The sequence below is a fragment of the Ehrlichia ruminantium genome (assembly GCF_009728835.1).
Classification (GTDB): domain Bacteria; phylum Pseudomonadota; class Alphaproteobacteria; order Rickettsiales; family Anaplasmataceae; genus Ehrlichia; species Ehrlichia ruminantium_B.
This window is the reverse complement of the sequence record NZ_CP033455.1, coordinates 519,044-576,714: the sequence shown is the minus strand read 5'-3', so window position 1 is coordinate 576,714 and position 57,671 is coordinate 519,044. Positions and strand designations below refer to the sequence as shown.

Genomic DNA, 57,671 nt, shown 5'->3' with positions numbered 1-57,671 from the left:
AACTTTATACCAAATACAATGGAAATTTAGAGATGAACTACGTCCACGATATGGCATAATGCGGTGCAGAGAATTTTTAATGAAAGATGCATACAGTTTTGACAAAGATTTAAATAGTGCCATAGAGTCTTATAACTTAATGTTTAAAATCTATCTTAAGATCTTTAAAAGATTAGGGCTAACTCCAATAGCTGTAAAAGCAGATTCTGGACCAATAGGAGGTAATTTAAGTCATGAATTCCACATATTAGCAAATTCTGGAGAAAGTACATTATATTATGACCAAAACATAATTAATCTCATTAATAATGATGATATTGATATTGAAACAATAAAAAATACTTATACTGCTGCAGATGATTTATACAATAAAGACACCTGCCCTATTCCAGCATCTCAGATCAAAATAAGTAAAGGTATAGAAGTTGGTCATATTTTTTATCTAGGTGACAAATACTCAAAAACAATGAATGCAGTATTTTCCCAAAATAACGAAAACAAACTATTACACATGGGATGCTATGGTATAGGGATATCAAGACTAGTTGGTGCAATTATTGAAGTTTCTCACGACAATAATGGTATCATTTGGCCAGAAGAAATAGCACCATTCAAATTTTCTTTAGTGAACGTATTCTCATCAAATAAAGAATGTAATAAAATTTCAGAGAATCTATATACACAATTGGGTAGCGATGATGTATTATATGATGATACAGAAGATAGCATAGGTACTAAATTTGCAAGAATGGATTTACTAGGTATACCGTGGCAAATTATTATTGGAAAAGCAACAACAGAGCAGGGTCTTATAGAAGTGAGGCAGAGATCTAATAAGGATTCATCGTTGATGTCCGTAGAACAGTTTCTTAATAAATTAAAAAAATCATAAAATGATAGTAGGGATTGGTACAGATATAGTTTATATTCCACGTATATTAAATTTATGGAAAAAATTTGGCACAAAATTTCTTACACGAGTATTTTCAGAAGAAGAAATTAAGGATAGCAATAGATATACAAGTTTAAATGGAAAAATAAGACATTTTGCAAAAAGATTTGCCGCAAAAGAAGCATATGTCAAAGCACTAGGAACAGGATTTGGAAAAGCTATAAAGATGTCCGACATTACAATATATAATACCTTAGATGGTAAACCAAAAGTCAGTATTAACAATAGTAGTATCAATTACAAAATTGAATTATCTCTTAGTGATGATACAGACTATGCCATTGCTTTCATAATAATACATAAAGAATTACAATAACCATCTTTTAAAGCAAGAAAAGATATTTTTTGTTTATAAAAACCTTAGTCAACTTGCTACGCCAAAATATCAATACTTAAATAGTATTAAAGTATAACTTTAAATAATATCTGTTAATCACTGTAAACTAATTACAATCCTTATATACTTTACAAGTTAGATTATACAAATTTCTCTTTTAAATCAATTAGTACTTTAACAGTCTAAACAAAAAGCCAATAGTCAAAAAACAGCATTGAATAAAAAAATACGTATTGATTATTAAATCATATACTAACTAATTTTCTAAATTTTAAATAATAAAAAATCTTTTCTTAAAAACTTATATACTTAAATTAAAATACACCATAAACCAAAGAAAATTAGCACTTAGCTATTGCTAAGTTATTTCAACAGAGCTACACATAAAATAAGTTTATATACTACTAAATATCCAACTTAATAATAAAACAACACTTCTTAAAAAAAGATAATTTTTTTCTATATCATACATAATCAACATTATATAAGAAAAAAATGTACAGCTATTACTAGTAACATGGGAAGAAGCATTCCATAAGATTTCAGAAAAAATTTCCAAGAGTTTTGGAAACAAAATTGTTGCAGTTGCTGGAGATCTAGCAGATTGTGAGTTAATAATGCTATATTAAAGAGAGTTAATATATAAGACTAACTTAGATATTCTTAAAACTTATAAATAATCTATACCTAACATATAAAAAATATGACAATTAATTATAATCAAAAATAAGATCCTACGGGATAGCCGGATAAACAAATTACATATTACTAAAGCTTTCAATATAAAATAAGTACTATAATAATATATAAAACAAATATAACGATAACAACTCCACAATTAAATGCTAATACATAAAAAAGATGACATCTATACTAGAATATAATCCTACTTAAAAATGTCAGTGATAATTTCTATACTACCACCATCTATTAATAGCTAATACGTTCATAACCTAAAAGATATTTTCACTTCTGGTTCTATATTCATTTCGTATTATCTAAATTACATAAGTTATACAATCAGTCATCTCCATTAATTCAAGATTTTCTACCTCTTATCAACACTGCATTAGGTTCATTTTATGTACAACAACAACCAGATAGTTATATGTTCAAAACATTCAACATATACAAAATAATTATTATCAGATTTTTATTGCACATAAAAGATACACTGTGTATATTGTATATGCTTTTTTCCTCGGTAGCTCAGCTGGTAGAGCAATTGGCTGTTAACCAATGGGTCGCTGGTTCGAATCCGGCCCGGGGAGCATTGTAAAATTTTACCGTTGTATAATACGTCTTTAGTGATACTCTTGCTAACGTCTGCTCTCTTTATATCTATAGATAGATAATATATTGACTTATCAATAATATAATAATAGAATACAGCTGTGCTTTTGCACTATGGCAATAAATGCATCTTAGAATAAATGTATTGGACCCGAGGGCAGTACTCGGCATCTCCACTGTTATGGGGATGAAACAGGATCGACATGCATAGTAAAGGGGATAGCTTTTGCTCGGTGAGAAAACAGCCGTCTAAAATGATCAAACTTATAAGTGCAAACGATAATTTCGTTTCTGCTAATGATAATAGTAGCGCTGCTAACTTAGTAGCTGCTTAGTTTTATGATTAGCACGGTTTTTAAGGGGGTTTCCCGGGTAACAGAAAAACCCCCTATTTTGTTTATGTTAAGATTGGTTTATGAATAACGTAGTAAATTATCAAAAATTAATGCACAATGCCATGTGTAAGGTGATTAAGGATGCTATAACTGTTATAGCTAAGCCAGAAAATTGCAGTAACGTACACATTATTGTATCCTTTCTAACTCAACAAAAAGGAGTCACATTACCAGACCACGTAAAAAAGAGTTATCCCGATGAAATAACAGTAGTATTACAACATCAATTTAGGCACCTATGCACGTATGATAATTATATTAGTGTAATACTCAGTTTTAATGGTAAAGAAGAAACAGTAATCATACCGTACTGCTCCATTACAAAATATGTAGATGCTTATCAAGGTTTTTCATTAGATCTAAAGCCATATGTTAGCGATACAATAGAAGAAGACAACAATAGTAATGATGAAGATATTTCTCAAAATCATCAGCATAACAATCAAGATAATATAATTTTTATAGATACATTTTTAAAAAAGTAAACTTTTTTGCTTCGTAATTCTTATTAAATATTATATTATGTACAGTTGTATAGTACTCTTAAATACTAGTCAGTTTCAAGTAAACTTTTTTCATACATAATACTGTAAACATGTTCATAACAAATACAACTCTAGATCCAGTTACACTTACCATTATTACATAAAAAATCATTAACAAATAATCAAAGCCTTAAATTACGAAAAGTATTTTAATATTATCATTTTTACCCAGGAAAAATTATGACTCACTCTATAAATCTTAAATTCGATTTGGTTATGCATAATCAAACACATAAAGAAATCACTGTCAACGAAGCATTAGTAAAAATAGATATGCTGATGAATAACTGCATATTAGCATTACAATGTAATACTCCAGTAAAAGAAATATCATCAGGAGATATGTATATTATTGGACCTGAGCCAACAATACAAGAATGGAAAAATAAGGAAGGATATCTAACGTACTACTACATTAATCAATGGTACTTTATACAACCAAAAACGGGATTAACTTTATGGATAAAAAACAAAAACAAACTGTATACATACAACAATCAAGAATGGATACCTACATAAGCTATACTACATATATAACATTAATGGAAATATTAATTAGATTCATCATTTATAAACATACTTATAAAACTTATCAATATATACAAAATATCATGTTATATAATAATTTATATTATTAAAACATACCTGTCTTTTACAGATAGAAATAGCTTCTTAATTTTGTCTGACATTTATTTATAAAAATACTATCTATAAAGCATTATAACTCTACAATTTTTCAGATATCAATTTAAGAGCATCAGATAAAGAAAGTTGTTCAACATCGATACCTTTTTTTATAGCAATGTTTAAGTTATCATACTTTAAATAAAAGCCATATCTCCCTTTACACAAAAACACTTCTTTATTATCTTGGCTCATACCTAAAGATCTAATAACTCCATTAGTACGATTCTTTTCAATAATATTAATAGCATGTTCAAGAGTAATATCTAAAAAGTTACCTTCAAATTTTTTTATTGAAAAATACTTACCTTCATAGAATATATACGCTCCAAATCTACCAAGTCCTAGTTTAATTTCATGATTAGTCTCTGGATGTACACCTAAACTTATAGGTAAGCTCAATATTTGTTCTGCCATCTTTAAATCTAATAAGTTAGGATCTATATCTTTTGGAAGTGCAGCACGCTTACCACCCTTATCATTACCAATCTGTAAGTAAATACCATATGGACCTTTCTTTAAGTATATCTCCTGCCCAGTTACAGTATCAATACCTAACACTTTAGGATACTGAGAAACTTCTGTATTATCTACAACATCATCTCCTATATTCTTTGTATACTTACATTCTGGATACTCAGAGCATCCCAAAAAGATACCATTTTTACTAATATTAAGACTCAATTTACCAGTATTACACACAGGACACATTTTATCAACTTCAGAAATATCAGAACGAAAGATATGACTTGCCATTTCAGAGTTTATAACATTTAATATTTCTGCAAATTCTAGTTTCTTTACTGAATCAACATTATCAATAAACAAAAACCAAAACTGATGTAAAACTTCCTTCCAACCAATTTTTCCATTAGAAATAAGATCCAGTTTTTCCTCAAGATCTGCCGTAAAATCATATTCTACGTAACGGTTAAAAAAATTAACAAGAAATATATTTACAACTCTTCCCCTTTCAGTAGGAACAAACCTTTTCTGGTTCAGTAAAACATATTGCCGATCTTGCAGTACAGAGATAATTGAAGCATAAGTAGAAGGTCTCCCTATTCCTATTTCTTCCATTTTTTTTACCAGACTTGCTTCACTATATCTTGCAGGAGGATTCGTAAAATGTTGATTAGGTATCACATCATTCAAAGAACAATTATCATTCTCATTAAGTAATGGTAACATAGTATTTTTATGATCATCATCATGACCATACACTCTATAAAATCCATCAAAAGACAAAGAAGATCCTACTGCACGTAAAATCACTACTCCATCTGCAGAACTTAATTCTACAGCCACCTGATCTAACACAGCAGAGTTCATTTGACTAGCAACTGTTCTCTTCCAAATAAGATCATAAAGCTTCAATTGTTCTGGTGTTAAATAATTGACTAAACTATCAGGAGTAATTGTAATATTAGTTGGTCTTATTGCTTCATGTGCTTCTTGAGCATTTTTCACCTTTTTAACATACTTACGAGGAGAATCTGGCAAATATTCTTTACCAAACATAGATGAGATAACACTTCTGATATGTTCCACCGCCTCATCTGAAATATATACTCCATCTGTTCTCATATAAGTAATTAATCCAACAATTTCACCTCCAATATCAACACCCTCATAAAGTTTTTGTGCAATTAGCATAGTACTTTTCGCTGAAAAACCAAGTTTAGTCGATGCTTCCTGCTGTAAACTTGATGTAATAAAAGGAGGGTAAGGATTACGCTTTGTATGCTTTTTTTCTACACTACTAACAGAATAAGTACGTGCTTTAATTTCTTCTGATAACCTATTAGCATCTTCCTCATTCTTGATATCAAATTTGTCCAACTTATTACCAGAATAACATTTCAAAAATGCAGAAAATTCTTCCCCTTCTATGTTTTGAAACTTAGCCTCAATATCCCAATATTCTTGAGTAACAAATTTCTCAATTTCACTTTCTCTATCACATATCAATCTCAAAGCAACAGACTGTACCCTACCAGCAGATTTACTTCCAGGAAGTTTTCTCCACAATAAAGGAGATAAAGTAAAACCAACTAAATAATCTAAAACTCTACGTGCTTGCTGTGCATACACAAGATCCATATTGATATTTCTTGGATTCTTTATAGATGCAAGTATTGCATTCTTTGTAATTTCATTAAATACCATCCTATTAATTACAATATTATCATTAATAGCATTTTTTTCCTTCAACACTTCCACAATATGCCAAGCTATTGCTTCACCCTCACGATCTGGATCAGTTGCAAGATAGATTTCCTTTGTTTCCTTATTAGCTACTTGAATCAATTTGCTTACATATTTTTCTGACTTAGCGATAATCTCATAAGTCATAGCAAAATCTTTATCAGGATCAACAGAACCACTCTTTGCAGGAAAATCCCTAATATGTCCAAATGATGCAACAACCTTATACTTATTACCTAAATACTTACTTATAGTCTTCGCCTTAGACGGAGATTCTACTATAATCAAACTCATTCACATACCTAAAGTCACTACCAAAAAAATAATAATATTGCTTATCTACACATGAAAAAAAAGAGATTAATATTATAAAATGATAACTTTGAAAAGAATTTTAAACTGATTACATAAGCATACACAACAATAATAAACAAGGTATACTACATAAATACCTAAAAAACACTCAAATATTATATTCCATCACATATATTTAGTATTTTTTTTCTATTTTACAAGCATTATAATTGTTTATTGGTAATCATTTATTGATTTCAATAATAAACTACTATTCACCATATAAAAAATAACAATAACACATAAAAGTTATTAAATACTTCAAAATAATTGAAAAAAGCTAAACCAATACATAATAAAACGATTACTCATAATATCAACTCATGCATAAGAAATATATGATACTAGAATTACTAATACTAAAACTTAGTATTTTAGAAAACAACTATCAAGACTTAACGTATTCTCTAGAAGGTTACATCACTAAATAATATACAACTACTTTTTCACCTATAAAAAGAAGCAGTACATACTATAATAATTGATTACGCTCAAGTATAAAAAGAGATTATCAACACACTAGAAATATAGTCAATCATATCCTACAAGTACTATCTAAAATAATCTAAACTAACCATTATGTAACTAACCATCATATATATGTATTATCACAAAACACACTAACACATATGAATACTAATTACCAAGAAAACTTACACTTATAGTAAAATATTACTAAAAACTAACCTACAATAAAACAACACACAAATTTAAACTAAATAACTTATTTTTTTAGCACAACCACACACTATATACTTAAACTAGAATTACTATAGAAAACACAATTAGTAATAATATACAAACCAACTCCTTTATACATATAATAATACTAAAATTTATCAATAACTAAAAAAACCCAAAAATCAATAATTCCGATATAATAAGCTTCTTAATACGGTTGATATTTGCAATATTATATCATCTGCAATTAACCCCATACCATAACTTTTTGCACATTCTGCATGTATCCATACTCCACAACATGCAGCATTAAACGGACTCATACCACAAGACAATAATCCAGCAATAATTCCAGATAACACATCACCACTTCCTGCAGTAGCTAAAGTAAATGGAGGATTAGTAATTACAATATTACCACTAGGATCTCCAATGACAGTATCAGCACCTTTCAAAACTATAATTGCTTGAGATATATTTGCCGCTTCCCGTACCATATCTACTTTAGTACCAGTTAGAAATGGAAATATGCGCTTAAACTCTCCCTCGTGTGGAGTCATAATCACATTATTTTTTATGTACGAAAATAGAATATCTGATGAACCAGAAAACACAGAAATAGCATCAGCATCTAAAACACAATTTCTTTTCTCTAAAACGTTAATTACTCTTTGTTTTGTTATATCACTGATTCCACAACCTGGCCCTATTAAAATAGATGTCACTCTATCATCATCAATTACATCATCATAAAGCTTATACATTACCGATGTTAAACAAGCTGCATATAATTCCATAGCAACATTATCACATGCTATAGTAACAATACCAGACCCAACTTTTAACGCAGACATTGCAGCAAGCTTTGAAGCACCTATTGATTTATTACCTACTGAACATACTAATGTATATCCACGACTATATTTATTAGAAGCATATGTTAATCTAGGTATTTCACTCTTCCACAAAACCGGAGTATTTTTTTTTACTGTAATTGTAGTACTATCAATGTCAATGCCAACATCAACAATATGAACCCTTCCTGAATAATCACAACCTGGAAATAAAACATGCCCTATTTTTAACACAGAAAAAGTTACAGTAATATCAGCACGTAAAGCACAACCCATAACTTGACCAGTATCACAATTTATTCCACTAGGAATGTCAACTGCAATAACTTTTTTATTAGAAGAATTAATAAAATTAAATATTTCGGATAAATCATTACCCACACAACGTGATAAACCTATCCCAAATACTGCATCAACAATTATATCATTCTTACAATTAACAATATTATCATAAGTTAATGAAACTACCCAATCTTCACCTGTATCAACACTACAGTTGTATAACATTAATGTTACTGGCCATCCAAAACCCCTTAAAGTTTTTGCAACAACAACACCGTCCTTCCCATTATTACCTGGGCCAGCTAATATAGTAACACCTTGTTTTTGAAATAGATTAATTACCACATTACTTACAGCTCTGCCAGCATTTTGAATAAGATCAGCAACAGAAATAGTACATTGCTTTTCAAAGGCAAATACCTGCCTAGCATTCAAAATTACCATAGTTGCTATTCCTTAATATTAAGGTTTTACAATAACATGCTGAGCAGTCAAACTTCAAGAATAATCTTACATAAACTTTTTTATTAATAACACTTATATTAAGAATTTCTTAATCACTCTATTAGAATTAATCTAACTTCCTTTTTTCTTTGTTTCTGCAGCAAATTTAATACGCTCAAACTCTCGCCTTTTTTTATGCCAACCGTATTGGTACATTGCAATCTTATTTTCTATTAATGCTATAGTACCATCATAGTATACCACCATATCCATACCCTTTTTCTGAGCTTCTAGGAATTTTTCTCTATATCTATCACGATATGCTGGATCATTAAGAACAGAATAAGTATTATTACCTGTTTTATTAAAAGTTTCTGATACTTGTTTCTTTATTACATCATGCGTGTAAAAACTCATTGCTATTACTACCTCACCACATTAACTATATTATTAGTTTTTATAACCATTTAATAATGTTAATTGTATCATATAATCATAGCAAAACGATACAAAAAATTATCGATATACCACATTTTTAAAAAAAAGTGTGATTTTATTATCACTTAGTATGTATTAACAATTGAATAAAAACTTAAATAACATTACAAAATAAAATGATATAGTAAAATATATTAAATTTTATTTTTAGAAAATCATTATTATGCGCAGTAAAACATTAAATAAAAAATCACAATACATACACGATCTATTTTCAATTACAGACATAAAACTCACATTAACAAGTCAATTAATGAATAATGATACATTACCTATGCAACTTAGTCCTACCGAAGGACAGATATTACAACTACTAATAAAAATGAACAATATAACATCTATAATTGAAGTTGGAACATTTATAGGGTTTTCTGCAATATGCATGGCTAAGGCTCTACCAGAAAATGGACACATATATACTATAGAACAAGATGCCATAAGTGTACAACAAGCACAAAACAACTTAAAAAAACATCATTTATCTCATAAAGTAACAGTCATTAATAATACTGCTATAGCAGCATTAGAACAATTAACTACTATGTCACCATTTGACATGATATTTATAGATGCAAAAAAGTCAGAATATTGCAACTATCTAGACTGGGCAGAAGTAAATATAAAAAAGAACGGTATAATCGTCGCAGATAATACCTTACTCTTTGGTAATGTTTATGATGCAGACAATATTAGAAAAAAAGTATCAAAAAATACAGTAGATACTATGTGTACCTTCAATAAAAGATTATCCAATAAAAATAAATACCTTACAACTCTACTCCCCACAGAAGAAGGAATGACAATAGCACTAAAACTGTTCTAATATTTCAAAAAATATTAACTATATTATTATTACTCTGTTGATTAATACAGATTATATGGCAATCTTGTATACATTACATATAATGTATCATATAATTTTAAATATTTCTAAATGAAAAAGAGACACACTGATAATACAATACACAATAAAGTTGATTTTGTAGTAAGAAGATATGGATTATCAGTAGCTAAGTTGTCTATATTTTTGATAATTCCATTGTTATTCATATTATCCTTATACATTTTTAATATATACGACAGTTATATTAATATAATAATCAACTGTATATTCACTAGCATAAGCATATTAGCAATATCGATTCAACTGAAACAATACTTACGTATCATAGCTTCTATAGAATATCAAAACATGATTTTCGCAAATGCTTTAAACCACAATACGGAATTCTGCTTGATTATAAAAAACGATGGGAGTATTGTTTACGCAGATGCAAGATTCTATGATAGGTTTATCAAAAACCAGAATAAAACTCTAGACTTACTTAGCATATTAAGGCTAGGAAACATAAGCGACCAAGAGATTGAGTCATTTACAAATGCCTTAAAAAACAAATCATCTATCCACACTTACTTTTCACTCAATACAAAAAATAAAACTTCTAACTTTACACTAATATTAGATCCAATAGTAGAAAACCCAGAAATAGAAATCAACTGTACAAAAATTACAAACTTATTCTTTACTCCTATAGCAAGACCACAAGAATATTTTGTATTAAAAGCTGTAAAAATCAGTAAAGAGCAAGTATATGAAAGACTAATTCAGAAACACTGTGTAGGAGCTTATTTGTTAAATAGTAGAGGAGTAATATTACATGGAAATAATAGCTTTTTAAAAATGCTAGAATTAGACTTTATAGAAAACGGCGCAACATTTGCTAACTTTTTAACAAAAAGCGACAATAAAGATAAAATTGTAGACAGTAATATAGTAAACTTATCAACAGCTACAGGAGTAAAATTTAAAGCATACATATCACAAGTTGCATTTTACGATAAAAACAACCAAAGTTATATTTATGGATTTTTAACACCAATAAACCCTGGTATTCATGACTATCATTTACATCCATGTTTTATGGAAGCACCTATAGCTATCTTACAGTGCAATACAGATGGTAAAATTATCAAGTCTAATAATACATTCAAAAGTTTAGTTAAGTATAATAAAGATTATATCTATGATTACGTACTACCCTCATACAATAAAAAAATAAAAAAATACTTACAAAACAATATTGTAAAAGACTTATCACTAGAAGCACAATTACATAATAGTTCCTATGTTAAAATTTATTTTAATAAATTTATACATAACAATGACATGCTAATTATATGCTATATTATTGATAGCAAAGATCGCAAAAATTTAGAGATACAATTAGAACAATCACAAAAAATGCAGGCTATTGGTCAACTTGCAGGAGGAATAGCACACGATTTTAACAATATCCTAACTGCAATAATAGGATTTTGTGATTTACTACTGATAAAACACTCCTCAGCAGATCCTTCATTTTCAGACATAATGCAAATAAAACAAAATGCTAATCGAGCTACAAATTTAATCAAACAATTATTAGCATTTTCAAGGAAACAAACTTTACAGCCAAAAATTCTCGACATCAATAATATCATAGCAGATCTAATACACATGATCAAAAGACTGATCAATGAAAGCATAGAACTCAAAATTCAATATGAACAAAATATCAATTTAATAAAAGCAGATTTATGCCAACTAGAACAAGTAATTATCAATTTAGTAGTTAATGCAAGATCTTCAATGGAAACCGGAGGACAACTCACCATAAAAACTTATAACATAAAGACAGATGCCTTAAAGGTATTACTTAAGGACATGTTTTCACCAGATAAAGAACAAATAGAAGATGGAGAATATGTTGCAATAGAAATATCAGATACAGGACACGGTATGGAAGAAAAAGTGATGAAGAAAATATTCGATCCATTTTTTTCCACAAAAAAAACAACAGATGGTATTGGGTTAGGGTTATCAACAGTATATGGAATTGTAAAACAAACAGATGGATATATATATGTTACAAGTACAATAAATATAGGAACCACTTTTATTATCCTTATTCCAACAGTACATTTACTACATAACAACAACTACATTAATCCAGAATCTAGTCAAGAAGAAGACCTAGGTACTGTAACATCAGAAATTAATAATACAACCAAAAATATTTTATTAATCGAAGATGAAGATCCAGTACGTATATTTGCAACAAAAGCACTGATTAAAAAAGGATTTAACGTAATAGACATAAATTGTGGAGATAAGGCACTAGAAATCATAAAAAGTCAACACATAGATATAGTAATCAGCGATGTAGTTATGCCTAAGATCAGTGGACCGGAAATAATAGATCAAATATTAAAAATTCAACCAAATATTAAAGTGATTTTTATTTCTGGATATGCCGAAGAAGTATTTAACAAACATAGTAACATTGATGCAAGTAAAATCAATTTTCTCTCCAAACCTTTTACACTAAAACAACTAACAGATAAAGTATCACAAATACTAGAGAAAACTTTACATAAATGAAAATACTTAATATAAACTGCGTATAAGGTTAGATAGGAATTATATGGTATTATTACACTCTAAGGTATTTTATTTCTATCTTAATAATTATATAAAACCCTAATTCAATAAAAACATACTCATGGATAATATTTCTCTAATTTATACTACAACCTCTAACTACGAAGATGCTTATAATATAAGCAAGACTCTTTTAGAGCATAAGTTAATAGCATGTGCTAATATATTTAATAATGTTACATCAATATATTCTTGGGAAAATGAAGTACACAATACTGCAGAATACGTTATTATATTAAAAACAACAAAAAACTTAGTCCAAGAAACTACTGATAAGATACATGAAATTCATCCTTACGATACACCTGCAATTATTACTATAGATCCCACAAATACAAATGATAAGTTTTTACATTGGGTAAACGACTATATCAAATCTTAACAACATTTTTTACAAGAAAAAGATATTACACAAAACATATGAACCATACCGTATTTAAATATTAGCAATAAATATATATTTACAACATAAAAACACTATAAAAGCCACTATAATTAATTTATACATACCACAACAAGAGTTTCAATTAACACTAAAACAACCCATGATAACAATTTTTGATTCTTACTGTATTATTTATACTTTTTGACACTAAAATCATCAAGTACACAATATAAAACTACTATTAAGATGAATAAATTTAGTACATTCAAAATAAAAACTACTGATAAAACAAGCAACTATAAAGATACACAATAATATATAAAAGTAAAAACTTAATTTAACCTTATAAGAGATTGAATATACTGTAGAAATTAACAATAAAATATTACTACAACTACTGTATTATAAACTTATATAACCTATTATAGAACAGATACTTACACAACCTTAGTAAAATTAATTTATTCAATTTAACTGAACAACATATAAATTAGTAACTATTGCAAGTTAAGCATAAATAAATTTAAATCTTGCTTCATTTAATTTCATGTTTTGACCGTTAATTCTCTACACAAACATTAATTTGATAAAATTACAAAAGACATTAATTATTCTAAGAAAATTTGTATTACTTAACTTGCAAAATGTATTTTAATTACACTTAATTTACAATAAGTAACAAGCTTTACTTTAAGTTATACTTTAATAATTTAAAGCTATTTCACTATAGTTTTACAAATAAAAATATACCTTTTTACTTTAAATATACATGGATTAATTACATAAATAATATTAGCTTTAGATAATAACAGAACACTGCATACAAAATATTACTAAATAATTAGCAACAATTCTGAACTACCATTCCAAGAACTTATAGGGTTACATCAATAATACATTTTATTAACCTATTTTCCACAAACAGAATGTTATACATAAACTTAATTAAATAACCAACTATAATTTTGCACTATAAAGAAAGTGAACTTACAGATTTATTTATAAACACATTTTATTAACCCATTTCCTTATAAGCAGTATATTACAACATAAACATCATTAAATAACTAATTATGATTTTGCACTATAAAGAAAGTGACCCTATAGATTTATTATAAATACATTTCACTAACCCATTTCCTTATAAGCAGTATATTACAACATAAACATCATTAAATAACTAACTATGATTTTGCACTATAAAGAAAATGAACTTACAGATTTATTTATAAATACATTTTATTAACCCATTTCCTTATAAGCAGTATATTACAACATAAACATCATTAAATAACTAATTATGATTTTGCACTATAAAGAAAGTGACCCTATAGATTTATTATAAATACATTTCACTAACCCATTTCCTTATAAGCAGTATTACAACATAAATATCATTAAATAACTAACTATGATTTTGCACTATAAAGAAAGTGACCCTATAGATTTATTATAAATACATTTCACTAACCCATTTCCTCATAAGCAGGATATTACAACATAAACATCATTAAATAACTAATTATGATTTTGCACTATAAAGAAAATGAACTTACAGATTTATTTATAAATACATTTTATTAACCCACTTCCTCATAAGCAGTATTACAACATAAACGTCATTAAATAACTAACCATGATTTTACATGACAACCTAAATGAATTTATAAAGTTATATCACAAATGAGCTTGATCAATTTATCTGTTTATGATCTAATTTTACAACATTAAAACAACATCTATATATTTTATAATTCTCTATAGTATTTATATTTAACTAAGAAACATACATTAACAACACATCACATAATTATTCTCTAGTCATATTTCATAATACCTACAGACAATCAATGGCAGTAATTCCTCAAAAACATTGTTATTACTTTACTAGAAAAAAGATGTAATTAATCACATAAAGTACTATAACTGAACATACTAAAGTATCCTGGCATTCAATACTATCCAATCAGGACGAGTCATTTTTAATTCTCTCACCGCAGTTTCAGCATCATTTAATTCATTAAATAAAGCAAAACAAGTTGCTCCACTACCAGTCATACGTGCTGTTAAACAATTTTTGAACTTTTTCAACACAAAAAGTATATCTTCTATTTCAGGAACAAACTTTAATGCTGTATCCAATAAATCATTTCTTGCACTACAAATTAATTCTAGCCAATCATCCCGCTTTGCTGGCAGTTTATCAGATATCGAAGAAGAGAAAGTACCTGCCTCATAATTACTAAAAACTTTTACAGTACTTAATGCTCTACCTCTAGGAGCAACAAGAACAATATACTTAGGTAAACACAAATCAGGAAGTAACAATATATTCTCTCCTCTTCCTTTAATAAAAAGAGTTTTTGAATGTAAACATGCAGGAACATCACTTCCAATTTCTAACGCCAATCCTTCTAGTACTTGATGCTCAATATCCCACATATTACCTAACAACCGCATAACAGCAGCAGCATCAGCCGACCCTCCTGCCAAACCTGCAGAAACTAAAATATTTTTGATAACACTAACAAAAACATTAACAGAAGAATCAGTATACTTTGATAATAATTCTATTGCTTTAATTACAGTATTATTATACCGATTAATCTTTAAATTAGCAAAATACACCCCCTTTCTAGGTGCACCTATTGTCACTTCTAAAATATCATAAATATTAACAAAAACAAATAAAGACTCTAAAGAATGATACCTATCATTCTTACCAATAATATGCAAAAATAAATTCACTTTTGCTGGTGCTTTAACTAAAAATTTCGACATAAATACTTCATTAAACACTAATTAGTATATGATATATATTTACTCATTACACTATGTAATTTGTACAATATGTTTTGTAACCATAAAAAACTTTAATAAATTTTTAATATAATACTGTGTCATGATAAATAATACAACAAATATATGCTAAAAAAGACATAAAAATTAATTATTAATAATATTTAACACTTAATAATTAAAATAAAGACTATTACAGTATAATAATATATTAATATATTAATTTTTTATGAGAAAAACAACTTATACGTAAATAATATTTACATATAACACGTATAACATACATAATATATAAAGCGTATAATTAAGTATAGATTCAAAAATATATATATTGATATGATAAAATTACCAAAGCTAATATTATAACTTACATTTTAAGACATAAATTATATTCGATTTATCAATACATATTTCTACTCACAAAAAACATAAATACGTAAAAGGAATAAAGGTTCTAGCCTAATAGATATATAGTAAGCCACGGGAAAAACACATTAATATTTCACCTTAAGTCAATTTTTAACAATAGCTATATAATAAAAATTCAAGCAATTATTTCTTAAAAAAAATAACTACTACCTCAAACAAGACACAACACATTTTTTAATGATAAAAGGAATTAAATAATTACACAACTTATATACAAAAAATTGATCATACTGAGCTTTTTTTATGTATTTTATATATCTATTCTATGCTCTCACTCTCAACCATTAGATCAATACACAAATGCAAAGCAATTTTTAAAAGATCGACATATACTCCAAAATCACACTTCTAATATTATAATTGATAATTTTGTCAATTTATATCACAATACTTAAGAACCTAGTGGCATACAATCTACTAAATATGGAACTCAATAAATTTATATCAGATCATCCTGTGATATTAGCACCTATGTCTGGTGTTACTGATTTTCCATTTCGTTCTCTTGTTAGAAGTCTTGGAGCAGGATTATTAGTATCAGAAATGATAGCAAGCCGTGCAATGATCATACAAACTAAAAACAGCCTACAAAAATCACACATACAAGATAACACAGCTATACAACTAGCTGGGTGTGATCCACTAATAATGGCAGAAGCTGCAAAACTTAATGAAGATATGGGTGCACAAATCATAGATATAAACTTTGGATGCCCAGTAAAAAAAATAGTTAATAGCTACGCTGGATCAGCATTAATGAAAGATGAAATAACAGCTACAAAGATTTTAGAATCTGTAGTAAAAGCAGTAAAGATACCAGTAACATTAAAAATGCGTATCGGATGGGATAGTAACAATATAAATTCCCCTAAATTAGCAAAAATCGCTGAAGAAAGCGGTATTAAAATGATTACTATACATGGTAGAACTAGAGCACAAATGTTTGACGGCAAAGCAGATTGGAAGTTTATTAGTAATATAAAAAAATGCGTTAAAATTCCAGTTATAGTCAATGGTGATATAAAAACTCTAGACGATATAAAAACAGCATTAAAAGAATCACAAGCTGACGGAATAATGATAGGAAGAGGTGCATACGGTAAGCCATGGATTATAAATCAAGCCTTACAATTTATAAAATTAGGCACTATTTTACCTGACCCAACAGCATCCGAAAAATTACAAATTATCATTAATCACTATGACAACATTATAGAATACTATGGGCAAGATGCTGGAGTTAAAATATCAAAAAAACATATAGGATGGTACAGTGCATGTTTAGAAAATTCTGCAGAATTTCGGGCTAAGGTCAATTGTTCAAACAATTACCAATTCATTAGGGATACAATATTAGACTTTTTTTCAAAAAATTAATCTTTATCACATTACTAATATGTTAAACATCTTCTGAATAATTAAATTTTAAATTCATTATACTATATACATTAATTATTTGATGTAATGTTATAACTAATAATACAACCTATTGAATTTTTATCTCACCAAAATAACTATTATCTTATCACCACTATACTAATTACCTTTTTAGTCAGAACACAAACTTTAAAGGTATAAATACTACACATATAGCTTCTCATGTAGGACTAAACTGACAACATAGCTCATTGAACTTTTCACCAAGATAATTGTCATCTTATAACACAATACCAATTATCTTTTAAATCAGAACACAAACTTTAAAGGTATAACACTATACATATACCTTCTCATGTAGGACTAAATTCACAACATAGCTCACTGAACTTTTCACCAAAATAACTATTATCTTATTACCACTATACTAATTATCTTTTGAATCAGAACACAAACTTTAAAGGTATAAATACCATACATATAGCTTCTCATGTAGGACTAAATTGACAACACAGCTCATTGAACTTTTCACCGAGATAATTGTCATCTTATAACACAATACCAATTATTTTTTAAATCAGAACAAACTCTAAAGTTATAATATTACATACATAGTTTCCTATGTAGTTTTATAACTGATAATACAGTTTATTGGATTTCTCTTGTAAAAAATAATGTTTATCCTATTGCAATTATATTAACAATCTCTTAAATCATAATAAATTATAAAATTGTAGCGTTACAATATTTTACATAATTTTATAATCTAACATACAACTTACTGAATTTCTGACTGATATAATCTTTATTCTACTATCAGAATTATTAACTACTGTTTCTAAATTATAATAAATATTTAAATAAGATATTATATATAATACCCTGTACGTTTTATAATTGACAACACATTTATAGTATGGTATCTGGTGGAGTTTGTCATTCCTTAAACATTAATTATGAAAGATCTACAGACAGATAAGGAGCTAATAAGAACCCTTGTTAGTAAAGGGATAAAACAAGGCTTTGTTACATTCAATGACATTAATGATGTTTTTTCCGACTATGTATTATCAGCTGATAATATAGATGAAACTATATCTTTACTTCAAGACTCAGGTATAAATGTACTTGAACAAAGTGATGAAGATGAAGCTAGTAGTATAGTAGAAAGCAACAGAATGAAAGATGGCATTGATGACGATGATGTTTCAGATACAAGTATAAAGTCGTGGGATTTTGGACAAACAGATGACCCTATCCGTATGTATTTATGTGAAATGAGTTCAGTTGAACTATTATCTCGCGAAGGAGAAATTGAGATTGCAAAAAAAATCAAATCAGAAAAAGTCAATATGCTTAGATCATTGGTGGAATCACCAATGGTATTACGCACATTTATGTCATGGAGAGACGATCTAGTAAATGAACAAATAATGCTAAGAGATCTAATAGACCTAGACGCAAATTATCGTTATGAATTCCCTGAAAAATTCTCCGATGGAGACGACGATAGTGTTTTAGATTACGATAAAGATTTAATTGATGAAGATGATAATGATGACATATCAGATGATGATGACGATGATAGTACTTCAATAAATGCTTCAATCCTTGAGATGGAAAACGCATTACTTCCTAAGGTAGTAAGTATTTTAGATGCAGTAATAGAATCAGCAGAAAAAATCTTGGAGCTTAAGAAAAAACATAAAGGACAACTGACTAAAGACATAGAAAAGCAATATAACGACTTACATGATAACATATGGGAAATGATATATCAGATTAAGCTAAGCAACTCAGCAGTACTATCAATCACACAACAAATTTATAGTTTAAACAAATCAATTGCAGCAGAAGAAGCAAAAATTATTTCCCTAGCAGAAAGCTATGGCATACCAAGAAAAGAATTTTTAGACGCATATAATAGTAATTCTGTACTAGAGAAAAAAGGTACATCTCCTGCATGGAATAATATGATTGAGAAAGAAGAAGCTAATATAGTTAGCATGTATAACAAAATACGATTACTTTCTGGAGAAAATAGTTTAGCTGAATTTAAGTTTTTAGTAGCAAAAATACAAAAGCACGAACGCGCAGCAACTCAAGCAAAACAAGAAATGATAAAAGCAAATCTAAGGTTAGTAGTATCTATTGCAAAAAAATATTCAAATAGAGGGTTACAATTCCTTGATTTAGTACAAGAAGGAAATATTGGTTTGATGAAAGCAGTAGACAAATTTGATTATAAACGCGGATATAAGTTCTCAACTTATGCAACATGGTGGGTGAGACAAGCTATAACCAGGGCTATAGCAGATCAAGCAAGAACTATAAGAATCCCTGTACACATGATTGAAACCGTAAACAAAATTAACCGTACCCTAAGACAAATGCTACACGAAATTGGCAGAGAACCTACTTTAGAAGAACTATCAGCAAGGTTAAACATCAACGTTGATAAGATACGCAAAGTTATGAAAATAGTAAAAGATCCAGTTAGTTTGGAAAGTCCTATAGGAGATGATGATAGTAGTACATTTGGTGATTGCATTGAAGATAAGCGAGCAGTAAGACCAGAAGATGCTGCTGTACTTGCAGATTTACGGGAAATTACTACAAAAGTGTTATCAACACTCACCCCTAAAGAAGAAAGAATATTGCGTATGCGATTTGGTATAGGAAAAGGAGGGAAAGACCATACTTTAGAAGAAGTTGGTAAACTGTTTAATGTAACAAGAGAACGTATACGGCAAATTGAAGCAAAAGCCTTACGTAAGTTACGTCATCCAAGTCGTGCAAGAAAATTACGAGGCTTTTTCTAAATAAAGTCCTCAAAAGTCATATAGGTTTATCTGGTATCTTCCTAACCTAGTTAAAACTATAGTATATATAGTTAAATTATTATATACATATTTGTAATAATAACATATATTTGTGTTAGGTTATAACAATACAAATGCAGACCAAGAAAAATTTCATGTATAAATATCTCAATAGTTTTCTATATCTATTATAGTGCTATGCTTTAAGGTTATCCTACACATAATAAACTAGTATTTTTTAACAACAAAAAGTGTAGTAATAATTACTATTAAAAACATACTAGATAATAGTGTTAATTTACACAAATCACATAAACCGATCATTAGAAAATCATTATATGGTATATAAACATCCTATATAATAATACTTTAGTATTAATCCGTTATAACATAACACATGACTTTTCATTACTTTATGAGCAATTCAAATAAGTCATGTAATCTCACTTTCAATACACATATCACAAACATATTATTTACAAATAAATATAGTAATAGATTTTCAGTGACAAAGTTTACTTTACACATAGTAGGCCCTCGGCATTTATATCTGCTTCATTACTCCACATTACCAATACATTCTTACTCTACTTTACAACTGACCCAATAAATCACTTACTTTTCTTTTTATTACATATATTACAAACACACTATTTACATAATAAATATACTTACAGATTTTCAACGATAAAGTTTACTTTACACATAGTAAGTCCTCGACATTTATATCTGCTTCATTACTCCACATTACCAATACATTCTTACTCTACTTTACAACTGACCCAATAAATCACTTACTCTTCTTTTTATTACATATATTACAAACACACTATTTACATAATAAATATACTTACAGATTTTCAACGATAAAGTTTACTCTAAAAGGTAAATTCTGTTTTATCCATATAATTTAATGTATAGCTGTATTAACTATCTAAACATCTCTTTAAAAATATAAGGTTACTATGTACTTAGATCACATATTATTAATTTACCAATCAGCTATGAGTAATAAAATGAAAAAAAGTATATACATATATAAATTAAGTATTACAAATAACAGATAAATACATAATCTAATATTCCCATAACTCTCTTAATCTAAGATCTATAGATTGTGCTTGATGTGATAATTTTTCTGCTAGAGAATCATTACCTTGTACACGTAAATTTAAGATTTCTTTTTGAATATATTGCAATTGATCAGAAAGCATTATTTTCTCTATTTCTTTCTTAGAAATTTCTAAATTGTGAGTCTTTGATAAAACAACATTATACCTAAAACCTTCCATTTTCTTGAATACGTATTCTATTGAACTATTTAAACTTTCTTTCTGTAATTCCAATAATAATATATCTTTAGATATTACACTATCACACAAAGCTATTTTAATATTTAAAATATGCTGCTGTAACTTGTATAAAATATCATTACTAATATGAAATTTAGCAAACTGATCAAAAATCACTGGATCATCAAGCAATTCTGGAAACTCCATAATTATATGAATTACTTTTAATTGATTATATTCTCTAGAAAATGATTCAGCAGTCATATTACCCAAATTATCGATTGCTAATCTTTTCATTAAATTCGTATCATCAAAAACTTGATGCTTACCATTTGAATACTGTTGAAGATCACGAATCTGAGTATAAAAATATTTTTTATAATACCTTGCAACATTACTATCACTAATTTTACTAGAATAATATTTCATTCTAGCATCTAATACACTACACTGTTCAGGCATAATAGAGTTACCACTAACAACTTGAGATAACTCATAATCCCAAATAAATTCTGAAAGTAACTTTGCACTATCCAAAACAGCTGCGACACCATTAATACCTTCATTGATACAAACATCATACGGATCACCTCCTGTATCTACATTAACAAACTTTACAATGCATCCAGATCTGATTAAAGATAGTGAAAGAGATGCAATTTTTACAGATGCCATTTTCCCAGCAACATCACCATCCATCCAAATTATAACTTCAGAAGATATCTCCCATAAATACATTAAATGTTCAGACGTCATAGATGTTCCTAACAATCCAACTACATTACCAACTCCTAATTGATGAAGCATTATAACATCCATATATCCTTCCACTACTATGATTCTTCCATTCTTCTTTGCCTCACGAATAGCAAAATGAGCAGCATAAAGACTTTCCCGCTTCTGAAAAAAAACACTTCCCCTAGAATTCAGATATTTAGGACCTTGACCTACATCAACAATAGATCTTCCTCCAAAACCTATTACATTCCCAACAGAATTACATATAGGAAACATAATTCTATTGTAAAAATAATCCTGATTATTTTTATTTGATAACCCAGCTTTCTTTATATCATCAATATTAAAACCTTCAGACAATAAATGTTTTATCAGACCATGAGCTGGAGCATATCCTAACCTAAACTTTTTTATTGTAATATCAGTAATCTTACGACTTTTAAGATATTCTAATGCAAAACCATTAGAATATAACTGTTTTTCAAACCATATTGTTGCTTCATTTAATAAGTAAATTAAGCTAGTTTGATTATCTACATGCTGAGGTATATCAATACTATACATTTCCGCCAAATAATTCACTGCACCTTTAAAATCCAATGCATGAATATCACATATAAATTGTATAACATCACCACTCACTCCACACCCAAAACAGTAATATAAGCCCTTTTCATCACTCACAGTAAATGATGGCGTTTTTTCACTATGAAATGGGCACAACCCTATAATATTACTACCTCTCTTAGTTAGTTTTACCCTTTGACTAACTACATCAGATAATTTTACTTTACTCTTTATAAGATCTACAATACTCATACTACATAATACAATAGATAATCCAACTTTGAACTATAATATACATATAAAGTAGTCTCAATATCATCAGTAATTAATCATTGAAAACCACAAACCACTAGGAGTAGTACAAGCTTAAATTATGAATCACTATAGTACATAGCCAAAAGAATATTAAATAAATTATCAATTACAAATATCTCTAAACTCATTTACGATAATTATTTTAGTAGATAATTCAAAAACACTAAGTATTTTTATACTTCAACAAAAAATGTATTTTACTACCCATGCTAATCAATAAACTAATACAGTTATATTATTTAAAATGTACCAAATCTATTTTATAATTTTACACTCTAATTACAAGTCACTGCATTAAATAAGTACTGTAGGTTTTTTACTCATAATGACGTAGATACCTTTTCGTAGCATATAGTATTCAAACTAATTATAGAGAATATACTCATTATACACCAACTTACCCCAAATAATAGAATATTCTATTACAATACAGTCCACAAACAATTAAATAGCTTTGTTAAAAATTTCTAAATAGAACAATACTATATAAAAAACTTTCTATCCTCTTGAGTACATGTCATATCAAACTACTAAAACTAGATTATCTAATCCCTTAAAAATCCCCTTATAAATATATAGTTATAAAATATTGATATGTCATGACCACCATATTAAACAATAAAATTACCTAACATATAAATCCAGTATATGATTTATATTATATCCATTACTAGATACACCATAAATAGTGCATATGCATTTTCATTACAACTCAAATTATTAGACAATTTATAAATTTCTATTATCCACAATATAATCAAAATACTTTATTATCTTGAAATACCATTTTGATATTATATAACGAGTTTGAAAACTTATAAATTAATACACAACATTTACTATTCTAAAAGTTATTAACATGTATCATAAGATTAGTTTTAGTTAAGCTTATTACATACATACTTCTCCGCAATAAAATTTACTTAAAAAATAAATTTTTAAATAGTAAAGTTACATTATAATAACATATTTTATAATACTAGCTATGATACTTAATAAATAGTACTGAAAACACGTGCTAACTAATCAAGGATTGATCAATAATACTTTAAACATACTACCCATATTTTCAGTCAATCTCAAAAACCCAGTCATTAAGTCATGTTGTTGAATTTCTGTAGCATTTTTAATTAAGACCTGCAATCTTTCCTGAATTCCAAAACTGTATAAAAAATCTCTTTGAGTCATAATTGATGAATCCAAAAAAGATAAACTTTCCTTTAAAACTCTAAAATTCACATGTGTAGTTATGTCACTATTACCAATATTTTCAAATACATTATTATATTTATGATTTTTAACAGACTGTATAGTACTTCTATATGGAGGATCCATATATCCATAATCAATAATTACTGCAGAACCATTATTTTTCACAATCTTATGCTCTATTACCCTTATAATTGAGATTGCATCATCACATACTTCTATAACTGGATTACCAACATCCTTTACACTTGATATTTGAAATTCTATATTTACCAATTTATTAATAAACTTAAATTTATCATCTTCGATTGTAACGTATCTTTCATACCAAGAACCATCAGTACACACAAATTGTTTTACAGGTAAAGCATCAAAAAACTCATTTGCTATAACTAGCACAGGATAATTTGGAACACTATCTATATCTTCACACCATGTTATTTTTTCATTTTGTAAAATACCACGCTGTGCTTCTTTTAACTTAGGACTAATCTCAAGAAGATAGATATCAACTGCAGAGTAACATTGTTTAAACTTCTTTAGTACTCTAATAATATCACTTATTAATGTCCCTCTACCCGGCCCTAGTTCTAATAAAATAAATTTTGAAGGAGATCCGATTCTTTCCCAATTCAACAATACCCATAACGCTATCACTTCACCAAATAATTGAGATATTTCAGGAGAAGTAATAAAATCTCCACAAACACCAAACGGCATTTGTGTCATATAATAACCATAATTTATATCGTAAAGAGCAATTCTAATAAACTGCTCAACTGACATAGCACCCCCATAGTCAAAGATAACTTTTTTCAGGTAAGAATGCATAATTATTAATGTCTTATTTATGTGGTTATGATATAAGTAGTAGATAAGATTGTAAATTACATTTAGCATTATGATACTATCTACTAGCTCTCAAAACAAAATAAATGAAGGATATTTAAGCAACCTAGGTAATAAAATTGATGATTTATGCAATACCTCACCTGATATAAAACATAGATTTAACTACAGATTAGAAGAACAAAATATACAAAGCATTAACTATACTTTTTCAATGCCTTGTCAAAATAATATAGAGAATTCAAAAGATCTAGACCTTAACAATATGACATGCTCTCAATCCCCTAAATATCAAATATCAAGCGCTATATTAGTCGATGCGTCTAGTCAACCACAACTTACCCATCAAGACATACAAAACACTGCTGACACTGATCATATTACAGATCAGGAACAATCTGAAACTGATGAAAATAGTATAATATATCAACAAGATGAAATCAGTTATAAGGTGGCATATAACTTACTTCTTAATCTCGTAAACAACGATATCAAGCTATTAAAAGAAGTTTTACTAGTTGCAGAAAGTTTAGTACAAGAAGGAGTATTGGTTGCACCAGAATCAAAAGTAAAAAAGCATGTTGCGAAAGCAATATTATCTAAAGTACAACAATACAGGAAAAATTCAAATAGTCGTTCAAGGTAACACAAATGCCAGGAGTCAAGAAGTTTATTGTTCCATGTAATTTTAATGGACAAAGTTCACCATTTGCAATATACATTGGAGAACCAAAACCAGAAAACCATCCAATTCAACATCAAGATAACTGGTTAGCAAAAGAACGTGGGGGCAATATACCAGAAAAAATTAAAGACAGTTTAGCAAAGCTATATGCACTTGCACAAAAGAATGGTATATGTTTTGCAGATCTTTGTGTATATGCATTAACAGTTGCTGCACATAAAAATAATAAAAACTCATCAGACTCTAACCAATGATTGCTTATAATACTCAGTTTACCTCTATTTATGTGTATATTAATACCAGTTATGAGTGAAAAAACTTTTCAATATTACCCCTATTCATAAAAACTCAACTATATGAATTGAGCAGGAAAGTACATGTATTTATACGCATATTAATAATTATTCATACTAATAAGAATAATGTTTTATTAAGATCACAGTAAAAATAATTTTTACACAATAAAAAAACTAATTCCTAAAATTTAGCTAATAGTCAAGTATTGTACATTAATTCAAAAAATATATAGATAATAAAATTTATTATATAAATCACCTACTAGATATAGATATGGTTATTTACTACTTACATAATTATAAAATATACTGCTATTCAAAATTATATTAACCAAAAACAACACCTTAATAATTATATTTTAAACTAACAACATTTATTGATAAAAATAATAGTTCAATATTATAGGTAATAGTACACTCATAAACATATCTAGTACAAACGTAATATACATTATAGTTACATTGATAAGTAAAAAATATTCCAGCATATAATAATATGTTCACTATAAAATATAGTACCGTTTCATATAAGAATTACCTATAGAAAATCCAGCACAGCAATATTACATATTACTTCAGTACTATATCATTGAACACTCATAATTATAAAAATGGCTTTAATTATCAATACTTACTAAATAACAATTACATACTCTATAAAAACATAACATCACAAAAAGCAAAGCATTTATACATCAAGTTACGCTGTAAAACTATTCAAGATAATATATAGTAATATCAGAACCATATACTAAAGACAGAAATTGCAATGTCAATAAATAACACTACTTTATAATCAAAAACAATTTAAAAATAAATATTAACCTATTAAAAGCACAATTTAATAAAACAATAACATAGTTATCAATAAGCTATAGCTCATCATAAACCATCAACAATAACCAAGGTTCTTGATACTTCACATAAATAAAAGTTCTAAAGAATATTACTATTATAAATGTACTAAACAAGTACTTAATTGTACAACACCACATTATAAAGAACCCATAATCAATAAACAAACTTATTGACAATGTGATCGTAATATAACACTGGTGGCAAGCTAATTATTTTCAATGATCTTCAAATGCTTCTTCCCATGTACCTTCAGTAGCAGCACGTGTATATTCTGTAACTCTATTTTCAAAAAAATTAGTATGCTCTACCCCATTTAAAATCTCATCCAACCATAACAAAGGGTTCTTATTTGTGCTATACATAGGCTCTAAACTTAGTTGTATGAGCCTTCTATTTGCAATATATCTTATGTATTCCTTCACTTCTTGAGAAGATAAACCTTCAACATCACCACAAGCAAATGCTAGATTAATAAACTCATCTTCTAACCCTACAATCACACTACACGCTTCATATAATTCCTGCTTAAGACTGTCATCCCATATTTCATAATTCTCTTGAATAAAAGTATTAAATAATTTAATTATTGACTCAGTATGTAATGTTTCATCACGAACAGACCAGGCAATAATTTGCCCCATACCTTTCATTTTTCCAAAACGTTGAAAATTCAGTAAGATTGCAAATGATGCAAACAACTGTAGACCTTCTGTAAATGCTCCAAAAACTGCTAAAGTTTTTGCAACATGTCTCTTGTCATTTTTTCTACACTCCTCAAATCTTTGCATGTAGTCATATTTTTTTTTCATGACTTCAAATTTTAAAAATGCCTGATATTCTATCTCTGGCATTCCAATAGTATCTAATAAGTAAGAATAAGCTGCTATATGGATAGTTTCCATATTTGAAAATGCAGCTAACATCATACATACTTCTGTAGGTTTAAATATATTTGCATAATGTTTCATGTAACAATTATTGACTTCAATATCAGCCTGTGTAAAAAAACGAAAAATCTGTACTAAAAGGTTTTTCTCCTTATCAGAAAGTACAGTTTTCCAATCTTGTACATCATCTGCGAGAGGTACTTCTTCAGGTAACCAATGTATCCTTTGTTGGCATAACCAAGCATCATATGCCCAGGGATAATTAAATGGTTTATAAATTGGTCTAGAATCTAATAACGACATCTGAAATACTACCCAAATTACTAAAACATAACAAACTACTTGCAGAACTATAACAACTATTTTACAGAAAAATCAACTATAAAAGATCACAAGAATAAAAATAACTATTACATAAAATTTTTACATTATGACAGTTAACTTATATTAAATAAGATATAACATAATTATAAAATATATAAATAAATTATATTTATTCACATAATGACTGAATTTTTCATAAAATTATAACTTAAATTATTAAAAAAAATATATTGCATGTAAAATTATTTACAATTATAAATAGCTAATATTTATTAACAAAGATGCAATGTTATGTTAGGCACGTCCCAAAAACAAGATACCTCATCTGACACGTTAACAGATTCGCAGGTTCATTTAACAGAAGCACATCTAAGAACATACATAAGAAATCTTATAGATACTTTATACTTATATCATCTATTAGATACCGGAAATGCTATTTCATTGTGCGTTATAGGAATGTTAGGTTTACATTCGGATTTTGAAACATTTAAAAGAGAAGTAGAAGATACACTTGCTCAATATAAAAAGTTAGCTTGTAGTTTTCATAAACAATGTTCAATCTTAAATAGAGGTACAAGTTTAGGTCAAGAGAAATACTCATACGCACTATCACCTCTTTTCGATAAAAGAACCTCAGATAGCATGTGGTTAGACATTAAAGAATTACACACAGTGTATCATAAACACATAATAAAAGTTTCTGTTAATGAACAGAATAATATCATAAGCGACATAGCAAATGCCCCGAATACTAAAACATGTTTTGTTAAAATATCATATACCAACCCATTAAGATATCACGCACGTTATATAATATTAGAGACACTTATTCAATACCATAATACTCAACATATACCAGAATCAACTGGTAGCAAGTTCATCGATCAACAACAACAATCTGCTCTCGCCTCATTAAAAAATAGAGCAGAAAACAAATTTCATAGGTCATTAAAAAACAAAGTATTTTCTAGTTATGCACAGTATTTAAAAGGCTTATTGGCTATTATTACATCAGATTCTATAATGTATCAACCTTCAGCACAATATGAAAATACTTATATCTTTTCTCATACAAAAGTCATGGTAATTTCAAAAATAACATATCACATGCTTCCCATAGTAGATATAGGAGCTGAGATACATATTTATTGCAATATACCAGAGTATGCAACTATATTTGTAGAAACCAGTAATGTTACCATATATGGAGAAAAAATATTCGGTAAAATTTTTAGTATATATGGTACTATCAAGATTGAAAATAATGGAACACAAACCATAGAAGAAGTACGTCCTCGTATACATTCTCTATTTGGCCGTGTTATAATGAATGATAGAGTAATTAATCAGGACCGTACTGTACCTAGTATCTTTAAAATCAATAACCATCATATCCACTCAATGGTTAAGTACAATGCCACATTAACCAGAGTAGCAAATATAGTAATGGGTTGTATAAGGACAGAAGAACGCACACAAATTTTCGAGATTAGCAGAAATAGCATATTTTTTTCAAACAATAGACATAAAAACATATTAGATTTTAAAATAGAGTTACATAATCCAGATGAAGAGTTAACAACTACTATAGCATCCATAGACTTACATACCACACCATCTACTATAGTATCTGAAGAATACAATGATGTGATATTCGATATGCTACAATTAAGCATAACTAACGAAACAGATTTAGGTTCAAGATTACCAATTGAATTTTTCCTGAATGGACTTAGTCCAAAAACAGCTGGAATTGAAAGAAAAGATAATACACTCTTTATCCAGATGTTAAATGAGACAACGGGACTTTATGTAAATGTTGCTACACAAAATGGAGCAATGCTATCTAAATATGGAATTACAGATATTGTTATAAAAAATACTATCAACTTTGTAATATTAATATTACAGGATACAAATATTACAGTAGAATCTTCATTTTGTGGAATAATATTTACAAACACAGGTAATATCACAATTGCTGGCCCAGTGACTCATAATTCTAAACTTATTTCCAACTTTGGGTCAATTTATGTTGGTAACATATCTCACAAATCAAATACACTAGCAATAGATAACAGTCATATAGCTTCCATACTTGGACAAGTCAAGGTTTATGGTAAAGTTACTAAATCCAACATTACTACTTTTACAAAAAGTTCAATGTCAATTCACGACTCAATATCATGGTGTGATAAACTAATTGCAGGCAATACTAAAACTTCTTTGTGTCGCAAAACATAGTGTACAACAAATTATATACACATATCGCCAAAATAAAAAGTATATATAGGAGAAATTCCTTACTCACAAATTCTAAATATTTTATCTTTTACTATGTTTATTCTATTTATCATACTAAAAACTTAGATATATTATTAAGGAACACCAAATATGCATCATAGTCATAATAAGATTGCTCTACCAAGTATCAATTTTACAAATTAAAAAAAAATCATACTGATCTACACTATTTCATCTATAAGTTATCGAAAAACTTTCTTAGATAACTTGCAAACTATAACAGCTTATGTAATAATATGTTCTGATATGTTATTTCTTATTTATGTAAATTTCATAATATACCTATATAACACACTAAACATCTTTCGTAATAAATATTCCACATATTATCCAAATACTAGCATTTAGTCATAAAAAAATCTTAACAGGTATAATACATGTATATACATATTTAGTACATACTTCCTTGTACTTAACAATATATCTCTTTTAAATAATGATCACACCATTTGACGACTAACTAAAATATTTTCATATATAAAAAAATAAGTGTATGTTTTATTTCACTAAATAATATTAATTCCTATACCAAAGCGTAGTACCATCTTTATTATCAGAAAGTACTATACCTTTATCCAATAATATTTGGCGTATACTATCTGCTTTTTTAAAATCACCATTTGCCTTTGCTTCTTTTCTTTGACATATTAGTTGCATAATTTCTCGATCATCATCAAACTGAAACCACTCCTGCCAAGAGTGATGTAATATACCCAAAAAATTAGCACTTTTAACTAAAACCTTTATCAAGTACATTTTCCCATCTACATCGGATGTTTTATTAATCTTTTTCACCATTTCATGCAACAATGAGATAGCCTTTGGCGTATTTATGTCATCCTTTAAACAGTCAATAACCTTATCACAGACTGCAACATCATCCAACAATAACTCTCCATCTATACTCTTTAAAACAGTATACATTCGATTAAGTGACTCTTGAGCACTAGACACAATATTATCATTCCAATCTAATGGCTTCCTATAATGAGTATTTAAGAATACATATCTAATTACTTCACCTCTAATTCCAGAATCCAACAATTGTCTCACTGTTAGGAAATTACCTAAAGACTTACTCATTTTTTCATGATTAACTGTTAAAAATCCATTATGGACCCAATATCTAGCATAATTACTGTTAGGAAAAGCACAACAGCTCTGTGCTATTTCATTTTCATGATGAGGAAATTGTAAATCAGCACCACCACCATGAATGTCAAAATCTTCTCCTAAATAATAATAACTCATAGCTGAACACTCTATATGCCATCCTGGCCTACCAACACCCCAAGGACTTTGCCAGCAACTCATCACCTTACTATCCACATCAGTTGCCGGTTTCCATAAAACAAAATCTCCAGGATGTTTTTTACCTACTTCAACATCTACTCTACTACCATGAATAAGTTCCACTATGTTACGCCCAGATAACTTACCATATCCAGAATAAGAATTAATATCAAAAAATACAGTATCGTTATGCACATATGCATGTCCGTGGTTTATAAGCTTTTGTATTAAATCTAGCATGACATTTATATTCTGAGTAGCCCTTGGTTCATGAGTTGGTATTAAACAATTAAGTTTTTTCATATCCTCATGAAATGCCTTTATATACATTGCGGTAATATCATATATGTTTTGGTTATTATTCTTCGCAACATTAATAATTTTATCATCTATATCAGTAATATTTCTAATATAGGTAACTTTCGGATATAAAATATTTAATAATCTAAACAACACATCATATATAACTACTGACCTAGAATTTCCTATATGAGCAAAATCATATACAGTAGGACCACAAACATAAACTTTTACATTATTAACACTTAGAGGAACAAATTGTTCTTCTAACCCAGTTAACGTATTATATATTATCATGTCGTAAATTTGGATAAAAAGGAAAACATACCTATAACAAGTTTTGGCCCAAAAATCATTACCATAAAAGTTACAGTAATACCAAACAAAGCTATAATCATTCCAATAATGACCATTAACCCATCCTTATTAAGCAACCCTAAAGACATAACCGAAACTCCACCAGCTGGAATAAAATTAGTCAGAGGTAGTGGTATAGCTATTGATATAGCACATACTAGAGAAATAAACGCTATCAACTTTTCACCAAAACTATTAAATAAAAATAAAAAGCGAGGCTTCGTAAGTTTCTCAGCTTTCCTTAATATAGGGGCAGTTTTTTCAATAATCAAAGCTAAAGTTGTACGCTTAAAAGACTTCTTACCTAACCACTTAGGAATCCAAGGAGCCTGGACCCCAAATAACATTTGAACTGCAAATAGAATTAAAGGTATTGAAAAAATTGTCGTATAACCTGGAGGTACAGGAATTGGAATAGCAAGAGGCAATGAAAATAATAACATTAATACCCCAAAACCACGAGAGTGAAGTACAGATTTTAATTCGAATAGACTAATCCTATCTGTATCCACATTACTTGTGACTTCCTCTAACAGATCTGAAACCGCCTTATTATCCTTTTGTGACATATTTAAAACTCATTCCAAAATCATAGAATACATATTAAAAAAAACATACCAATTGATAAATAACTTACTATATATTCGTACTATCTACAAGTTTAAAATACTACACTACACATTATCTTTCAATTATGTACAAATTCTCATTATAGAACCATTATTTTACATTAAGTAATGTTCATAGTTGCTAAAATACATTATAATTATATATTTTAACTTAACGTAAATTAATACCTTATATTTTTAACTACAATGTTAAAGATAACTCTGCATAAGGCATATTTAATAATATTGTGATCTATCAGAATAATATAGATAATTTTAATTTTTTACAACATATATTAAAACATTACATCCTAATTTTAAGATTTTTCATATATATATGATATATCATACATAATTTTAATACGTATAATACTGTACTTACTATTACTATACACACACTAGTTAATTACGCTGATAAAAATAAACTTACACACTAGAACAAGTATTACTTAAAATAATATTTAAACAATTTACAAATAGCAATACTGGAAAAGACTTACCTATAAATACTAGTATGTAATATACTGAAAATAATTAATTGCATATTAAACAAGATAATATTATTTTAAGGAAGATGCTCTACTATTATTTTGTTAACTAGTACAACCAAAAGAATGCATAATAATTTTAACCAGAAAATTATTAATTCAGTTTTAGAATTAATAACACAGGAAAACGATAGTTTATTTCAAAGTTTTATCAGGCATTTCTACAGCTACTACTACAGTAATGATATTACACTCAATTCCAATTTTTTATTATCTATCGCACGTAGCCTATTTGAACTAATAAAAGAAAAACAACCCAGAGAAAGTAAAATACAAATATTTAATACCGATAAACAAGACAACGATATAACAAACAAAGCAACTATTATCGAAATAATAAATGACAATTCACCATTTATAATAGATTCTACAATCATTACAATAAAGAAACACAATGCATTAATATACCACTATACTAATGCTGTTTTAAACATTGAACGCATAAAAAATAAAATATGTAAGATATCAGCTGTAGAATCATCTTCAAGTAATGAAACAAGTGAGTCTATTGTATATTTTATCATTAGTCAAATTGATGAAGAATCCCAAAAATCTCTAAAACATGATATTGAAAAAAATTTACAGCTAGTAAGCTATTGTGTTAACGACTGGCAATTAATGTTACAACATTTTGATAAAGCATTAACCAATATAAAATTACAAAATCAAAATATTGAAGAGGCAATTACATTTCTAGATTGGCTGAAAAAAGATAAATTTATATTTTTAGGATATGAAGAATATATAGTAAATCAAAATAGATTAATACTTAATAGTGAAGCCAATCTCGGATTACAAAGAATTAATATATCTAACCATACAGAAACACCAAGTGAAAATAAAGACCAAATATATATAATACAATCTAACATATTATCTACTGTACACAAATACGAGTACATGATTTGTATAGGGATTAGGATATTTAATCAGGATAATATTTTAGAAAAAGAACATCGTTTTTATGGTTTTTTTGCATCTATAATTTCATTTCAGGATGCAACTTCCATTCCATTAATCAGAAGTAAAATAAAAGCTGTTGAAGATAAAGCAGGATTTACTAAAGGAGGACATAGTAATAAAGCATTACTTGATATCCTACAAAGACTATCCAGAGATGAGTTATTTCAATTTTCTGAAGAAGAATTATTTGAAATTTCAATGGGCATTTTATCCCTAGCTAACAATCCTAAAATAAAACTTTTTATAATAAAAGACAAAAATAATAGCTTTGCAAACTGTATAATTTTTATCCCAAAAGATTTAGCAAGTACTGAATTGGCAAATAAAATGAGCTATATTTTAGAACAAATGCTCAAAGGTCAGGTTGTTAATCACCATTATAACATGCTAAATGAATACAACCTTGTCAGGCTACAATTTATACTAAAAGCACAAAATAATCACTTCAATGACATATCAGAATTAGAAATTGAAGAAAGGTTAATAGCTGCATCCAGAAAGTGGGAACATAAGTTACAAGACGTTATGTGTTGTAATTTAGGATCAATCAATCCTTTCTTACACTATCTAACAGCATTTCCACCAAGTTACCATGAGTACTTCAACCCTAAAAGTGCATATCACGATATTATTAAGCTAGAACAAGTACACAAGTACAATACAAGTGAAGCAGATTTATATTTAATAAAAAATAGTGTACATTACCAATTAAAAATATATATCCCCCAAGAAAGTAATTTACAACTTTCAAAAATATTAAGCATAGTAAATAAGATGGGGACCAGCATACTTTTACATCATAGTCATACCATTACAGCCAAAACTACCATATATTTACATCACTTCATATTGTCAAATACCAAACAATCGTTCAACCATCAGAATATAAAACAACAATTTGAAACTACATTAAAAAAAGTATTTGCTAAAGAAATAGAAAATGATTACTTCAACAGCTTAATTATCTTAGCAAGCCTGCACTGGAAAGAAGTAATGCTAATCAGAGCACTAAGTAGGTATTTAAAACAAATATCTTTTAACTATAGTCAAATTTATATTCAAAAAGTTGCTACAAAATATCCAAAGGTTATATTTTATTTCATCAAATTATTTGAATCTAGATTTAACCCAGAACTAAATAACAGTCAAGAATCTGCCTCTATAAAGGAAAAAATTAATGACTTACTCTCAACAGTAACAGACGTAGTACATGATCACATTCTACGGTGCATATACGCACTTATCCTAGCGATTTTACGTACAAACTATTACAAAGAAAAAGAATACTTATCCATAAAATTAGATTCAAGCAAGGTACCAAACATACCATTACCATGTCCATTCAGAGAAATATACGTATATTCGAACTCATTTGAAGCTATACACTTGCGAGGCGGTAAAGTTGCACGTGGAGGAATTAGGTGGTCCGACAGAACAGAAGATTTTCGTACAGAAATACTTGGATTAATGAAAGCACAGATGACAAAAAACTCCGTAATTGTTCCAGTAGGATCTAAAGGAGGATTTACCTTAAAACGTGCACCTAAAAATCCTACCCTACTTAAAAACACTGCTATTGAATGTTATAAAAACTTCTTAAGGGGAATATTAGATATTACAGATAATATTATTGATGACAAGTATATAACACCCGACCACATAATAAAATATGATGATTATGATCCATATTTAGTAGTTGCAGCAGATAAAGGAACAGCAACATTCTCTGATTATGCAAATGAGATTTCGGAAGAATATAACTTTTGGTTAGGAGATGCATTTGCATCTGGCGGATCAATAGGATTTGATCACAAAAAAATTGGAATTACAGCTAAAGGAGCATGGGTCGCTGCACAAAGACACTTTTGGCTTATGGATAAAGACATATATACTGAACCATTTACAGTTATCGGTATTGGAGATATGTCTGGAGATGTATTTGGAAACGGCATGTTATTATCTGATAAAATACATTTAGTTGGAGCTTTTGATCATAAGAATATCTTCATTGATCCATCACCTAATCCTGAACAAAGTTTCTTAGAGCGTAAGCGTCTTTTTCAACTACCTGGTTCTTCATGGGAAGACTACAATAAAGATTATATTTCACAAGGCGGAAAAGTCTTTAGTAGAAATTCCAAAATATTAGATTTAACTCCTGAAATTAAAAACCTGCTTAATATTACAGAAGATCAAGTATCTCCAAGTACTCTTATTACATACCTACTTAAAGCAGAAGTTAACATGATATGGAATGGAGGAATAGGCACATATATTAAATCCTCACAAGAAAGTAATGCCGTAGTTGCAGATAAAGCTAACGACCTTTTAAGAGTGAATGGATGCGAAGTAAGAGCAGCAATGATAATAGAGGGTGGTAATCTCGGAGCCACACAACTTGGAAGAATAGAATATGCACGTAATGGAGGTAAAATCAACACAGATTTTACTGACAATTCCGGTGGAGTAATCTGTTCTGACTTTGAAATTAATATAAAAATATGCCTAAGATTAGCAATAAAGAATAACTTCATTTCCCTATCAGAACGTAATAAAATCCTAGATGACATAATGCATGATGTACCATCGATGGTTCTTGAATCTCATAACAAACTAGAAACAAAAGCTCTAATGCTAGAATGTATACAAGCTCAAGATAGGATAGAACAGCACCACAGACTATTAAAATACTTGGAGAAAACTAAAATTTTGAATAGAGAAATAGAGTTTTTACCAAGTGATGAAGATATAATCAAAATGAGTTCTGAAAAAAAAGGTTTTACCTGTCCCCAAATTGCTATTCTAATTGCATATACCAGAATGTTCTTAAAGAATGAAGTCATGGTGTCGAATATCTTTAACCATTCAAGTAGCCTATCAAATCTATACGAATCTCAGTATCTGTTATCCTATTTCCCCCAATATATAAAAGATAATTTTGCTCCTTACATAAGACAACATCCTTTAAAAAAAGAAATTCTAGTAACGTGTATAGTAAACGATATAGTCAATAGGATGGGATGTACTTTTGTAAATCACATCATTGAAAATATTGGTATCACAGTAGAAAATGTAATAAAAATATATGTCATCATAACTCATATATACAATCTATATGAAGTATGGGAAGCACTAGACGCATTAGACAGTAAAATTCATATCAACACATACACTTCCCTTATTAGAGAAGTACAAAGATTTGTTGGACAAACAACTTTTTGGTTTATAAGAAATTCGTCTAAATTTGCAAATATTGATACACAGTTAAAAGAACTATCATCACAAATAAATGTAATTGAAGAAAATATCACTAGTATTTTGTACAATGAGTATTTAGAAGTATATAACAATACCTTCTCTTCTTTAACTAAATATAATATAGACAAATCAGTAATAAAAAAGATTACTGCATTAAAATTTCTTACTGTATCTTTTGATATCATACATCTTACAAATAGTGCTGATTTACCAATATTAACTGTAGGAAAACTATACTTTCAATTAAGATCACTATTAAATTTCAGTCGTATAAGAGAACTAGCAAGGCATATAGAATCAAATTCTTCATATTGGCAACGCATTGCTATTAGAAACTTACTCGACGAATTAAATGATTATCAATATATAATAACAGAAAATATTATAAGACAAGCAAAGCCCACTTTATCATTAGCACTCAAATTAGATAAAAATTGCAATATAATAAACGACATAATTCAAGAATGGTATAACAAAAATCAAGATAAACTAAATAGATATTACAACTTTTTAAATGACATAAATACAAACCAACTTGATCTAAGTAAGCTAATGCTAATAATAAAATCACTTGATATGTTCATTAGGTAAAGTAATTGTAATGTTTGGTATAGGTATATCGGAAATTATTGTAATAATTCTAGTAGCATGTTTGGTAATTGACCCAAAAAAGTTACCTTTCTTAGCTAAAAACTTAGGATTCTATTACAGAAAGTTTATAGAAATAAAGGAAGAAATTTTTCATTATTTAAAAAAAATTTGTATTAATGACACAGAAGATAGCAATAAAAATATAGTTATTAAAAAGATAATAGGAAATGATGGAAAAACATATGATAGCTATGTAACAAAAAATGACCCTGAAAAAAAAGAAGACTTATGACTGCCAAAGTATTAATAGTAGATGATTTAGCTGCAAATATAAAGTTACTGCAAGCTAAACTAGTTAATGAATATTACAATGTACTAACTGCAACAAACGGCATGGATGCCATACAAATTGCTCAAGAAAAACATCCTGATATAATACTACTAGATGTAATGATGCCAGAAATGGATGGTTTTGAAACTTGTAAAAGATTAAAATCAGACCCTGCAACCATACATATTCCAGTAGTTATGGTAACAGCTCTTGACAATACTTCAGACAATAGAGCTACTGGTCTTAGCCATGGTGCTGATGACTTCTTGACAAAACCTATCAACGATATTGCATTATTTGCACGAATTAGATCATTAACAAGATTTAAGATGGTAATAGATGAGTTAAGATTACGGTGCAAGACAAACACTGAAATGAGTGTATTAAATGATAGAATAATGAATTATGCTAATAAAATAGAAGATGCTAATATCTTAATCGCAGATGAAGATACACTGAGGTCTGAACACATAAATAACATATTACAAAAATCCTTCCAACAGACTGTAGTTTCACACAATATAGAACAAGTTCTGAATTTAAGTAATATAGAAAATTATGATCTCATGATTATCGACTTAGAGTTTTCTGGAGATGGATTAAGGCTCTGCTCACATCTACGCAATAAGATTGAAACACGTTATACACCAATTCTAGTATTACTTGATGAAAATGAAGATACAAAATTACTTACCAAAGCATTTGATATAGGAATTCATGACTATATAACCACTCCAGTAGATAGTAACGAACTCATTGCAAGAGTTAATGTACAAGTAAAAAGGAAACGATATCAAGATGCATTAAGAATTAACGTAGATACTAATATGACAATGGCAATAACTGATCCTCTTACTGGATGTTTCAATAGACGTTATTTTGACATGCATTTTCATAACATGATAACTGAATCACTATGTAAAGATAAGACTTTATCCTTAATGATATTAGACATTGATCATTTTAAAGAAGTCAACGACACATTTGGTCATACTGTTGGAGATGAATTATTAAAAGAATTCAAAAACAGAGTATCTGACAATATACGTATAACAGATTTATTAGCAAGATTTGGAGGTGAAGAATTTGTTATTGTGCTACCTGACACAGACATAAATATAGCATATCAAACAGCCTTAAGGATACTCTCTTTAGTAGGAAATACACCTTTTAAAACTAGCATCGGAGATATACACAAAACCGTAAGCATTGGTATAACAGAAATGTTACATTCCGATGTTAATAACATTAAAGAGCTAATAGACAGAGCTGATAAATGTTTATATGAAGCAAAAAACACAGGAAGAAATAAAATTGTCACTGATCCTATAATAGACACACAATAACAGTATATCAATTACATAGCTACTAACTGCTAAATATTAGCATAAAGGTAATATTCTTATTACTTTTATTATGTTTCATATAACAACAAGCAAGTTTTAGCATAAACATTAATCATTAATAACACAGAAAAATTTAATACAGATAAAATCCTAATGCGAAAATTTAAAATAGAAATTTTAAATTATATGAAATATAAAAAACAATTATATCAATCAAGTAAATAATAAATAAATTAGCTATTGAATTTTTATTTAATCAATGACTTATACATTTTTTATCAACAAATCTTTTAGCAATACGATAAAGTACAATAGTATAACCTAGTTACACTAAATAACATCATAACCTCCCTCCATAGAATAAACTATCATACAAATAGCATGTTTATAATACGCATTGCAAAAGTATATTTTGTACTTCACTCAACTCAAATTTGACCGACAAGATACTTCTTTCTTTGTATAGATATATCAAAAAACTCTCAAATGGGTATATATGTCTATATGATTACATATTACATCTGTCACTATTAAAAATAAACCATTCTTTCCTTCATACAAACAGACTATTGATCGTTATTTAGTAAATTTAGATTTAAATAATCTTATACAATTAAACATAACATCTAGATATTTTGTGACAGATTTTACTGTAGTTGAAAGACATTTGTTCTTAATACCTGCTAATGTTCTGATCAACATTACTTCTTCCCAGTGCAGACTTTGCTAACATGATCAAACCTTTGGAAGTAATTGTTCTCTATTTCTTCAGCAAATACTCTCTTAGTGTTGTTTTATATTGTTACAGTTAAAAGATCAGCATTACATCACTTATAAATAATATTATTAATATTAAGGAAACAATAATATATATAACCTCTTAAACATAATACATACACACAATTCAAGCAAAACATTAAGCTATAGAATAAAACTTTTTACTTAATAAATCTCTTTATTCTTAACTACTTCTAATACTCGGTAATTACTTACTGCATATCATAAATATCATAATCAATATTCAAACAAGTTAAAAAAACATAATACACATACACAATTCAAATAAAACATTAAGCTATAGAATAAAATTCTTCACTTAATAAATCTCTTTATTCTTAATTACTTCTAATACTCGGTAATTACCTACTGCATATCATAAATATCATAATCAATATTCAAACAAGTTAAAAAAACATAATACATACACACAATTCAAGCAAAACATTAAGCTATAGAATAAAACTTTTCACTTAATAAATCTCTTTATTCTTAACTACTTCTAATACTCGGTAATTACTTACTGCATATCATAAATATCATAATCAATATTCAAACAAGTTAAAAAAACATAATACACATACACAATTCAAGCAAAATATTAAGCTATAGAATAAAATTCTTCACTTAATAAATCTCTTTATTCTTAATTACTTCTAATACTCGGTAATTACCTACTGCATATCATAAATATCATAATCAATATTCAAACAAGTTAAAAAAACATAATACACATACACAATTCAAATAAAACATTAAGCTATAGAATAAAACTCTTCACTTAATAAATCTCTTTATCCTTAACTACTTCTAATACTCGGTAATTACCTACTGCATATCATAAATATCATAATCAATATCTAAACAAGTTAAAAAACATAAGATATGGTACAATTCAATCTTACAAACATACGAATACAAATTTAATGATATAATCAGAATATGCTTATAATAATCCTTCCAATTGTAGAATCATATCCCGCATGTGAGATGGCATAGGTATAGTTACCAATATCTCTTTACCTTCTATACTAATAGATAAAAAATACGCATGTAGTTGTAAGTAATTACTTGTTATATTATCACAAACTTTTCCATATTTCACATCGCCAATAATCGGACATCCAATATGTGAAAGATGTATTCTTATCTGATGTTTTCTTCCAGTAATCGGCTGTAAATCTAACAATCCAATGTTATGCGGTAGCTTCTTTAGTATAGAAAATATAGTAATAGCATGTTGTTCAAACAATATATCCCGCTGAATTTTTCCATCTAAAGAAACATTACATTTCTTCCTCATAATAGGATAATCAATTTTACCTACATCATTGTCAGGCATCCCACGTGTCAAGGCTAAATACTTTTTTTTCACTTTCCTATTTTTAAATTCATGCATAATTAATCTAGATACCCTAACATTACGTGCTAACACTAAAATTCCACTAGTATTTTTATCTAATCTATGAACTATTTTCATAGATTCTCCAACTCTAATATTATCCAATACATCACTAATACTGACTTTAACTTTGGTACCACCCTGAACAGATACACCAGAAGGTTTATTGATAATCAATACATTATCATCTTCATACAAAACATTATCACAAATTAATTTCACTAAGGATTCACTAGCAAATTTGCAAACTTTTCTACTTTTTTTTTCCTTACTAATTATATATTCATTTTGTACAAAAATTACATCACCTACACTAAGCTTTGTACTAGATTTTACTCTCAAACTATTAAGCAAAATTATCCCATTACGCAGAAACTTTTCAACTAATGATTGAGGAATATCTAACTCTTTTCTGATAAACCTATCTACTCTAACATCCTGATGATCCTGTCCTATAGTATAATATTTACCCATCAATTTTTACAATTAATATAAAAATTATTACAACACATCACGTCAATTTTGCTCATGAAAAATTATCAACATTATACAACAATTTTGTTCACCTTATAGATCAATTTTAGATATATCATCAGTTATAAAACAATACATATCTATATCTATACATAGGCAACTACTATTAACCAACACACCTAAATAAATACAAAAACTTTCACAATCTTACTTAGTATACAAGATTAACTTCAGATACAATACCACTTACAATAACTATTAGATATAAATACAGTATACAACAAATGTACATACATGCAGCCCTATACACTAACAAATACACCAGTTGATCAGTATACTACCAACTAATAATATTATTACCTAAATAATTAAAATCATTATACAATTAATATATAAGTACAGCTCTGACAATTTTTACTAAACATCTTATCACTAATTTACAAATAACCAAATTGAATAAAACTGCTATAAAAAAGCTCAAAAACACTCTTTATTAATTACATAAATACAGATAATATGAGGAATATATAGATTAATTAAACTATTACTTTTAATCTTGTACCCCTTAATAAAACATATATTACTCTTCCCTACACTAAAAAATATGTAATAAGTACATATATCAAAGCATACCATTTTTATAATTAACACACTATATTAACAATAGTAAATTACCTAACAAATTAAAATGAGTATACTATTGTGCTTATCAGATTATAAAATTATTCTCTTACATAAGCAAATTAAACAGGAATTTAACATTAACAAATAAACCGGCACTGAAAACAATAAAGTTACCCTATACTTTCACTTTATCTACTATTATCACAAACCTTTTTTGTTAAATAATCACATAAAGTAAAGTTACTAGCTATGAATAAACCATGATCACACATAACTTTACCTTTACTTTCTTCAATAAACAACTTACCCACTGCTGCTTGATATTTGTTAATATTAGAATACACTAGTGCATCATAAGATCCTGAACACAAATAAGAAAACCCCAAAGCCATAGATCCCATAGCACGTATTATCACAGCTTGAGAACTAAGCTGACTATCAATTACATTAACATTAGAATGTGTAATAATAAAATCAATAACAGTTCTACTAATACTTTGTTTATTCCCCACATGCATTTTTATATAACGAGACTGTACATTCTCTGAAAAAGCTCCTACTCCTTTTTCTACATAAAACGTTTCCTTAAGTATTGGTGCATCTATAATAGCAGCAATTGGCTCACCATGACGAAAAAACGCAATTAATGTAGCAAAATATGGTAAGTAATTTATAAAATTAGTTCTACTATCTATTGGGTTAACAAACCAAAAATTTTCACCAACATCAGATACATCCCTGCTATCATCAAAAATCATTCCATAATCTCTTCTATAGTTATATAACCCTTCAGTGATGATTTTTTTTGATCTTAAATAAGCAGATCGTGTAAAATTACTTGCAGCCATATAAGAAGACTGCATATATCTAATTTCACTAAAATCCCTAACCAAAGCCCTAGATGATTGCCTTACTGACTTTAGCATAATATTAGTAGTAGAAGAAAAAATTACAGACATCTATATACCCCTTTTATCACCTTTTTCATAAGATACAACCATCCCACATCTACTACACAATTCAATCACTGCCACATACTTTATTCATATTTACTCCCAACAAACATGAATAAAATAAGTAAATAAATTTAATAACGCTAAAATAATGTATTCTGCCATAAAAATATATTATTCTTTTGCTCGCTCATAATAACTATCATCTGGAGTGTAAACAACTATTCTATCACCAGGCTTAATAAAAGTAGGAACACTAATACGCTGATTATTTTCTAACATCGCAACTTTATATGAAGAAGAAGATACGGTTTGACCTTTTATCACAGCTTCAGTTTCGACCACTTGAAGAGTAACATAATCTGGAACTTTCGCGGATATAATCTCCCCATTGTAAGACAACAATGTAATTATCATATTATCTTGTAAATATATACTCTTCTCCCCTAATATATCTTTATTAATTGTAATCTGTTCATAATTTCCAAGGTGCATTATAGTAAGCATTGAACTATCACTATAAATATATTGATAATCAGCCTCATCAAGAATAGCTCTCTTTATGTCACCATCTGCACGAAACCTCTCATACTGTTTGGCTCCAGTTTTAAGATTCTTCATCTCAGCTTGTATATAAGCACCACCTTTGCCTGGCTGAGTATGCATAATTTTCACTACTAAATATAAAGCATTATTATGTTCGAGCACATAACCAGGCCTGATATCACTTCCTCTTTCCGCCATTTCCTATTAAATATTAAGTATAACTGCGAAATTCTATTCTTAAAGAATAAGTATTTCAAGAAAAATAAACAGATAGTAACAATATCAATTTCAATAATATTAATCTTACTATGTTATACCAATTACATATTCTACATTACCTTAACATTCACCACTCATTACATTAAATACATATAATTCTGTCTTAATAATGAGATACATTAACATCAAAATATCTATAGGTATAGTAAACTTTGATACATTTAATAATGCATCATAATAAAGATCAATAAAATAACTGGCAATTTTATATAGATCTGAAATCAGATTGCTATAATTCTAATAGTAAATTTACACATGCTAAATCCACTTAATACTTTATACAAGATTCATATTATAAACATCAGTAAAATTCCCTTATATAATTTCTATATATATGACCCTCAAATTCTATATAAATATAGAATTTTCACATTTTAATTAATATGTTACATTGCTTATATAATTCATCATAATAGCTACCCACAACAATCTACTTTTATATTATAAAAATATGATAAATTTTGAGCTAACAACACAAAATCTATACACTAGAGAAAAGTTATTAGAACTAGATAATATATTTCTATCATATTTACAATCTCATGATAAAAGTTTATATCAAACACTAATCTCAGCACGACAAGGTAACACTAATCATAATAATACATCATGTATAATAGAACTTTCATATGTAGTTGAAGATTTTATATCACAATTGTTCAATATTGAAGATGAAGTAATACTACAACAAAACATCCATAAAGAATTTATTGAAATATACAAATGTAAAAGACTATTCGTACAACGTTATGCTTTAAAAAAATATCCCAACATTAATAACTTGAATATAGAAGAAATCACAAATAAAATTTCTCAAATTTTTTCACTACCAATTCAAGAAAAAGAATTCTCTCAAAAAGTACTATTATGGTTTGAAAATCAAGAACAATATGGAACAGATTTAGACATTGCAGCTCAGTACGCTGCATATATGGTACATTCTCAAGCAAATAATAATATTTTATTTAGTACTCCTAATAAAATAGATTTTCACAACTTAGTACCTGTCAAGATAAAGAACATACACAAATCAGATGTAATGACATCAAAACATATTAAATACAGAGATGGATTTAATCTTACTCATAAACCACCTATTTTATACCAAGCATTAAATAATACCCATTACTGTATATTTTGTCATAAACAAAACAAAGATAGTTGTTCAAAAGGCTTATTAGAAAATAACCATTCATTCAAAAAATCAATCCTATCTACTGAATTACATGGATGTCCTTTAGAAGAAAAAATATCAGAAATGAATTTCGTTAAATCTCAAGGATATCCCATAGCAGCATTAGCAATTGTAATGATTGACAACCCATTATGTGTGCTAACAGGACATCATATTTGTAATGATTGTACTAAATCATGTATTTATCAAAAACAAGATCCTGTCGATATACCATTAATTGAAACTCAAGTAATAGATAATGTATTGACTCTAAGTTACGGATTTGAGGTATATTCACTACTTACCAGATGGAATCCTATAAATTTTAAACGTCCATTACCACACACTCACACAAAGAAAAATGTACTAGTAGTAGGCTTAGGACCAGCAGGAATCAATTTATCACACCATTTACTTAATGACGGACATACTGTTGTAGCAATAGATGGTTTAAAAATTGAACCTTTACCTCAACATATTTCAGGAATAACTCAATTTGGAGAAAGAACACAATTTAATCTAATCAAAAACGTAAAAAAAGAACTGTACGAAAATTTAAGTGAAAGAACACCTTATGGATTTGGAGGAGTTTCTGAATACGGTATTACAGTAAGATGGAATAAAAACTATTTAAAAATAGCAAGATTAATACTTGAAAGAAGAGAAAATTTCGTAATGCATGGAGGAGTAAGGTTCGGAAGCACAATCACAACACAAAATGCTTTTGATATAGGATTTCATCATATTGCGCTTGCTACTGGATCAGGTAGTCCAAATCTTATTTACCTAAAAAACTCACTAGCACGTGGAGTACGTACAGCATCAGATTTTTTAATGTCTTTACAACTAACTGGCTCCGCCAGGAATAATGCTATTGCAAATTTACAAATTAGAATGCCAATTATTGTAATAGGTGGAGGACTTACAGCAATTGATGCAGCAACAGAAGCTCTTGCATACTATCCAGTACAAGTAGAAAAATTCTTATTTAGATACGAAACATTAGTAAAAACATATGGTAAATCTTACATAGAAAAAAATTGGACAGAAGAAGAAAAAAATATAGCAAATGAGTTTTTAAATCATGCAATACAAATCAGAAATGAAAGAATATTATCCAATACAGAAAATAGACACCCACAAATCATGGAACTATTAAAATCATGGGGAGGAGTTACTATAGTTTATAGAAATAACCTAATTGATTCTCCAAGTTATAGATTAAATAGCGAAGAAATAAAAAATGCACTAGCAGAAGGAGTATATTTCATAGAATGTTTACAACCATATGAAATAATACTCGATAATTACAATCACATCAGTAATATCAAGTTCACCAGCAAAGATAATAATAAAAAAACACTCCCAGCAAGAACTATTATATTAGCTACAGGAACTAAACCAAATTTAACTAGTATACAAGAAAGTCAACAGTTGTCGTCATTAAATAAAGATTTCATTCATACTTTTGATTTAGAAGGTAATAGTAGAGACATAATCTCATCATCTAAATTCACAAAAAAAGACAGTATATTCATATCTACCGATAGAAAAATCAGTATTTTTGGAGACTTACATTTACCATATAGAGGAAGTGTAGTGAAAGCCATGGCAAGTGCTAAAAATGGATATCCCACTATAACACAATTATTAAAAGAATACTCACAGAAAAAAGATGATTGCTTTCTCAAAACAGTAAATCACCTGCTAAAGGCGTATATACTAGATGTAGAATATCTAACAAAAAATATAACAAAACTTACCATTTTAGCACCTTTAGCAGCAGCTAACTTTAAACCTGGTCAATTCTATAGATTACAAAATTTTGAATATAATAGCCTAAATATAGAAAACACCAAATTATCTATAGAAAGTTTAGCATTAACAGGAGTATCTGTTGATAAAGATAAAGGAACAATCTCAACTATAGTATTAAATGCAGGAGGATCTAGTCATCTATGCAATTATCTTAAAAAAAACGAACCTATCATTTTTATGGGACCAACCGGCACACCGACAGAAATTCCTAGTAATAAAAATGTCATGTTAATAGGTGGAGGAGTAGGAAATGCTGTTTTATTTTCAATAGGTCAAGCACTATTATCACATAACTGTAAAGTTTTATATTTTGCAGGATATAAAAAAACAGAAGACATCTTTGAACCATCTTCTATTGAAAAATCATCAAGTAATGTTATATGGTGCTGTAATGAAAAAAGAATAGAACCAAGAAGAACACAAGATCAGTCTTATCATGGCAATATTATTGAAGCCATTGAACAATATCAAAACCATACATCACAAGGCACTAACATACCACTACATTCCATAGACAGAATTATCATGATTGGATCAAGTCACATGATGGATGCCGTATCCTATGCTATATTTAATCAATATCGTCATTTTTTCAAACAAGATATAAAAGTTATTGCCTCTATTAATTCTCCTATGCAATGCATGATGAAAGAAATATGTGCTCAGTGTTTACAAAAACACATCAATCCAATTACAAAAGAAGAATATTTTATATACAGTTGTAAAAACCAAGACCAACCTGCAGATTATGTAGATTTCAAGTTCCTACATGACAGGTTAAAACAAAATACATTACATGAAAAATGTACAGCACAATGGGTAAACTATTGTCTAACAAAACTATCAATACATGATACAAAATAAATTTTAACGTTAAATAATCAACAAAATTGTATGTAAGCCATCAACACAATTTACAATTTCCAGACTATGTAGATTTCAAGTTCCTACACGACACATTAAAGCAAAATACATTACATGAAAAATGTACAGCACAATGGGTAAATTATTGTCTAGCAAAACTATCAATACATGATACAAAATAAATTTTAATGTTAAATAATCAACAAAATTGTATGTAAGCCATCAACACAATTTACAATTTCCAGACTATGTAGATTTCAAGTTCCTACATGACAGGTTAAAACAAAATACACTACATGAAAAATGTACAGCACAATGGGTAAATTATTGTCTAGCAAAACTATCAATACATGATGCAAAATAAATTTTAATGTTAAATAATCAACAAAATTGTATATAAGCTATCAATATCATTTAGGATTTGCAGACCATGTAGATTTCAAGTTTCTACACGACAAATTAAAGCAAAATACACTACATGAAAAATGTACAGCACAATGGGTAAATTATTGTCTAGCAAAACTACCAATACATGATACTAAATAAATTTTAATGTTAAATAATCAACAAAATTGTATATAAGCTATCAATATCATTTAGGATTTGCAGACTATGTAGATTTCAAGTTCCTACACGACACATTAAAGCAAAATACACTACACAAAAAACATACAATACAATCGTAAGCTACTACTTAGATATCAATCCAAAACCTGTTTACTGACTATAAAAAAGTAACAAAAAATACATCAGCATTCCTTTTCTGTATATAAAAACACCCTAAAAACAAAAATGTGAGAAACCGAGAACAGAGTTTTCAAACAAACACAATATTATAGCTGATAAATTCACACTTAGACAAAACTACAACATAACCACATATACCTATTAATAAAATATTCGTTCAAAATAAAAGTGTAAAAAGTAGCAAATATTAATTAACTCATAGAATAAAAAAAAGATCATTCTAAAAAAAGAATTCAACTTTAACTTAAATATTTTACAATAAAATAACTTGGATCCAGCAACTATCTAGAATAAAAATACAATCTATAAACATATTTCTTTAGCATTATCAAGTACTATAAGATAACTACTAACAAGAAAAATTGTCATTAGTATCTACACAATTATATCACTGCAAAGAACTTCATGATTATTTTAATATAAAAACAGATACCTACAACAGCACACTGAAAATAAATTACAGCATTTATGCACTCTAAATAAACATATACTCAAAAGAAATCCGATATCATGATACACAAGAAGTTAGATTACAACAAATTTCCTTATAATACTTAATACACTCATGAAATTATATTGGGAATCGAGGAAAGCTCAACATTAGCTATATTTAAAACACTAACATAACAGTTATTATGTAACACTTTACATAACATACTACAAATATTATATTTACTACTGTTAGTATAGGTTTTAAGCATCCAATAGCACTACTCAATTGAAGCATAATATATATATCAAAAACATACCTTTTAATATATAAATACTAACATTCAATACATAACAAATAATGATTCACCTATAAATAGGTACCATATTAAATATTAATTGCATAAAATATTGCAATGTATATAATTCCTAAAAAAGCCTGAGGTTAAGTAATGTTCTGTAATGTAATTCATAACATCCATAAGGAAGGGTATATAATTATAATGATATCTTTTCTTTTATCTTGTATAGGTTTTGCAGTTTCTTGTAGTTTAGGTATAACATTCCTATTCATATCATTGTTATGTATATATTTCTTTCGTGATCCTGTACGTGTTGTCCCTGAAGGAGATAATTTAATTACTAGCCCAGCCGATGGTACAATACTAGATATTAAGGAAGTTAATTCACCTATAGATTCTTCAACACAAGTAGTGTGCATTAGTATCTTTTTAAATGTATTAAATGTTCATGTAAATCGAATTCCTGTATCTGGTATTATTAAGTCTACTGAATATATACCTGGGAGGTTTATATCAGCTTCACTTGATAAGTCAAGTGAGCTAAACGAAAGGCAAAGATTAATAATAGAATCTAATGTTAATCATTATACAATTGTTGTAGATCAGATTGCAGGGTTAATAGCACGACGCATAGTATGTAACGCTTATAAAGGTCAAAATGTTAACTCTGGAGAAAGATTTGGTATTATTAGGTTCGGTAGTCGGGTTAATTTGTATTTGCCACCAAACATTCACATATCAGCATTCAAGGGACAGACAGTAATTGCTGGAGAAACTATATTGGGATATTTAGAAGATTCTCCAAAGAAATTATTAACAGTAAAACCCATATAATATGAAAGAAGAGCAAGGTAGCAAATTTTTTCCTATCGCAAGGTTATTTCCAAATGTAGTCACTTTGTTAGGTTTATGTGCTGGCTTAACTTCTATAAAATTTACATTCACTGGGAAATGGGAATCGGCAATTGTATTTATCATCATAGCAGCAGTTATAGATGGTATGGATGGTAGGATTGCAAGGTTACTTAATTCTACTAGTGGATTTGGCGCTCAGCTTGATTCTTTTGCAGATTTTCTAAATTTTGGTGCTGCTCCAGCATTTTTACTATATTTTTGGTCTCTCAAACAAATCAAAGTAATAGGATGGATGTTAGTAATGACATTTGTAATATGCATGTCAATAAGACTTGCAAGATTCAATATGTCCTTATACGAAGAAAAGGAGTTAGATTGGCATAAATTTTTTTTTGTAGGAGTACCTGCTCCATTAGGAGCAATATTATCCTTAATTCCTGTAATGCTTACTTTTTATTTTCACGATAATCATTGGTTAGTTGAAAATTTATCAGATCATCACAAGATAGCGGTATATTTTGCCATTATTGCATTTTTATCAGTAAGTAATATTCCTACCTTTTCTGCAAAACATTTATACATACCAAAAAACTTAATTTATATCTTTATTGTATTTTTAGGTATATTTATTGTATTCGCAATAACAAAACCATGGTTAACATTTCCGGTAGTTGGAATAATGTATATACTATCAATCCCGATAAGTAGCATAGTATATATATACCTCATGTACAAAAATAAAAACAAGAAATAGTTATGGTTAGATTAGTTAGATCATAATCATATGATAAGTTTTAGATTTACAGATTTCTTCCCTTATATTCTACATGCACTAGATTTTGTTTCAAGTATTAGAATGTTTAATATTCCATTGATTATCTTATGGATAATATTTCTAGGGATATTTTGTACTTTAAGGTTTAAATTCATTAATATAAAACTTTTTAAGCACGCTTTATATATCTTAATTAACCCATCTCATAACAAATCTAATAACACTATCTCTAATATACAAGCATTTATTACTGCAATATCTGGAACTATAGGATTAGGCACAATTTCAGGAGTAGTAATAGCAGTTTCTACTGGAGGACCAGGTGCTGTACTATGGATGGTAATCATAGGAATGTTAGGTATGTCAATAAAATTTGCAGAAGTCACATTAGGATTTAAGTATCGCGTGTTAATGAAAGAATGCAGCATAGGCGGTCCATTTCAATATATAAGATACGGCTTATCTGGACTAGGCTTAATTAAAACAGGTAAAGTACTATCATACATATACGCTGTAATCATGATAATAGCCATGTCCTTTGGAGGAATATCATTCCAATCAAATCAAGCAACTGTATTATTAAGCAACACTTTTAGCCAAGTAGATAGTAGCATTATAACTCTAATACTCACTGTACTAAGTGGATTAGTAATAGTAGGAGGAATAACACGAATCGCACAAGTAATGACTAAATTATCCCCTATTATGGTTATACTATATATTACTATATGTATATTAGTTATTATAGGCCATATAGATCAATTAATTCCCACATTTAAAATAATGTTTGATGATATGATACATGGTAACAGCATAGCTGGAGGAATAACAGGATCCTTAATAGCAGGAGTTAGAAGATCAGTTTTCGCAAATGAAGCCGGGATTGGAACATCTCCTATAATACATGCATCCACACATGAAACTGAACCTATAAGAGTAGGATGTATAGCTATGCTTGAGCCATTTATTGACACAGTAATAGTATCATTTATCACAGGAATAGTAATCACATTAACTGGATCATATACACTAAGCAATAGTCATAGCATTATTGAAATTAAGAATATATTTTCTAATATTTGTCCAATTTGTGAGTATGTTATATTTCCATTTATCGTATTTGCTTTTGGATTTTCTTCAATCATAACTTATTCTTATTATTGCGAAATATCCTGGAAATACATATTAAAAAGCAATTATAGTATTATACCATGCCGCATATTAATTATCATTATCATTATAACTAGCGGATTATCAAAAAATGTGATTTCAATATCACAATTAGGAGACCTACTTTTCATATTTTTAACAATACCTAATGGATTAACTATAATATTATTAAGCAAAGATATAAATAAAGAACTTAATTTATATTTACAAAAAATAAAAACTTAACCACACTATACTCCCTATATAAACTCAATAAGCTAATTAAAAACTACCAGTAAATATTACCACGACCCTATAGTTAGGAACTTTGTTTCTTTACTTTCTATAATATCTAATAAACCAGTTATAAAGATTCTTAAATAAAAATCACAATCTGACAATTATAGTTATTTCTATTAAATCATTACTATGATAACAAATATTACACAGTCAATAATATCCTTTCACAAAGTTCACCTAAAGATCAATTGAAGCTTACATTTTCCAATAAGATTTTAGTAATATAAAAATAACTACTGAATAGCTAATCTAAGTAACATAGGATATATACTCATTAATGTTAATCAAACAAATAACACCTATATTTAAAATACCTGCTATTACCAACACCAATAATAAAAGAAGATGTATATAGTTATTAACATTGAATATTATCAACAAATCAATATTTATCTATAAAATTTATTGTCAACTTACTTCTCTATTACTAGATTATCATAAATATTAATATATTTAAGTACTGTACATTAAAACAGTAAGGTACAATTACAATTTTAAATGGATAAAAAGTTTAAAATATATTTAACATTGCTTTATTGATTTAAAAAAAGCTATATGCTACACTGAAAATCATTAAGTACTCACACTTAGACAATATGTTAGAAATTCGCAATTTAGTGCTAGCTGTAGCTTTATCTGTGTTGATTATGATGGGGTGGAGATTTGTATATGAAAAGTTTTTTACAGTACAGCAACATATTGTAGAAGATGAAGATTCCAGTTCGATGATTCCAGAAGTTGATAATATACTCACATATAGGCCACGTAATGAGATTATAAACAGCAATTCTAATCTACGTGTTAAACTATCAAATAAAAAGATCAATGGATCCATTTCATTAAAAGGTGCACAACTTGATGACCTAGTATTTAAAAATTACCATATTACACCAGATAATAATTCCGATGGAATAATCTTACTATCACCAGAAAATACAGAAAGTGTTTACTTTATAGAATTTGGATGGATAGATCCACAGCATAAAATAGCTGTACCTAACCAGTCATCTGTTTGGATATCAGATAAGTCTGTTTTGTCCCCAGATAATACCGTCACTTTAACATGGGATAATCAACAAGGTGTGATATTTCAAATCAAAGTTACTCTTGACAATTATTACATGTTTAAAATAGAACAAATTATCATTAACAATACTGATAATACTATCAATTTAATTCCCTATGGGAGAATCAATCGGTCGAGACATAATACAGGAAAATCTTACTGGATTTCACATGAGGGAGCTGTAGGAAGTTTTGGTAATACACTAAAGGAATGGACATATAAAAATATAATAAAAGAAAAAAATATCAAAATCAGTCAACAAAATATAAGTGATAATCAATGGATTGGCATTGCTGATAAGTATTGGTTCACAGCATTAGTACCAAATATATTACAAAAAAAGAGTAAGTTAAACTTTCATGTAAAATATGGTAAGTATAACAATGAAGATCGTTTCCAAGTAGACTTCAGTCATGATAATTACAGCGCATCTCCAAATGAAAGAGCCAGCAGTACTAGCTATTTATTTGCTGGAGCAAAAGAATTAAAACTATTAGATAACTATAAAAAAGATTTAAATATCTCTTTATTTGATAAAGCAGTAGATTTCGGTATACTTTATTTTATTACAAAACCTGTTTTCCTTTTGTTAGAGTATTTTTATGATCTTATAGGAAATTTTGGATTGGCCATATTACTATTAACAATAGTAATAAAACTTATAATGTTTCCTTTATCGTATAAGTCTTATGTTTCAATGTTCAAACTAAAATATCTGCAACCAGAAATTTTAAAAATAAAAGAATTACATAAAAACGATAATGCTAAAATGAGTAAGGAAATATCACTTCTATTTAAAAAGAATGATGTAAATCCTATGTCTGGATTCATTCCAATACTAATACAAATACCGGTTTTCTTTGCATTGTATAAAGTATTATTTGTCACAATAGAAATGAGACATGCTCCCTTTTATTTATGGATAAAGGATCTATCAAACTTTGATACTGCAAACATCTTAACGTTATTTGGTTTATTAAATTTTAACCCTCCAATTTGTATTGGAATCTTACCTGTAGTCTTAGGAATTACTATGATTATTCAACAAAAAATGAATACTTCTAATCATTCTTCTCAAGATCAAGATAAAGACAAAGTCCAAGCAAATTTTATGAAATTTTTACCCTATGCTTTCATATTTATTTTTTCCTCATTTCCAACTGGGTTAATTATTTATTGGATATGTAGTAACTCTATTACTATAATACAACAATTAATAATAAAAGCTTATATAGGAAGAAAGTTAAACTTAAAACATACTTAAAACTAATAAAGGATTAATATGTCTGACAATACAATAAAAATGCTAGTTGTAGTATCAAAGTTCTATTCTGAGATTACAGAACTAATGTTAAATGCAGCAGTTGTTACATTTCAAGAACATTCAGAACCTGTAGAACATGATGTAGTATATGTTCCAGGATCTTTTGAAATACCAGCAGCTATGGTATTTGCAATCCTAAGTGATAAATATCATTACGACGGTTACGTTGGATTAGGTTGTGTAATTAAAGGAGAAACAGACCATTATTATTACGTTTCCAAAGGGGTTACTTTATCTCTTAGTGAAATTGCTGCTAACCATGCTGTACCTATGGGTTTTGGTGTAATTACAGCTGAAAATCGAGAATTAGCAATGGCAAGAGCAGATATTAATAAAAAAAATGTTGGTGGAAAAGCTGCTAAAGCAGCATTAGCTATGGTTAACCTACATAAGAAATTCTTACGCTAAAATTATGGAAGACAATATACATTATCAATCGCCTTGGCATTCAAAAAAAACAACAACAAGATTTCTTGCTGTACAGGGTACCTATGCGATGACATTTAATAATTACACTATAAATGATCTTGATAGTTTAATTGATTATTTATATGAAATGAAAGAAGTACTGAATTTAATGTACATAGATGATCAATTACTACTTAAGATAATTAGTACAATGCTAATAACATTTAATAAGATTAATGCAAACATTTCAAGTCTTTTAAATGAAAAGTGGTCAATAGAGCGTATAAACCTTATTAGCTTATCTATTATTAAAACTGCAATCTGTGAGCTAATGTGTTCCAAAACAGACAGAGTAATCATTATAAATGAATATGTTAATATAGCAAGTCACATATTAGAAAGAACAGAAGTAAATTTCATCAATGCGATACTCAATCAAGCAAAATTAACAGAACATCCTATTAATAGTGATGCTATAAACTTCCTCGTTAAAAAAACAGAAAACCATACTATAATCAACAATAGTTAAAGTAACTCAATCAAAAAATATAGAGCAGACTAGTGAAAATAATTCACGAAAAATATATTATTATTCAAAATGAGTTAGACACATAATGAAAATATATCTTATTTTATATAAAATTTAGGTGAATAATTAGTATT

General features: G+C 28.1%; 34 protein-coding genes, 1 tRNA gene and 1 other RNA gene (1 of these 36 cut by a window edge). 24 read left to right on the top strand and 12 right to left on the bottom strand.

Going from position 1 to position 57,671, the window contains the following annotated elements:
- From proS to EDL80_RS01830, 6 genes are all read left to right on the top strand, one after another.
- Window positions 1-892, top strand: the 3' portion of a protein-coding gene (proS, locus tag EDL80_RS01855) for a proline--tRNA ligase (protein ID WP_158406511.1). The gene continues 389 nt to the left of window position 1, outside the view; 892 of the gene's 1,281 nt are visible here — the last part of the coding sequence; the start codon falls outside the window, past its left edge; it ends in the stop codon at window positions 890-892.
- 1 nt (window position 893) lies between these two features.
- Window positions 894-1,268: a holo-[acyl-carrier-protein] synthase gene (locus EDL80_RS01850; RefSeq protein ID WP_158406510.1), complete on the top strand. Its 375-nt coding sequence runs from the start codon at window positions 894-896 to the stop codon at window positions 1,266-1,268.
- A gap of 1,219 nt (window positions 1,269-2,487) precedes the next feature.
- Window positions 2,488-2,560 (top strand) — tRNA-Asn (locus tag EDL80_RS01845).
- A gap of 84 nt (window positions 2,561-2,644) precedes the next feature.
- Window positions 2,645-2,973, top strand: a transfer-messenger RNA (tmRNA) gene (gene ssrA / locus EDL80_RS01840).
- 24 nt (window positions 2,974-2,997) lie between these two features.
- Window positions 2,998-3,462 (top strand): ClpXP protease specificity-enhancing factor SspB, encoded by a 465-nt coding sequence (locus tag EDL80_RS01835; RefSeq protein WP_158406509.1) that lies wholly within the window; start codon window positions 2,998-3,000, stop codon window positions 3,460-3,462.
- A gap of 240 nt (window positions 3,463-3,702) precedes the next feature.
- Window positions 3,703-4,041, top strand: a complete 339-nt coding sequence (locus EDL80_RS01830) for a DUF2793 domain-containing protein (protein ID WP_158406508.1) — start codon at window positions 3,703-3,705, stop codon at window positions 4,039-4,041.
- 207 nt (window positions 4,042-4,248) lie between these two features.
- On the opposite strand, the gene topA is transcribed toward EDL80_RS01830, so the two are convergent.
- From topA to EDL80_RS01815, 3 genes are all read right to left on the bottom strand, one after another.
- A complete protein-coding gene (gene topA / locus EDL80_RS01825; RefSeq protein WP_158406507.1) occupies window positions 4,249-6,708 on the bottom strand; it encodes a type I DNA topoisomerase in 2,460 nt (819 codons plus the stop codon).
- A gap of 923 nt (window positions 6,709-7,631) precedes the next feature.
- A complete protein-coding gene (locus EDL80_RS01820; protein ID WP_158406506.1) occupies window positions 7,632-9,029 on the bottom strand; it encodes an NAD(P)H-hydrate dehydratase in 1,398 nt (465 codons plus the stop codon).
- Window positions 9,030-9,161: 132 nt separating this feature from the next.
- Entirely contained in the window at window positions 9,162-9,446 is a 285-nt protein-coding gene (locus tag EDL80_RS01815; protein ID WP_158406505.1) for a DUF2671 domain-containing protein, read from the bottom strand.
- Window positions 9,447-9,690: 244 nt separating this feature from the next.
- On the opposite strand from EDL80_RS01815, the gene EDL80_RS01810 reads away from it, so the two are divergent.
- From EDL80_RS01810 to cutA, 3 genes are all read left to right on the top strand, one after another.
- A complete protein-coding gene (locus tag EDL80_RS01810; RefSeq protein WP_158406504.1) occupies window positions 9,691-10,350 on the top strand; it encodes an O-methyltransferase in 660 nt (219 codons plus the stop codon).
- Window positions 10,351-10,461: 111 nt separating this feature from the next.
- Window positions 10,462-12,948 (top strand): response regulator, encoded by a 2,487-nt coding sequence (locus tag EDL80_RS01805; protein ID WP_158406503.1) that lies wholly within the window; start codon window positions 10,462-10,464, stop codon window positions 12,946-12,948.
- A gap of 121 nt (window positions 12,949-13,069) precedes the next feature.
- A complete protein-coding gene (cutA, locus tag EDL80_RS01800; RefSeq protein ID WP_158406502.1) occupies window positions 13,070-13,390 on the top strand; it encodes a divalent-cation tolerance protein CutA in 321 nt (106 codons plus the stop codon).
- Window positions 13,391-15,328: 1,938 nt separating this feature from the next.
- Here cutA and EDL80_RS01795 read toward each other — a convergent pair.
- On the bottom strand, window positions 15,329-16,174 hold the full coding sequence (locus EDL80_RS01795) for a 4-(cytidine 5'-diphospho)-2-C-methyl-D-erythritol kinase (RefSeq protein ID WP_158406501.1): 846 nt from the start codon (window positions 16,172-16,174) through the stop codon (window positions 15,329-15,331).
- 870 nt (window positions 16,175-17,044) lie between these two features.
- Between EDL80_RS01795 and dusB the strand changes: the two genes are divergently transcribed.
- Both dusB and rpoD read left to right on the top strand, forming a co-directional pair.
- Complete coding sequence (dusB, locus tag EDL80_RS01790; protein WP_158406500.1) at window positions 17,045-17,998, top strand: tRNA dihydrouridine synthase DusB; 954 nt, start codon at window positions 17,045-17,047, stop codon at window positions 17,996-17,998.
- A 956-nt stretch (window positions 17,999-18,954) separates the two neighbouring features.
- Complete coding sequence (rpoD, locus tag EDL80_RS01785; protein ID WP_158406499.1) at window positions 18,955-20,820, top strand: RNA polymerase sigma factor RpoD; 1,866 nt, start codon at window positions 18,955-18,957, stop codon at window positions 20,818-20,820.
- Between the two features lie 1,076 nt (window positions 20,821-21,896).
- Here rpoD and dnaG read toward each other — a convergent pair.
- Window positions 21,897-23,669, bottom strand: a complete 1,773-nt coding sequence (gene dnaG, locus EDL80_RS01780; protein WP_158406498.1) for a DNA primase — start codon at window positions 23,667-23,669, stop codon at window positions 21,897-21,899.
- A gap of 1,089 nt (window positions 23,670-24,758) precedes the next feature.
- Window positions 24,759-25,772 (bottom strand): class I SAM-dependent methyltransferase, encoded by a 1,014-nt coding sequence (locus tag EDL80_RS01775; RefSeq protein WP_158406497.1) that lies wholly within the window; start codon window positions 25,770-25,772, stop codon window positions 24,759-24,761.
- Window positions 25,773-25,842: 70 nt separating this feature from the next.
- On the opposite strand from EDL80_RS01775, the gene EDL80_RS01770 reads away from it, so the two are divergent.
- Window positions 25,843-26,436, top strand: a complete 594-nt coding sequence (locus tag EDL80_RS01770; RefSeq protein WP_158406496.1) for a hypothetical protein — start codon at window positions 25,843-25,845, stop codon at window positions 26,434-26,436.
- Between the two features lie 5 nt (window positions 26,437-26,441).
- Entirely contained in the window at window positions 26,442-26,729 is a 288-nt protein-coding gene (locus tag EDL80_RS01765; protein WP_158406495.1) for a DUF2610 domain-containing protein, read from the top strand.
- A 1,115-nt stretch (window positions 26,730-27,844) separates the two neighbouring features.
- Here EDL80_RS01765 and EDL80_RS01760 read toward each other — a convergent pair.
- Complete coding sequence (locus tag EDL80_RS01760) at window positions 27,845-28,819, bottom strand: ribonucleotide-diphosphate reductase subunit beta (RefSeq protein WP_158406494.1); 975 nt, start codon at window positions 28,817-28,819, stop codon at window positions 27,845-27,847.
- A 312-nt stretch (window positions 28,820-29,131) separates the two neighbouring features.
- Here EDL80_RS01760 and EDL80_RS01755 point away from each other — a divergent pair, with 312 nt between their 5' ends.
- Window positions 29,132-31,087: a hypothetical protein gene (locus tag EDL80_RS01755; RefSeq protein ID WP_158406493.1), complete on the top strand. Its 1,956-nt coding sequence runs from the start codon at window positions 29,132-29,134 to the stop codon at window positions 31,085-31,087.
- A 576-nt stretch (window positions 31,088-31,663) separates the two neighbouring features.
- On the opposite strand, the gene cysS is transcribed toward EDL80_RS01755, so the two are convergent.
- Window positions 31,664-33,037, bottom strand: coding sequence for a cysteine--tRNA ligase (gene cysS, locus EDL80_RS01750; RefSeq protein ID WP_158406492.1), 1,374 nt, complete (start codon window positions 33,035-33,037; stop codon window positions 31,664-31,666).
- Window positions 33,034-33,666, bottom strand: a complete 633-nt coding sequence (locus EDL80_RS01745) for an exopolysaccharide biosynthesis protein (RefSeq protein WP_158406491.1) — start codon at window positions 33,664-33,666, stop codon at window positions 33,034-33,036. Before EDL80_RS01745 ends, cysS begins: the two co-directional genes overlap by 4 nt.
- Window positions 33,667-34,319: 653 nt before the next feature.
- Here EDL80_RS01745 and EDL80_RS01740 point away from each other — a divergent pair.
- Genes EDL80_RS01740 through EDL80_RS01730 form a run of 3 tightly spaced genes read left to right on the top strand, consistent with a single transcriptional unit; the run spans window position 34,320 to window position 40,742 of the window.
- Window positions 34,320-39,065, top strand: coding sequence for an NAD-glutamate dehydrogenase (locus EDL80_RS01740; protein WP_230957223.1), 4,746 nt, complete (start codon window positions 34,320-34,322; stop codon window positions 39,063-39,065).
- A gap of 10 nt (window positions 39,066-39,075) precedes the next feature.
- Window positions 39,076-39,357 carry a twin-arginine translocase TatA/TatE family subunit gene (locus EDL80_RS01735; protein WP_158406489.1) on the top strand — a complete coding sequence of 94 codons (282 nt, stop codon included), beginning with the start codon at window positions 39,076-39,078 and terminating at the stop codon, window positions 39,355-39,357.
- Window positions 39,354-40,742, top strand: a complete 1,389-nt coding sequence (locus EDL80_RS01730; RefSeq protein WP_158406488.1) for a PleD family two-component system response regulator — start codon at window positions 39,354-39,356, stop codon at window positions 40,740-40,742. The genes EDL80_RS01735 and EDL80_RS01730 overlap by 4 nt, the downstream gene beginning before the upstream one ends.
- 1,723 nt (window positions 40,743-42,465) lie before the next feature.
- On the opposite strand, the gene EDL80_RS01725 is transcribed toward EDL80_RS01730, so the two are convergent.
- The 3 genes from EDL80_RS01725 to efp all read right to left on the bottom strand — a co-directional run bounded on the left by EDL80_RS01725 (window position 42,466) and on the right by efp (window position 45,716).
- A complete protein-coding gene (locus EDL80_RS01725; RefSeq protein WP_158406487.1) occupies window positions 42,466-43,395 on the bottom strand; it encodes an RluA family pseudouridine synthase in 930 nt (309 codons plus the stop codon).
- Between the two features lie 812 nt (window positions 43,396-44,207).
- On the bottom strand, window positions 44,208-44,978 hold the full coding sequence (locus EDL80_RS01720) for an inositol monophosphatase family protein (protein WP_158406486.1): 771 nt from the start codon (window positions 44,976-44,978) through the stop codon (window positions 44,208-44,210).
- 168 nt (window positions 44,979-45,146) lie between these two features.
- The gene (gene efp, locus EDL80_RS01715; RefSeq protein ID WP_158406485.1) at window positions 45,147-45,716 is read right to left on the bottom strand and encodes an elongation factor P; all 570 of its coding nucleotides are present in this window, start codon (window positions 45,714-45,716) and stop codon (window positions 45,147-45,149) included.
- 532 nt (window positions 45,717-46,248) lie between these two features.
- Between efp and EDL80_RS01710 the strand changes: the two genes are divergently transcribed.
- The 7 genes from EDL80_RS01710 (at window position 46,249) to EDL80_RS01680 (ending at window position 57,537) form a co-directional block, all read left to right on the top strand.
- Window positions 46,249-49,653, top strand: coding sequence for an FAD-dependent oxidoreductase (locus tag EDL80_RS01710; RefSeq protein WP_158406484.1), 3,405 nt, complete (start codon window positions 46,249-46,251; stop codon window positions 49,651-49,653).
- 1,628 nt (window positions 49,654-51,281) lie between these two features.
- Window positions 51,282-51,965, top strand: coding sequence for a phosphatidylserine decarboxylase (locus EDL80_RS01705; RefSeq protein WP_158406483.1), 684 nt, complete (start codon window positions 51,282-51,284; stop codon window positions 51,963-51,965).
- A 1-nt stretch (window position 51,966) separates the two neighbouring features.
- Entirely contained in the window at window positions 51,967-52,740 is a 774-nt protein-coding gene (locus EDL80_RS01700; RefSeq protein ID WP_158406482.1) for a CDP-alcohol phosphatidyltransferase family protein, read from the top strand.
- Between the two features lie 30 nt (window positions 52,741-52,770).
- Window positions 52,771-54,156, top strand: coding sequence for an alanine/glycine:cation symporter family protein (locus EDL80_RS01695; RefSeq protein ID WP_158406481.1), 1,386 nt, complete (start codon window positions 52,771-52,773; stop codon window positions 54,154-54,156).
- A 650-nt stretch (window positions 54,157-54,806) separates the two neighbouring features.
- Entirely contained in the window at window positions 54,807-56,540 is a 1,734-nt protein-coding gene (gene yidC / locus EDL80_RS01690) for a membrane protein insertase YidC (protein ID WP_158406480.1), read from the top strand.
- Window positions 56,541-56,558: 18 nt separating this feature from the next.
- Window positions 56,559-57,008, top strand: coding sequence for a 6,7-dimethyl-8-ribityllumazine synthase (locus tag EDL80_RS01685; protein WP_158406479.1), 450 nt, complete (start codon window positions 56,559-56,561; stop codon window positions 57,006-57,008).
- 4 nt (window positions 57,009-57,012) lie between these two features.
- Window positions 57,013-57,537, top strand: a complete 525-nt coding sequence (locus tag EDL80_RS01680) for a transcription antitermination protein NusB (protein ID WP_158406478.1) — start codon at window positions 57,013-57,015, stop codon at window positions 57,535-57,537.
- The last annotated feature ends 134 nt before the right edge of the window (window positions 57,538-57,671 follow it).

Coding starts and splice junctions, on each gene's coding strand:
- EDL80_RS01850 (WP_158406510.1), top strand. CDS start 894: ATGATAGTAGGGATTGGTACAGATATAGTTTATATTCCACGTATATTA.
- EDL80_RS01835 (WP_158406509.1), top strand. CDS start 2,998: ATGAATAACGTAGTAAATTATCAAAAATTAATGCACAATGCCATGTGT.
- EDL80_RS01830 (WP_158406508.1), top strand. CDS start 3,703: ATGACTCACTCTATAAATCTTAAATTCGATTTGGTTATGCATAATCAA.
- topA (WP_158406507.1), bottom strand. CDS start 6,708: ATGAGTTTGATTATAGTAGAATCTCCGTCTAAGGCGAAGACTATAAGT.
- EDL80_RS01820 (WP_158406506.1), bottom strand. CDS start 9,029: ATGGTAATTTTGAATGCTAGGCAGGTATTTGCCTTTGAAAAGCAATGT.
- EDL80_RS01815 (WP_158406505.1), bottom strand. CDS start 9,446: ATGAGTTTTTACACGCATGATGTAATAAAGAAACAAGTATCAGAAACT.
- EDL80_RS01810 (WP_158406504.1), top strand. CDS start 9,691: ATGCGCAGTAAAACATTAAATAAAAAATCACAATACATACACGATCTA.
- EDL80_RS01805 (WP_158406503.1), top strand. CDS start 10,462: ATGAAAAAGAGACACACTGATAATACAATACACAATAAAGTTGATTTT.
- cutA (WP_158406502.1), top strand. CDS start 13,070: ATGGATAATATTTCTCTAATTTATACTACAACCTCTAACTACGAAGAT.
- EDL80_RS01795 (WP_158406501.1), bottom strand. CDS start 16,174: ATGTCGAAATTTTTAGTTAAAGCACCAGCAAAAGTGAATTTATTTTTG.
- dusB (WP_158406500.1), top strand. CDS start 17,045: ATGGAACTCAATAAATTTATATCAGATCATCCTGTGATATTAGCACCT.
- rpoD (WP_158406499.1), top strand. CDS start 18,955: ATGAAAGATCTACAGACAGATAAGGAGCTAATAAGAACCCTTGTTAGT.
- dnaG (WP_158406498.1), bottom strand. CDS start 23,669: ATGAGTATTGTAGATCTTATAAAGAGTAAAGTAAAATTATCTGATGTA.
- EDL80_RS01775 (WP_158406497.1), bottom strand. CDS start 25,772: ATGCATTCTTACCTGAAAAAAGTTATCTTTGACTATGGGGGTGCTATG.
- EDL80_RS01770 (WP_158406496.1), top strand. CDS start 25,843: ATGATACTATCTACTAGCTCTCAAAACAAAATAAATGAAGGATATTTA.
- EDL80_RS01765 (WP_158406495.1), top strand. CDS start 26,442: ATGCCAGGAGTCAAGAAGTTTATTGTTCCATGTAATTTTAATGGACAA.
- EDL80_RS01760 (WP_158406494.1), bottom strand. CDS start 28,819: ATGTCGTTATTAGATTCTAGACCAATTTATAAACCATTTAATTATCCC.
- EDL80_RS01755 (WP_158406493.1), top strand. CDS start 29,132: ATGTTAGGCACGTCCCAAAAACAAGATACCTCATCTGACACGTTAACA.
- cysS (WP_158406492.1), bottom strand. CDS start 33,037: ATGATAATATATAATACGTTAACTGGGTTAGAAGAACAATTTGTTCCT.
- EDL80_RS01745 (WP_158406491.1), bottom strand. CDS start 33,666: ATGTCACAAAAGGATAATAAGGCGGTTTCAGATCTGTTAGAGGAAGTC.
- EDL80_RS01740 (WP_230957223.1), top strand. CDS start 34,320: ATGCATAATAATTTTAACCAGAAAATTATTAATTCAGTTTTAGAATTA.
- EDL80_RS01735 (WP_158406489.1), top strand. CDS start 39,076: ATGTTTGGTATAGGTATATCGGAAATTATTGTAATAATTCTAGTAGCA.
- EDL80_RS01730 (WP_158406488.1), top strand. CDS start 39,354: ATGACTGCCAAAGTATTAATAGTAGATGATTTAGCTGCAAATATAAAG.
- EDL80_RS01725 (WP_158406487.1), bottom strand. CDS start 43,395: ATGGGTAAATATTATACTATAGGACAGGATCATCAGGATGTTAGAGTA.
- EDL80_RS01720 (WP_158406486.1), bottom strand. CDS start 44,978: ATGTCTGTAATTTTTTCTTCTACTACTAATATTATGCTAAAGTCAGTA.
- efp (WP_158406485.1), bottom strand. CDS start 45,716: ATGGCGGAAAGAGGAAGTGATATCAGGCCTGGTTATGTGCTCGAACAT.
- EDL80_RS01710 (WP_158406484.1), top strand. CDS start 46,249: ATGATAAATTTTGAGCTAACAACACAAAATCTATACACTAGAGAAAAG.
- EDL80_RS01705 (WP_158406483.1), top strand. CDS start 51,282: ATGTTCTGTAATGTAATTCATAACATCCATAAGGAAGGGTATATAATT.
- EDL80_RS01700 (WP_158406482.1), top strand. CDS start 51,967: ATGAAAGAAGAGCAAGGTAGCAAATTTTTTCCTATCGCAAGGTTATTT.
- EDL80_RS01695 (WP_158406481.1), top strand. CDS start 52,771: ATGATAAGTTTTAGATTTACAGATTTCTTCCCTTATATTCTACATGCA.
- yidC (WP_158406480.1), top strand. CDS start 54,807: ATGTTAGAAATTCGCAATTTAGTGCTAGCTGTAGCTTTATCTGTGTTG.
- EDL80_RS01685 (WP_158406479.1), top strand. CDS start 56,559: ATGTCTGACAATACAATAAAAATGCTAGTTGTAGTATCAAAGTTCTAT.
- EDL80_RS01680 (WP_158406478.1), top strand. CDS start 57,013: ATGGAAGACAATATACATTATCAATCGCCTTGGCATTCAAAAAAAACA.